This is a genomic window from Deinococcus murrayi DSM 11303 (genome assembly GCF_000482805.1).
GTDB classification, from domain to species: domain Bacteria; phylum Deinococcota; class Deinococci; order Deinococcales; family Deinococcaceae; genus Deinococcus; species Deinococcus murrayi.
The window spans coordinates 1-43,664 of sequence record NZ_AXWT01000018.1; the positions used below are offsets into that span (position 1 = coordinate 1).

Genomic DNA, 43,664 nt, shown 5'->3' on the forward strand with positions numbered 1-43,664 from the left:
GCTGGAGCAACGCCCAGCAGGCCGCTGTATCCCAGTCATAATTGTTCAACAAGCGGCTCACCGCACTCTTGCTGACCAGCGGCGCACGGTGCAGGGCGGTTTTGGTCCCCGTATCGAGGAACAGGTGCAGCGCAGCTTGCAAGCTGCGCTGCTGATAGACGGTGGTGGGCACAGCGAGGAGCTGATCTGCCAGAATACGGGCGCGCTCCCCCAGAATCTGCGAATTCGACATCCCCAGATTCTCGCGTCTGGGAGCGCTTTTTCGCTACCTATTCAGGTGCAACTCCTGAGTGAGAGCTTCCCGAAGCTGCACCTCCGGCACATAGAGGCCCACGTCGCCCATGTAGCCGCCCGTCTCTATCTCGATGACGGGGGAGGCCATCGCCCACTGAAAAGGGGTGCGAATCACCGTCACCACGCCGCCCGCGGCCAGGGTGCGCCGCCAGCCCTCCGCGAGCAGCCGGGGCAAGGTCTCCAGGCGCACCCAGGTATCCCCCTGGTAGCGCACCCGGTCTTCGTACTGGGGGCGGCTCATGGGACAAGCAGCTCGGCGAGGCGTGCACGCAGCGCGTCCGGCAGGGGTTCGGGGCGCAGCCCTTCCCCCACGCGCACCTGCACCGTGCGGGCGTAGGCGCAGGGGGTGCCGTCGGCGAGCAGGCGCGAGAGGACCGTCCAGCTCGTGGCCCCCACCCGCTCGACGAGCGACTCCACCGCGACGGCCTGGCCCCAGCGCACCTCCCGGCGGTAGTCGAGTTCCAGCCGGGCGATGACCGAGCGGTCGTCCCCGTCCGGCAGGCCGAGGTCGCGCAGCAACAGCACCCGTGAGAGTTCGAGATACTGCACGTACACGGCGTTGTTGAGGTGTCCCATCGCGTCGATGTCGCCGTAGCGCATCTGGATGCTCGCTCGGTGCGCCCGCGTCCAGTCGAGGGCCGCGAGCGCTTCCCAGGGGGCCGGGGGGCGCGGGCGAGGCGGGGTGTCTGTGGCGCCACTCATGGGGGCATTAAAGCACTTGTCACGCACGGGCCTTTCGGCGGGGCTGCTCGCCCGCTTCCTCCTCCCCCCCCTTGCCTCCCGCGTGCCCGGCGCTATCTTCTGAGCCATGTCTGTTCCGGAACCGCCCCCCTCCCCTGAGCGGCGGGGCTGGCGGTCCCGGTGGCGACGGCTCCAGCGGCTGCCCGTGGCCCTGGTGGTGGCCAGCCTGCTCTCGGCGCTGGGCATCGTCCAGCTTAGTTTTCAACTGGGCAACCTGGTGTACCGCACGGTGACCTGGCAGGGCGAGACGCGAGCCGCCGAAGAGCGCATCCGCGCCCTGGAGCGCGACGTGCGCGTCTTGCGCGAGGCCGAAGCCGCCGCCCTAGACCCCGCCTACCTGGAGGTGCTCGCCCGCTGCCAAGGCTTCGTCGGCGAAAACGAAGAACTGGTGGTCGCCGAAAACGCTCCGGACGCGCCGGGCGAGATTTGCCATACCCTGCGGCTGCCGTAGGGGGCTTGCCGCCCTCCTCGTCCAAGCCCTGTGTAAGAAAGCCCCAAGGTCGGCGGGGGACCGGGCCGGGTATCCTGCGGGCATCATGTCTCTCGTCGTACTGGTCACCCTTCCGCCGGAACAGGCCCCGGCCCTGGCCCGCACCCTCGTGGCCGAGCGGCTCGCCGGATGCGTCAACGTGCTGCCGGGCCTCCAGAGTGTCTACCGTTGGGAGGGCGAGGTCGCCGAGGACCGCGAGGCCCTCCTCCTTATCAAGACCACCGGCGAGCGCTACCCCGAACTGGAAGCCCGCATCCGCGCCATGCACCCCTATGAGGTGCCCGAAATCGTGGCCCTCCCCTGGGACCGCGCTCTGCCAGAGTTTCAGACCTGGCTGCTGGACGCGACCTCGGTGGGGGGCGGCTAACGTTGCTCTAGCGCTTCCAGCGTGCGCAAGGCCGCCTCTGCTGCGTCCCGAATCAGCAGGGGGTCGGCCAGCAGGTCGCCCGGCTGGTGGTAGTTGGCATCCAGACCCCGGTGAAAAAAGAGGGTGGGCACCCCGGCCCCGGCAAAGGGCACGTGGTCGCTGCCGCCCGCGCTCCCCGCCCGCCCTGCTACGCCCGCGCCGCGCTGCGCGGCCTCCACCAGTCCCGCTGCTCCGCTGACGCTGAGGGGGGTGACGTTGACCCCCACCATGTCGAAGTTGAACATGCCGCGCAGCCCCCGCACAATCTCCGGGTGCGACTTGACATAGGCCCGCGAGCCGTGCAGCCCGTCTTCTTCCCCGTCAAAAAGCACGAAGACGCTGCGGGCTGCCCGCGGGGTTCCGGCCAGCCGCCCGGCCAGCTCCAGCACTGCGAGCGTGCCGGAGAGGTTGTCGTTGGCCCCCGGTGACCCCGGTACCGAATCCAGGTGCCCGCCAAATAGGAAGTCGGGGCGGATGACGCCGGGCCAGGCAGCCACCACGTTCACCCCGGTCACATCGCCCTCGCGTACCCGCACGCGCAGGGTGGCCCGCTCGCCCGCCCGCAAGCTCGCGCCCGCCTCGCGGGTCACCGTGAGCACGGGCAGGGGTACCCGCTCTCCCAGCGAGCCGCGCACCTCGCCGGGCTGGTTGTTGACAATCACCAGGCCCAGCGCCCCCGCCGCGAGCGCGTTGCGGGCTTTTTCGGCGAAGGTCAGGGTGCCCCGGTCCACCACCGCGAGGCGGCCCCGCACGTTCGCCGCCCGGAACTCCTCCGGGGTGCCCACCCCGGCGACGCGGGCGACCGGGGCGGTGACCTCGCCCCCCACCGACCCCTGGAGGGCGAGGCCCGCCAGGAGTCGCCCGCTTGCCTCCAGCCCAGAGCCGAGGTCGTCAAAGCGGGGGTAGCTGAAGGTCTCTTGCCGGACCTCATAGCCCAGCGCCCGGAACTGCTCTGTCAGGTAGCGGCGGGCTTCGGCGTTCGCCTCGCTGCCCGTCACCCGCGGACCGAACGGGAGGACGGCGGCGAGGTGGGTTTCCACCGTGGCCGGGAGAGGCGCGGCGAGGGCAGGCGGCAAGAGCAGCGCCCCCAGCAGGGCAAGGCGGGTGAGCATGGCCCAGCAAAGCACGCCGCCGCCCGCCGCGAGGTCACCGAGGGCACAGTGCCAGGCAGAGTGCCAGGAGAGCCGGCCAAAGAGCGCTCCCCCTCGCGGGGAGGGGGAGGATGTGGCGGGCCTTGTAGGACTTGAACCCACGACCTACGGTTTTGGAGACCGCCGCTCTACCAACTGAGCTAAAGACCCGTGCTTGCCGCGCCCCTGGGGGCTTAAGCCTGAGCAGGATAGCAAAGGCCCGCACGCCCCCGCAACCCTACAGCACCCCGCCCCCCAGCATCAGCCGCAGCGCCGCCAGCGCGAGCACGACCACGTTGAGGGTGGTGGCCCCCCGGTCGCGGGCGAGCACGCCCAGAATCAGCCCCAGCACGGCGGGGGGAAGCACAATCAACCAGTTGAGCCAGCCGAAAAAGGGCAGCAGCGCGAGGAGCAGGGCCAGGGCCGCCAGGATGCCGAGGAGGAGCGAAAGGGTTCTCATGCCTCAGGGTACGCGGCGGGGGGGCCGGGGGTTGCGCTGGCCCCCCCCGCCCGCCGCCCGTGTCCCCCGGCTCCAGACGGCCCGTGGGGGGCGGGTGTAGGCTGCCCGGCGTGACCTCCGCCCCCGCTTCCCCCCTGCCGGAGGGTGCCCCGGCCCGCGCTCCCCTGGTGCTCGCGGCGCTGGAGGCCCTCTATCCGGACGCCCGCACCGAGCTGAACTTTCGCACGCCCTTTGAACTTCTTGTCGCCACGGTGCTCTCGGCCCAGGCGACCGACGTGAGCGTGAACGCCGCGACCCCGGCCCTCTTCGCCCGCTACCCAGACGCCCCCGCCCTCGCGCAGGCCACCCCGGAGGACATCGAGCCGTACATCCGCTCTATCGGCCTGTACCGGAGCAAGGCCCGGAACCTCGCGGCCCTTGCCCGCTTGCTCGTCGAGCGGCATGGGGGCGAGGTGCCGAGCGACTTTGACGCGGTGGTCGCCCTGCCCGGCGTGGGCCGCAAGACCGCCAACGTGGTTCTCAGCAACGCCTACGGCTTCCCGGCCATCGCGGTGGATACGCACGTAGGCCGCCTCGCCCGGCGGCTGGGCCTCAGCGCCCAGACCCATCCCGACCGGGTGGAGGCCGACCTGGCCCGCCTCTTTCCCCGCGAGCGCTGGGTGTTCTTGCACCACGCGCTGATTTTGCACGGGCGGCGGGTGTGCCTGGCCCGCAAGCCGCGGTGCCCGGAGTGTGCGATGGCGGGGTTCTGCCCGAAGGTGGGCGTATGAGGGAGTTCGTGGAGAGTGGGCAGTGGGGAAGAGTCAGTGGTTGGTGGGGAGTGGGCCGTGGGGGGTGGGGACTCAGGCACAACGCTGTTGCCCCAGCCCCGCCATTCCCACGAACCACTCCCGACTTCCCACTGACCACTCCCCACTCACCATCCCCCACCGGAGGTGCGGGTGACCTGGCGCTTTTCCCGTCAAGTGTGGCTCTACCTCGCTTCCGCCTTCACCTTCGGGCTGGCGCAGGCGTTCGCGGCCCTCTTCCTGAACTTCTACCTGCGGGCACTGGGGCTGGGGGCCGAGTGGCAGGGGCTGGTCAACGCGCTGCCTGCGCTGACGTTGGCGTCCCTCAGCCTCCCGGCGGTTGCACTCGCGCGGCGCATCTCCAACGCCCGGACCATCCAACTGGGCAGTGTCCTGAGCGTGGCCGGGGCGCTCATTCTCGCCACGGCGGGCGGGCCGCTGGGGGCCATCGCGGGGGCGCTCGTGCAGGGGGCGGGGGGCGCGATGCTGATGGTGGCCGGGTCGCCCTTTATGGCGAACAACAGCGACGAGAAATCGCGGGTGACCTTGTTCAGCGTCCAGAGTGCGCTGATGACCGGGGCGGGGTTTCTCGGCAACCTCTTCGGGGGGCGGGTGCCGGAGGTGTACGCGGCGGCCACCGCGACCGAGCCGGACGGGCTGGGGGCACTGCGGGCCGCCCTGCTGGTGTCGGCGGGCTTTCAGCTCGCGGGCCTCTTTCCGGTCCTCTTTCTGCGCCCCAGCGGCAAAAAGGCCCCGCCGGGCCGCTCCTTTGCCGTCCGCGACAAGCTCACCATGGGGCGGCTGGTCGTGCCCAACGTGCTCGTGGGGCTGGGGGCGGGGGCGACCATCCCCTTCCTGAACGTGTACATCGAGGGCAAGTTTGGGGTGGATTACGCCAGCCTGGGCACCCTCTTTGCCTGGACCAGCCTGGCGACCGCCGCCACCGTGCTGCTGCAGCCGCTGCTCGTGCGGCGGCTGGGGCAGCTGCCGGCGGTGCTCGCCGTGCAGGCGGCCAGCTTGCCCTTTCTCGCGGTGCTGGGGTACGCCCCGCAGCTGTGGATGGTGGCGGCGGCCCTGTTTACCCGTGGTGCACTCATGAACGCTGCCGGACCCGTTTACTCGGCCTACGCGATGACGGCCCTGCCCGACGAGGACCGCCCGATGTACTCCGCCGTCAACCTGATTGCCTGGGACCTGGGCTGGGCGGCGAGCAGCATCCTGAGCGGGGTGGTGCGCGGGGCGCTGCCCTTCAGCCTGGCCTTTAACGTGCTGTTTGCCTGGACCCTGCTGATGTACGCGGCGAGCGTGCTGGCGATTTACCTGGGTCTCTACCGCCCAGCGCGGCGGCAGGGGCATCCGGCGGCGCGGGCGGCCCCCTCGCCGGGAGAGACGGCACCGGCGGGGGTAGACTAGCCGGGATGAGTGACACCGGAACCGTGCAAAGCCTGCTGCGCGTGCAGGAACTCGACCTCGAACTCGACCGCCTGCGGGGCGAGGAGGCCAGCATTCCGGACGCCCTGCGTCAGGCCCGCGGGGAACAGGAACGTCTGAACAACGCCCTGGAAGACACCGAAATCGCCCTCGAAGGGGTCGAAAAGGAACTGCGTGCCCTGGAGCAGGACCTTGCCGGGACCCGCGAGCAGATGGCCCGCGCCCGCGAGGAGCAGCACAAGAACGCCTTTGACGCCCGCGCCCAGTCGCAGTACGGCAGCCGCATCCAGATGCTCTCCGAGCGGGCTGAAGAGATGGAAGAGGACCTTGCCCCCCTGCGCGAGCGCCAGCGCGAGCTGACCGAACAGGCCAGCCGCCTGCGGGCCGAGCACCGCGCCCTGCGCCCGCGGCTCGAAGCGCTGGAGCGGGAGGACGAAGCTCGCGTGCAGGCCCTGCGGGGCCGGGGCGAGGGGGCCAGGCAGGAACGCGCCGAGCTGGTGGGCCGCCTCGACCCCCGCACCGTCAAGGAGTACGACCTGATTCGCCGGGCCAAAAAGGGCCTGGGTCTGGTCGAGATGCGTGGGGGCCGCTGCACCGGCTGCAACGTGATGCTTCCGATGGGCGTGCAGCAAAAGGCCGCCCAGGGCAAGCTGCCCCCGGTCAAGTGCCCTTCTTGCGGGCGCTTCCTGGTCAAGGTGGGCTAAAGTCCCCGCCCCCCGTGGCCCTCCGCCCGTGCTGGGCTGGGGGCCGCATCTTGTACCTCACCTGGGTCTGAAGTACAAGTCGTTGTATGAGGCAGGGGGGGATGGTAGAGTCAGTCACCGTAGAGGAACCCCACTGTGCGGGTCTCCACCCGTTCATTGCCGCGCCGCCCCCCGCCGGGTGGTGAGGGTTTTTTGTTGCCGCCTTTGCCACAAGGAGCCGTTATGACGACCACGCCCGACCCCGCCCTGCGCCACTTTGACGACAACGCCCAGCACATCGCCAGACGGCAGTACCTCCAGCCCGGTGACGGCGATATCGCGGGCATGTTCCGCCGCGTCGCGACCTGGGTCGCGGGGGCGGAGGCCGAAGAAGCGCGGGCACACTGGGCACAGAAGTACTACGACCTGATGGCCGAGAAGAAGTTCTGCCCCGGCGGGCGCGTGCTGGCGGGGGCGGGAACGCAGCACGGGAACGTGCTCAACTGCCTTCAGGGGGATACGCTGGTCGAAACCCGCGACGGACAGCGGCGGATTGCAGACCTGCAAGGGCCTGCCGAAGTGTTGTCGCAAGGAGGGGTCTACCGCACGGCGGTCTTCCGCAGCTACGGTTACCAAGAGCTGTACCGGGTGCTGTTCGAAAATGGTGAGACGGTCGAAGCCACTGCCGGGCACGAATGGCCGGTGGGCAAGCGCGGCGGCTCTGGCCGTTACCGCAAAGTGACGACCCTCGACCTGCTCGGTCATTTCGTCCCCGTGCTGGCTACGGGGCGCCGTCCGGTGCGCGACGACGACTTTGAAGCGGGCGTGCGCCATGGGATTACGTACGGTGACGGCTCCAAGAACACAAACGGCCATACCCACCACGTTCAGCTGTTCGGGGCCAAGCGCCAACTGGCCCGGCACTTCGGAGGGTTCAGGATTCACGACGCTGTCTACGCGGGCCGGGAAGTCACCGTCGCGCAGGGGATGCGCGGCGACCTCAAAGCGCTTCCCGACGAACTGAGCAGCGACGCGTATTGGTATGGCTTTTTCTGTGGCTTGCTCGCCACCGACGGCGGAGTAGATGACCGGGGATCGGTGGCCATCTATCAGTCGGATGCCGATGAACTGGCCCAGTTGTCGCGGCAACTCGTGCGTTTCGGGGTCAAGGCGGCCAGCCTGCGGCTGTTCCGCCAAGCGGACGGCGGGTACGGCGGAAAACCCAGCTACGCCCTGCGCCTCCTCAAGCAGACCCTGCGCCCGGAGGATTTTTTGCGCGAAGACCAACGCGAACGCTTTGTGCGTTCCCTGCGAGGTCAGACGCTCCCTCGCAATGCCAGTCTGCGCGTCGTAGGCATCGAGCCTACCGGGCGCACTGAGGAAGTCTTTTGCTGTGAGGAACCGCAGACGCACACCTTCGTCATCCAAGGCGGCCTGCTCACGGGCAACTGCTTCGTTCAGGGGGCAACGGAGCATGCGCCCGACGGCTTTGACGGCGTGATGGAAGTCGCCAAGAAGCTCGCTCTCGTCACCAAGGTGGGCGGCGGCAACGGGGTGAACCTCGACGTGTACGCGCCGCGCTCGGCGGGCAGCCGCCCGGATGCGGGCGTGCGCGGCTGGGCATACATGGCGGCCTCGCACCCCGACGTGACCGACTTTGTAGAGGGCCTGATGCGCCCGCCCACCCAGCCCGACGGGGACAAGGCCCCAGTCGCCGTGCGCAACTGGACGCGGGTGGTTTACGGCGAGGCGGTCCCGACCGACCTCGTGGCGCTGGCCCGGCAAAACGGCGTGCAGATTGTGCGGGCGCTGCCGGAAGGCGTGCAGGTCGTGCCCGACGACATGGGCGGCATCATCGACGCGGCGCGGGCCGTCGCGGAAACGGCGCGGGTGGGCGTCGAGCCGCGCATCGACCTCTCCGCGATGCGCCCGGAGGGGGCACCCATCAAGGGGTCGGGCGGCACCAGCTCTGGCCCGGTGTCGTTCCTGCTCGAAATCTTTGACAACTTCCTGGAGTGGGCCAACCGGGGTGCCGAAACGAGCGGCCCGGTGAACACGCTACGGTTCGTGTACTCGCCGGTGCTGCGGGTGGTGCGTCAGGGCGGAACGAGGCGGGGCGCGGGCATGGCGACCATCGCCACCGAGCACCCCGACGTGCTGGACTTCCTGACCGCCAAGGACCTCGACCGCGAGGCCGCCGAGGGCGACATCTCCACCTTCAACATCTCCATCCTGGTCAGCGAGAAGTTCTGGCAGGCGCTGGAACGGGACGCCCTGTGGCACGTCGACGTGCAGGAGGTCCCCGGCAAGTACTACCTCGCCCCCCAAGACGGGCTGTATGACGGGCGCTTGCCCGCACTGCCCGACCGCGCCGAGGACGGAGCGCGGGGGGTGCCCCTCTACCGCACGGCTCCCCAGGGCCGCTATAACCCCGCCGACGGGCGGCCCGGCGTGCCCGCGAAGTGGCTGTGGGACCAGATTGCCGAGCACGCCTGGGCGACGGGCGAGCCGGGCCTCATCTTCGTGGACCGGGTGAACGAGCACTCGGCGCTGAAGAACCTGGGCAAGCGCTACGAGATTCGGAGCACGAATCCTTGCGTGACGGGGGATACCTGGGTCAGCACGGCGATGGGAGCGCGGCAGGTACGCGACCTGATTGGCAAGGACTTCTGCGCGACAGTCAACGGCGAGTTCTTTGATGCGCGGGGGGGCTTCTGGCTGACAGGGGTCAAACCCGTGCTGAAGCTCCGCACCCGCCGGGGGTACGAACTGCGGTTGACCGACAACCATCAGCTTCTGAAAGTCACCCGGCAGACGCGCGACGTGCAGGAGACGCAGTGGGTGGAGACCGGCACGCTGGTGCCTGGCGACCGCATCATGCTGAGTGACCACCGAGGGGTGAAGGGCTGGGCCGGACGGGGGAACCGGACCGAAGGGTGGCTGCTGGGCAGCCTCGTGGGAGACGGCACTTTCATCACCGACAAGGCCCGTCCTATGGCAGCACTGGGGTTCTGGGGCGAGGAGCGGCACGCACTGGCGGACATCGCGCAAGAGGCCCTTAGTCGGTTTGGAACGGTCAAGAAGCTGTGGCGCAGCAATGATGAGGCGCGGGAACGCGTTCGCCTCAGCAGCGAGGCCCTCGCTGAGCTGGCCGCTCGGTACGGGATTGTGCATGGCCGCAAGACCCTGACCGATGAGGTCGAGCAGGGCAGCTACGAGTTCTACCGGGGATTCCTCCAGGGTCTGTTTGACGCCGACGGGAGCGTGCAGGGCAACCACAAGAACGGCGTTTCTGTTCGGCTCGCTCAGTCTGACCTGACGTTGCTGCAACGGACCCAACGAATGCTGGCGCGGCTCGGCATTCTCAGCACGCTGGCCCCCAACAGGCGCGTTGCCGGGAGTCGCCCCATGCCCGACGGAGCAGGAGGTCAGCGTGAATACGTTCACAAAGCGCAGCACGAGCTGATTCTGAGCGGCAGCAACCTGGCGCTCTATAGTGAGCTGATCGGTTTTCGTCACCCCGCCAAAGCAGAGCGGCTGGCCCGGCACCTGGCTGCCTATCAGCGGCCCGCCAAGCGCGAACGTTTCAACGACGAAATCGTGAGCATCACCCCCGATGGTGAAGAGGCGGTTTACGACGTCACCGTCGCGCAAGTGCATGCCTTCGATGCTAATTGTATCTTAGCTCACAATTGCGGCGAAATTCCCCTCACCGTCGGCGAACCCTGCGACCTCGGTGCCATCAACCTCGCCGCCTACGTGAAGGGCAGCGCCTTTGACTACGCCACCTTCCGCGAGGACGTGCGGACCTGCGTGCGCTTCTTGGACGACGTGCTTGACGTCAATGTCTTCGCGCTGGAGGACAACCGGGTCGCCTCGCAGGAGCTGCGCCGCCTGGGCCTAGGCGTGATGGGCCTCGCGGACGCCCTCATCAAGCTGGGGCTGCGCTACGACTCCGAAGCTGGGCGGCAGGCCATCCACGACATCATGACCGCCCTGCGCGAGGAAGCGGTCGCCGAGAGCGAGCGCCTGGGCAAGGAGCGCGGTCACTACCCCGTCTACACCCGCAGCCCCCGCAAGATTCCCCACCCGGCGCGGCGCAACGTGGCGGTGCTGACTGTTGCGCCGACGGGGACGACATCCATGCTGTTGGGCGTCTCTTCCGGCATCGAACCCGTCTTCTCGCCCTTCATCTGGCGCAAGATTGGCAGCGAGTACCGGGCGCTCCTGCACCCCCTCTTCATGGAGCTGCTCTCGCAGTACCCGCCCGCCGCCAACATGGATGACGGGCAGGGCGGTTGGAACTGGGACCGGGTGACCGAGGCCGTCTCGGAAAACCACGGCTCGGTGGTGGGGCTGGCCTTTATTCCCGACGCGCTGCAACAGGTTTTTGTGTGCGCTCACGACATCAGCCCGGTCGACCACGTGCGGATGCAGGGCACCGTGCAGCGGGCCTTTGACGAGGGCGGGCAGCACGCGGCCAACAGCCTGAGCAAGACCATCAACCTCCCCAACTCGGCCACCGTCGCCGACGTGAGGGCCGCCTACGCCGAGGCGTACCAGACCGGCTGCAAGGGCATCACCGTGTACCGCGACGGCTCGCGGCAGTTCCAGGTGCTGTCGACCAGCAAGAAGAAGGAGAAAAAAGTGCAGGAGACCGCCCCCGCCGAAGCCGCCGCCGAGGTGATGGGGGAGAGCGTGCAGCCTGACCCGGTCGCCGCCCCGCCCGAAGCCGCGCCCGTGCCTGCCCCCGCCGCGACCCCCCGCCCGGCGGCTGCGGCCCCAGCCCCCGTCTACGAGCGCCCCACCCGTCTGAGCGGCATCACCGACATGGTCAAACTCACCGACCCCACCAGCGGGCACCGCCGCTCGTTCCTCGTGACCGTCAACCACCTGAACGGCAAGCCCGTCGAGGTCATGGTCATTTCGGGCCGCGCTGGGGATGAGGCGAACGCCGACTCCGAGGCGCTGGGCCGGGTCGTCTCCATCGCCCTGCAACACGGCGTGCCCGCGCAGGCCATCATCAAGACGCTGCGGGGCATCAACGGCGGGCTGTACGGCTCGTACAATGGCCGCCTCGTCGGGTCCAAGGCCGACCTCATCGCCGTCGCCCTCGACACCTTCCAGCAGGACCTGGACGCCGCCAGCTTGCCGCCCCTCGCCGGGGGCAGCGTGGACGCGCCCGCCGCGCCTGCGGCCCCCAGTGGCGTCAGCGTGGAGGGCCTGGCCCGCGAACGCTGCCCGGTCTGCGAGGAAAGGGCCGTGATTCGGGAAGAAGGGTGTCTAAAGTGTCAGGCGTGCGGGTACAGCAAGTGCGGGTGACCTGAAGACAGTTCAACAAAAGGGCGGGCCATCGCGTGCCCGCCCTTTCTCTTTGGCTGGGTGGTGGGGCTCCATTACAGCCCCGGAATCGGCACCGCCACCGGGCGGATGGGCTGTCCCTGGCGCTCGGCGGTGTTCAGCAGATTCGTCACCTGACGGTTCAGCCCCTGAATGCCCGCCTCGTTGAAGCGGCCCCGTTTCAGGTCGTTGCCGACCGCATTCAGCGACTTGTTAAAGCCCGGCAGCAGAGAGCCGATACGCCGCAGGAAGGGGTCTTGGGTGTTGCGGGTCATGTTGATGGCGGCGTTGACCTGGTAGGCGGCAAAAGCCAGGGCCACGCCCGCCTTAACGATGTTGGCCCGCTGGCCGGGGGCACCCACCTGAAACTTGTACTCGCGGTAGGGCCGCCAGACCCAGGTGTTAAAGGCGTAGTAGGCCGCGCCGAGGTGAAAGGCGAACTTGGCCTTTTCCCAGGCGGTGGCCTGCGCTTGCTGCGCGGGACCGGCCACGAGCAGGGCACCGGCGAGGACGAGGGCAGAACGTTGGGCACGCATGGGCGCGATTCTGGCGGGCGTGTGGAAAGCGCGGGTGAACGCGGCGTTGACCCAATCTGGAGCCTGCCCTGGTCTCAGCGCCCCAGCCGCAGGATGCGCCCGCTGCCGTACTCGGCGACGTACAGTTCGCCCGCCTCGTCCTCGCCAAAGGTGGAGGGGTTCTCGACTCGCCCCAGCGTGGTTTTGGTCCAGCGGTTTCCCGTGGGCCGCGCCGCCCACACGGTGCCGGTCCCGAAATCCCCGAAGACGTACTGGCCCTTCAGGGTGGGAATGGCATTGCCCCGGTAGACGTAGCCGCCCGTGATGCTCTGGCCCTCATTCCGCCCGTACACGAGGACGGGTTCGGTCAGCCCTTGGGTGCGGCAGCCCGCAGGCGGCTCGAAGCAGCGGTCGCCCTCGCGAATCTTCCAGCCGTAGTTCTCTCCGCCCCGGCTTCTGCGGGGCTGGCGGTTGAGTTCCTCCAGGGCGTTCTGCCCCACGTCCGCGATGATGAGGTCCCCCGTCACCCGGTCGAAGGAAAAGCGCCAGGGATTGCGCAGCCCATAGGCCCAGATGTAGGGGTTGGCCCCGCTGCGGTTGAGGAAGGGATTTCCGGCGGCGGGCCGGGCCGCTTCGCCGCTCACGTCGAAGCGCAGCAGTTTGCCCAGCGGCGTGTCAAGCCGCTGCCCGGCGTTGATGGGGTCGCCGCCAGAGCCGCCATCCCCCAGCCCCAGGTACAGAAAGCCGTCTGGCCCGAAGGCGAGCTGCCCGCCGTTGTGGTTGGCGTAGGGCTGCTCGGCGGTAAAGAGGACGCGGGCACTCTGCGGGTCGCCCCGGCTGAGGTCGGCGGTCGCGGCATAGCGGGCGAGCACCGTGTCGCCGTTGCGGTCGGTGTAGTGGACATAGAAGCGGCGATTTTGCCCAAAGCGCGGGTCAAAGGCCAGCCCCAGCAGCCCCCGCTCGCCGCCCGCACGGGTCAGCGCCGAGAGGTCGAGGAAGGGCTGCGCCTGAAGTTGCCCGTTCCGAATGACCCGCACCTGCCCCCCCTGAAGGGTGACGAAGAGCCGCCCGGAGCCGTCCCCCGCGTGGGTAATGGTCGTGGCTTGGCGCAGGCCGCTGGCAAAGGGCACGAAGCGCACTTGCGGGACCTGGGCACAGGCCGCAGCCGCGAGCAGGGCGGCTCCCAGCGCGAGGGCCGCACGGACTGTGGTCGTGGACATGGGCCAGTGTGGCCGTTTGACGCGCCGCGTGTCTGTGAGCTGAGCAGCTCAGGGAGGAGCGGTCAGTCGTCGTTCTCGTCGTCGCGGTCGTCGTCTTGCTGTGAGACGCTGGTGCCGTTGCGCTCGTTCTCGTTGTCGCCGCCCCCCGGCGAGCAAGCCGCGAGGCTGAGGGCAAGGAGGCCGCCGAGCAGCAGACGCAAAGGAAGGCTCATGCCCCCAGCATAGGGGGCCGGGCCGCGCCCCACATGGGATGGTCTTGGGGCTACGCTGGGGCATGAATCCACCTGCCCCGCCCCTACCCCCCGCCCTGGAACGGTACCGCACCCCCGGCCTGCAGCGGCTCAGGCTGTATGCGGCCCTCTTCATGATGCTGGTCCTCAGCGCCGTGCTGGGGCGGGGCCGCCCCGGTGACCTGGGGACCCTGGAGACGTTGCGCCGCAGCCCCTTTGCCCGCGTGATGTTCATGGATATCGGCGTCCTGAGCACCCTGGGGGCGCTGTCCCTGGTCCTGAACGGCAAGACGGCGGTGCGGGTGCCCGCCGCCGTCGCCTCCCTGTTCGTGGGCAGTTTTGCCCTGCTGCCCGCCCTGGCCTGGGAGGACTGGCGGGCGATGGGGGAGGAGGGCAAGGAGACGGGAGAGCGCTAAAAAACGGAGGGCCGGAGGTCTTCCCACCCCCCGGCCCCGACGCTCACGCTTCGGCTTCCTCGCCCTTCTTGCCGCGCTTGTAGGGTCCCTTTTCCTTCCACTTCAGGCGCACCGGAATCCCGGCGAGCGCGAGGTCCTCGCGGATGCGGTTTTGGAGAAAGCCCTCGTAGGCGCGGGTCACGAAGTCGGCGCGGTTGCAGAAGATGGCGAAGGTGGGGGGCGCGGTTTCCACCTGGGTCATGAAGTACATCTTCAGCTTCTTGCCGCCGAAGTTGGGCACGGCCTGGCGCATCTGCCAGACCTCCAGCCAACGGTTGAGTTCGGCGGTCGGGATGCGGCTTTGCCACTTCTCGTGCAGCTTCATCGCCTCGGCGAGCATGTCGTGAATGCCGTAGTCGTTGACCGCCGAGGTGTACACCCGCGGCGCGTAGGAGATGTGGTGGAGCTTTTGGCTCAGCTCCCTTTCGGTGCGCTTCAGGTCCTCGTCGGGCACAAGGTCCCACTTGTTGACCACCACCACGACGGGCTTGCCGCTGTCGTAGGCGAGGTTGGCAAGCTTGAGTTCGTGGTCGCCGATTTCGTTCGCGTTCACGACCAGCCAGATGAGGTCCGAGCGCTCGATGGCCGCCTGCGAGCGCTGAATCGCGTAGTCCTCGATGGCGGTGTCGGGCTTTTTGCGGATGCCCGCCGTGTCCACGAGCACGAAGCGCTGCCCGCCGTAGTCCCACTCCACGTCGAGGCTGTCGCGCGTGGTGCCCGGCTGGTCGGCGACGATGGCCCGCTCGCTGTGGGTAATCGCGTTCAGCAGGCTGGACTTGCCCACGTTCGGACGGCCAATCAGCGAGATGCGGATGGGGGCCACCTCCGGCACGTCCTCGTCGTCGGCGGGGAGGTGCGCCATCACCCGGTCCATCAGCTCGTCGAGGCCGCGGGCGTGCTCGGCGCTGATGGCGACCGGGTCGCCGAAGCCCAGGCCCCACAGCTCGGCGAGGTAGACGTCATGCTTGGGGCTGTCGATTTTGTTCGCGGCCACCACGACGGGCTTGCCGAGTTTGCGCAGCCACTCGGCGACCTCGTAATCAGCGGCAGACAGGCCCTCGCGCGGGTCAAGGACGAAGATGACGGCCTGCGCCCCCTCCATCGCCCACTCCGCCTTTTCACGAATGGCCTGTTCCCACTCGTCCCCGCTCCACAGCCCGCCCGTGTCAATCAGCGTGATGCGGTGGTTGTGATAGAGCATCAGCCCTTCCTTGGCGTCCCGCGTCACGCCCGGAAAGTCCGCGACGACGGCTTCCCGCCGCCCGATGAGGCGATTAAACAAGCTCGATTTGCCGACGTTGGGTCGGCCCACAATGGCGACTTTATGCATGTTGGACGCTCCTTCCCGGTGCCGCACGCTCCCAAGCGTCGGGGGGAGGGTGCGCCGCTGCCCGCCGCCGCTGCTGGGGCGGGTCGGGCCATAGGTCAAAGAGTCTAGCAGCGGGACGTGAGGGGAAGATGGCGAGGGTATTCCTGGAGCAGCCGTTCAACCCCTCTGCTTGGCAAGTCTCCTGGCGGGGAGAGCTGGCCGCGCAGCGGCCTGAGGAGTCCTCCGCCCAGGCCCAGGCTCACCCGCCCGGTTCGGGTTGACGAATCCTGCATACCGCGCTATCCTTTTCCCATCACCGCCCGAAGAGGCGGCTTTTTTCTTGCTCCTCTTGCCCTTCAGTCTGCCCCCACCGCATCCCGCGCCCCCGGCACGGCGTCCTCCCCGGTGTATTGCCCGGCCTGGAGCCGCCACAGCTCGGCGTACTCGCCGCCCCGCGCGAGAAGTTCGGCGTGGGGGCCGTCCTCAATCAGGCGGCCCGCTTTCATGACCAGGATGCGGTCGGCCATCAGCACGCTGCCGAGGCGGTGGGTGACGAGCAGGGTGGTGCGCCCCCGCGCCAGCGCCGCGAAAGCGGCAAAGACCTCGCTCTCGCTGCGGGGGTCGAGGGCCGCTGTCGGCTCGTCGAGGATGAGGACGCGGGCGTCGCGGTACAGGGCGCGGGCGGTCGCCAGCTTCTGCCACCCCCCGCCGGAGAGGTCCACGCCACCAAAGGCCTGCCCGATGCGGGTGTTCAGGCCGTTCGGCAGCCGGGGCAGGAGGCCGCTCAGACCGCTGGCGTCGGCGGTGAGAGCCAGCTTTTCCCCGTCTTCGGGCCGCCCCAAGAGCACGTTGTCGCGCACGGTCCACTCGAAGCGGGCGAAGTCCTGGAAAACCGCCGCGACCTGCGAGCGCCACGCGCTCAGGTCCACCTCGCGCAGGTCCACCTCCTCGCCGGGAGCGCCCAGCAGCACCCGGCCTGCGGTGGGGTCATAGAAGCGCAGCAGCAGCTTGACGAGCGTGGTCTTGCCCGCCCCATTCTCGCCCACGACGGCGACCACCTGCCCTTCGGGGATATGCAGGCTGACCCCCTCCAGCACGGGCGGGAGGTCGCGGTAGCCGAAGCTCACGTTCTCCAGCCGCAGGTCCAGCCGGGCGGGGAGGGGCCGGGGCTGGGGGGGTTGGGCCACGCCCGGTTTCGCGTCCAGGAAAGCGTAGTACTTCTGGAACCACCGCAGGTGCTCGGTGCCCATGCCGAGGTATTCGGTCACGCTGCCCAGGCTGTCGCGCACGCCCGCGAGCGCCCCGATGACGAGCACGACCGCCCCCGCCGTGAGCTGCCCGGCCCCCGCCTGCGCGACCGCGTGGGCGAAGAGTCCCGCCGTGACCGCCAGAGCGAGCACCTGCGCGGGAAGCAAGCCCAGCACCTGCTTGTTGCGCATCCCGCGCATCACCTTCTGATAGGCGAGCGCCCCCTGCACGTAGCGCCCGGTGAGGTAGGGCATCAGGTCGTAGAGACGGACCTCCTTGGCGTACTCGTGCCGCAGGGCCACCCGCTGCTCGTAGGCGAGTTCGCGGGCTTCCTGGGTGCGCTGGATGGCGAGGCTCCAGCCCATCTCGCGCAGCCGAATCTGGGTGCGGGCGAGCGGCAGCATCCCCACCACCACCACGAGGGGCACCCACCACCCCACCGTGAGAAGCGCTCCCGCCACCCCCGCCACGCCGACTGCGGCTTGCAGCAGCCCCAGCAGCGTCGCGGTGAGGTTGAGGGGCCGGAAGCGTGCCCCCATCTGGAGCGTCTCCACATCGTCGTGAAAGCGGGGGTCTTCCACCACGTCCAGCCCCGGCAGCGCCTGCATCTTGCGCATCAGGCCCGTGACCGTCTGCACCGTGAAGTGGTCGGTCGCGTAGCCCTGCAAGACCGCCCGCCCCACCGCCGTGAGCTGCCCCATCAGCGCGGTGCCCGCCCACGCCACGGCGAGCAGCGTCAGGTTGGCTTCGCCTCCCCCCGCGACCGCCGTGATGCCGTCCACCGTCCACTTGCTCAGGAAGACGGTCGCGGCGGGCAGCAGCCCCTGGAGCACCACCATCAGCGCCATGAGGGAGACGAGCAGGGGCGCACTCCGCACGAGTGCGGGCACCGCCCGGCGCAGTACGGCGAGCAGTTCGGAGGTGGAGATGGGGCCGGTCGCCGGGGGTTTGCGCACCCGCCGAGTGTAGGCAGTTCGGAACGTGGACACCGTGGCAGGAGCCGTGTCCCACCGGGGCACACAGGAGAGCGCCGCCCCGTGCGAGTGGGACGGCGCTGCGGCAGGGAGCTTCAGTTCAGGCTCTTGATGTAGGCGTGCAGGTCCAGAATCTGCGCGTCGCTGAGCTGCGCTTCCGAGTAGCGCGGCATGGTGGGGGCGAGTTCGCGCTCTGGAGTGCGGCCCTCGCGCAGGGTGGTCGTGAACTGGGCGAGCGTCCAGCTCTTGGGGCCGTCGGCGGCCACCAGGCTGGGACCAAAGGCCCCCTGCCCATTTGCCCCGTGGCAGCCCGCGCAGTTGCTGGCAAAGACGGTCTGCCCGGCCTGCGCGTTGCCCTCCGCGCCCGTCGGTGCCCCGGTGATGGCTTCCTCGGCGGTATTGCGCTCGGTCGTGTTCTGAGCGGTGGAGGAGCCAATCTCTCCGGTGGCATGGGCTTCGTCCTCGGCGGCTCCGGCGCGGGGAGCCACGCTGCCCGATGCTGCGGTCTGGTCACTCTGCGAGGGGGCTTCCTGGGGCGCGGCGGTGTCTGCTTCCGCCTGCGCTCCCGCCTCGGTGCTCGTCACGCCCTCTTCTCGCTCGTCGCCGCTCGCCTGGGTGCCCTGAGCCGCCGTGTTTTCATCGGTGCTGCTGGGGCTGCCTGCCTGGCCTTCGCTCGTCCCCTGGGCCGCCGTGTTCTGCGCCTCGTTGCCTCTGGCGTCCGTGGTCGCGGTGTTGCCCTCGCCCTGCGCCACGATGGTGCCTTCCGGTCCCGCTTTCGCCTCGCCCTGCGCTTGCCCCAGCCGGGGGACCACAATCAGGAGGGCCACCCCCAGAATCAGGCCGAGCGTCACGCCCAGCACCCAGGACAGGACATCGCCCGCCACCCACTTTTGCCGCCTCGTTCGCTTCATGCCCTCCAGAATACGCCGGGGCCGCCGGGACGTTGTGCTCCGGGGGCGGCCATCGGTGGGGCTAGAGCAGGGGGTCTGGTGCCTCCCCCCACCCCTCCTCCGGCGGCCACCACTGCCAGCGGGCGAGGTCGCAGCGGCCCGCCTCAAAGGTCACGCCCTCGGCCTCCAGCAGCCGCTCTTGCAGGTCCCCGAAGCCCAGCTTGTGGGTGCTCACCCGGCCCTGCGCGTTGATGACCCGGTGCCAGGGCAGCCCACCTTGCGGTGCCCCTCCCGCGAGGCTCCCCAGCACGAACCCCGCCAGCCGCGCCCCACCGGGGCCGGGGCGTCCGGCGAGGAGGGCGAGTTGGCCGTAGGTCATCACCCGTCCAGGCGGAATGCGGGCGACGAGGGCGAGGACCTGCTCGCGGAACGGGGCGTCTGGGGTGGGGGACCATGGGGATAGGGTAAGGGGCGGGGAGTCTGGATGGCCGTGGGCTTCTCCCCCCGGCCCCTCATCCAATCAGCATCCCCGCCAATGTGCCGCTGAGCAGGTTCGCCAGCGTGCCCGCCGCGACCGCCCGCAGGCCGAGCTGGGCGATATCGCCCCGGCGCGAGGGCGCGAGGCTGCCCAGGCCACCCAACAGGATGGCGAGGCTGGAGAGGTTGGCAAAGCCGCACAGGGCAAAGGTGATGATGGCTTCCACTTTGGGCGAGAAACCGCCCTCCTTCAGGGCATTGGCGAACTCCACAAAGGCCACGAACTCGTTCGTCACGAGCTTCTGCCCGATAAAGCTTTCGGCGGTGGCCGCCTCGCCCCAGGGCACGCCCATCACGAAGGCGAGGGGCGCGAAGAGGTACCCCAGCAGAAGCTGCACGCTGAGGTCAGGAAACCCGAACACGCCCCCCAGCGCGCCGAGCAGGGTGTTGAGCAGCGCGATGAGGCCGATAAAGGCAATCAGCATCGCCCCCACGTTCAGCGCCAGCCCCAGCCCTGCCGAGGCCCCCCGCGCCGCCGCGTCGATGGCGTTGACCGGGCGGCCTTCGGGGTCTTCGGGCACCTCGCCCTTGTAGTTCTGGGGGGTGTCCCGTTCGGGCAGCATCAGTTTGGCCATCAGCAGGCCCGCGGGGGCCGCCATAAAGGAGGCGGCAATCAGGTAGTCCAGCCGCACCCCCAGCAGCGAGTAGCCCACCAGCACGCTGCCCGCCACGCTCGCGAGGCCGCCCACCATGACCGCGAACAGCTCCGAGCGGGTCATGCGCTCGATATAGGGCCGCACGACGAGGGGCGCTTCGGTCTGGCCCACGAAGATGTTGGCAGTGGCCGAGAGGCTCTCGCCCCGGCTGGTGCCCAGCAGCTTGCTCAGGCCGCCCCCCAGCACCCGCACGACGGCCTGCATCACGCCGAGGTAATAGAGCACCGCAATCAGCGCACTGAAAAAGACGATGACGGGCAGCACGCCAAAAGCGAAGATGAATCCCGCCCCCTCCAGCGCCCCGTTCGTGAGGTTGCCGAAGACGAAGTTGATGCCCTCCTGCGCGTTGCCGATAATCGCTTGCACGCCATTCGAAACGGCGTTGAGGGCCTGGCGGCCCAGCGGCCAGCGCAGCACGATAAGGGCAAAGGCCACCTGAAGGGCCAGCGCCCCCAGCACGGTGCGCCAGTTCACCCGGCGGCGGTCGGTACTGAGCAGCAGCGCCAGCCCCAGCAGTGTGGCGACGCCTCCCAGTCCCCAGAGAAGGTCAGTCATGGAGCCTAGGGTAGGGGGCCGGAGTGAGAGCGTGGCCGGGTGAAAGGGACAGGGTGCCGCTTTAGGGTCGTGCGGGGTGTGGCGTTTCCTCGCCCGGCTTCGGCCCGAAGCGCAGCGGCGCGTGCCCTGGCACCGCGAGGGCCGCGAACTCCGCGAGACCCAGGCGGTCGGGGGCTTCGAGGTGGTAGCGGAAGTTCCACAGGTAGTGCTGCACCACCCGTTCGGGCAACCCCAGTCGGGGGGCATGCCGCGCCGCCACCTCCGCGAGGTGCCCCAGCCCATAGCGCCGGGCCTCCCGCATCGCCTGGAGGAGGGCGGGGGGCGGCGGGTTCTCCGGGCGGTAGGCCCACACCGCAAAGACGAACGGGTGGCCGGTGAGCGCAAACCACTCCTGCGCGAGGTCAGTCACGGTGATCCCCCGCGCCGCGTTCGGCAGGGCGGTCATGCTGCGCCCCGGCGTGAGCGGCCCCGCCACCCCGTACCACTCGCGCAGGGCGCTGTCACCGATGCGCAAGACCCCGTCGTACCCGGCAGCCAGCAGCGCCTCGGCCTCCCCCTCGGCCCGCTCCAGCGTCGGCGAGAGGCCCCGTTCCCGCAGCAGTACCTCCAACAGCGCCACGCTCATGGCGCTCTGTGCGGTGAGGGCGACGCGCCGCAGCCCCTCCAGGGGCCGGGTGTGAAAGAGGTTCACCGAGTACACCGGCCCCAGCACGCTCACCGAGAAGTCGGGCAGCGCTTCGAGCCGCTCGGCATGACGGACGAACTCCACCGCGCTGATGTTGGCGATGTCCACCCGGCCTGACAGCAGGGCGGCATTCATCTCGGTGGGCACCCCGCGAATGGCGCAGACACCCGGCGGCAGCACGAGGGGGTCGAGGATGGGGGCGACGTTGGTGTAGTGAATCCAGCCGGCGCGGTAGGTCATGGGGCGCTCCGCGCCCGTCTAAGGGTCGAGAGGTCTAAGGGTCCAGAACATTGGACAGAAGAACGCCTGGTGTTCTGACCCCCTCCCCTCGTGGGAGAGGGCCTTGCAAAGCAAGGGGTGAGGGGGCCTCCAGACCAGCCCGCCGGGCATCCTCTTGCGTCAAACGCTCTAAGGCAGCGGTCCGCTGGTGCCCTTAGACCCTTGGACCCTTCGACCCTTAGACTGCGAGCCAAGCGAGCCTTCACGTCACTCACGTCACCACCTGCACGCCCACCGCCCACCACGCTCCTCCTCGCCGGGCGTACACCCGGAAAAAGCTCTGCACGCGCACCCCGTTCGCATACAGCGTCCCGCGCGTGAAGGCCGTGTCCCCGTACACCCGCGCCGCGTGGCGCTCGAACATCAGGGCGGCGGGGGGGTTGCCCCGCATCCCGGCCAGCAGCTCGGCCTTGAATACTGCTCGCCCGTCGGGGAAAAAGCCGACCCAGTCGTCGGCCAGCAGCCCCGCCAGCACCGCCGGGTCGCGGCGGTGGTAGGCCGCGTTCCAGGCGTCGTCGAGCTTCAGCACGGCGTCGAGGCCGCCCGCGTCCACGCCTGTCACCTAGTCGGCGGCCTCCAGCCCGGCGCGGGGAAAGGTCTCCAGCTCGTGGTAGTAGGCGTCGCGCAGCACGGGGAGGCGTCCGGCGTCCTGAATCATCCGGACCATGCCCGCCTGCGAGAGCGCCATTGGGGAGGTGGCCCCCGCCGCGTGCGCGATGTGCTCCTCCTGAATGGTGCCGTCGATGTCGGACACCCCCCAGTCCAGGCTGACCTGCGTCAGCTCCGAGCCGATCATCACCCAGTACCCCTTGATGTGCGGGAAGTTGTCGAGGTAAATCCGCGCCACCGCGAGATTCCGCAGGTCGTCCAGCCCGGTCGTGTACTCGGTCTTGCCGAGGTTCTGCGCGAGCGTGTTCCCCAGCGGCTGAAAGGCGAGCGGGATGAAAGCGTGGAAGCCGCCCCCGAACTGGGCAATACTGTCGTCCTGAAGGTCGCGCAGGCGGTCCATGTGATCCAGCCGCTCTTCGAGGGTCTCGATGTGGCCGTAAAGCATGGTGGCGTTCGTCCGCATGCCCAGCGAGTGCGCCTCGCGGTGGATGTGCAGCCACTTCTCGGCCTTGACCTTGTTCTTGGCAATCTGCCGCCGCACCCGATCGGCAAAAATCTCCGCGCCGCCCCCCGGCATCGCCGCGAGGCCCGCCGCCTGAAGCTCACGCAGGACTTCCAGCGTGGGCTTCTTGCTGATTTTGCTCAGGTGCTCGATTTCTGCCGCCGTGAACGCCTTGACCTGGAGGTCGGGGAAGTTCTGCCGAAGCTGCCGGACCATCTCCGGGTAATAGTCCCATTTGTGGTTGGGGTGGTGCCCGCTGCTCATGTGCAGCTCGGTGATGCCGGGGAGGTAGCGGCGGCGGACCTGCTCAGCCACTTCTTCGGGCGAGTAGTCCCAGGCCCGCTCCTCGCCCTTGCGGGCGGCAAAGGCGCAAAAGGTGCAGCCCACGTAGCAGAGGTTGGTGAACTCCAGCCGCATGGAGTGCACGAAATAGACCTTGTCGCCGTGCAGCCGCTCCTTGTGCAGGTTCGCCAGCCGCATCAGCGCGTTCAGGTCGCGGGTGTGGTAGAGCCGCAGCCCCTCGTCAAAAGCGAGGCGCTCGCCCGCTTCGACCTTTTCCACGATGGGGGCGAGACTCTGGTCGCGCAGCCACTTCATGAGCGGAGTCTACGCCGGAGCGGGGGAGGGAAGTGTCCCGCCCCCGGCACTTTAGCCCCCGCCCACCGCCAGCCCAGAGACGCGCACGGCAGGAGCGCTCACCCCGTACAGGGTGTGTTCGAGTTCGCTCCCCACCGCCTCAATGCCCGCGAGCAGGTCGAGGATGTTGCCCGCCACCGTAAAGACCTCCAGCGGGTGCGCGGTTTCGCCGCCCTCCAGCCAGAAGCCTTCGGCCTGGAGGGAGAAGTCGCCCGTAATGGGGTTCGCGCCCGCGTGCCCGCCCGCGACGCCCGTGAGCCGCACCCCGGTCAGGCCGGAGGCGAGGGCCGCCGCGTCCGCCGTGCCCGGCTGAAGCACGAGGTTGCTGGGGGCCACCCCCACCGTCCCCTGAATCCCCTGCCGCGCCGCGTGCCCGGTGCTGACGGTTCCGGCGCGGGCGGCGGTCTGCGCGTTGTGGAGGAAGGCGGTGAGCCGCCCCCCATCTATCAGCGTGAGGGGAGCGCTGGGGCAGCCCTCCGCGTCAAAGGCCCGCGAGTTCAGGCCACGGGGCAGGGTGGGGTCGTCCACCAGCGTGACGAGGGGGGACGCGATCCCCTCGCCCAGCCGCCCGGCGAGCGGACTTTTGCCTTCTTCCACCATCTTGCCGCTGAACATGCCGGAGTACAGGGCGAGGAGTTCGGCCAGGCACTCGCCCGTCACGACCACCGGGAAGGTGCCGCTCGGCGCGGGCTTGGCTCCCAGCAGCCCCGTCGCCTGTTCCACCGCCGCGAGCGCCGTGCGGGTGGGGTCGAGTTCGCTGAACTCGCGGGTGAACTGCCAGTCGCGGCCCATCTTGTTCTGCCCGCCCTCGCTCACCAGCGGCGCAATCATCTGCATCGCGTAGAGCTGGCGGTCCTCGCGGGTCAGGCCCTCGGTGTTGGCGACCGTGCCGTACACGTCCCCGTCCTGATAGCCGCCATACGGCACGCTGGTCACGCGGGGGTCGGCGTCGCGGGCGGCCCGTTCGAGGTCCAGCGCCACCCTGACCTTCTGCTCGACCGTGACCCCGCTGAGGCCCTCGCCGTAGAGGTCGAGGGCGGGGGGCGGCGGCCAGTTCTGGAGGCCCGCGCCCGGCTCCGGAGCGACGAGTTCGGCGTTCTCGACGGCCCTATCGAGGGCGCGGTCGAGGGCAGGCCGCGAGAGGTTCTCGCTAAACGAGTGCCCCCACGCCCCGCGCACGACCACGCGCAACGCGACCCCCTGCCGCGCCGAGAGCTTGAACTCGCTCACGTCGCCGCCAAAGGCGCGGATGCTCGTCGCGTTCGTGCGCTCCCCGTAGACCTCCAGCGTCACGCCACGCTCGCGGGCACGCGAGAGCAGGTAGGCGCGGGCCTCCGGCAGGGTGAGTTGCTGCTGCGTCGCTGCGGTCATGCGGACACCTCTGGGGAGTGGGAAGTGGGGAGTGGGGAGTGGAGGCTGTCGCTGCTGCGGGCGGCTGGCCGCTGGAAGCTGGCCGCCCCCCTCATGCCCGGCCCCCCACCGTGATTTCCGAAATCAGGATGTGCGGCTGACCCACGTCGGTGGGCAGCGAGCCGGAGATGCTGCCGCACATGCCCTGGCCCAGGGCGAGGTCGCCCGCCACGCCCACGATGTTCCGGAGGTCCTGCGCCCCGTTGCCCACCAGGGACGCGCCCCTCAGCGGCTCGGCAATCTCGCCCTTCCGAATCAGGTACGCCTCGTTCACCGCGAAGTTGTAGTCCCCGGTGCCGGGGGTCACACTGCCGCCGCCCATCCGCCGGGCGTAAATGCCGTGCGACACCTGCCCGATGAGGCTTTCGGGCGTCTCTCGTCCGTTGTCGATGAAGGTCGAGCGCATCCGGCTCGCGGGCGCGAAGGTGTAGTTCTGCCGCCGCCCGCTGCCCGTGCGGGCGTACCCCGTCTTCAGGCTGCCCACCCGGTCCACCATGAAGGACTTCAGCACGCCCCGCTCGATGAGGACCGTGCGCTCGCCGGGCATGCCCTCGTCGTCCACGGTGACCTGCCCCCAGGAACCGGGGATGGTGCCGTCGTCAATGGCGGACACCGACTCGTGGGCAATCTTCTCGCCCAGCTTGTCGGCGAAGACGCTCGCGTTTTTCTCCACCGCCGTCGTCTCCAGGATGTGCCCGCAGGCCTCGTGGAAGATGACCCCGCCGAACTCGTTGCCGATGACCACCGGGAGCTTCCCGGCGGGCGCGTACCCGGCCCGCAGCATGGCGTTGGCGATACGGGCGGCCTCCGCGCCGATGGCTTCGGGCGTGACCGTCTCGAAGAACTCCAGGCCCTGCCCCGCGCCGGGACCGTAGAACCCGGTCTGGCGCAGGGTGCCGTCCTGGGCGATGGCGGTCACGCTCAGGCGGGTCCAGACGCGCTCGTCTTCGGCCCACAGCCCCTCGCTGTTCGCCACGAGCACGCGCTGCACCCGGTCGAGGTAGTTCACGTCCACGGTCTTGACATCGCCCACCCCCGCCGCGCCGCCGTGCGCCCGGCGCATCAGCGCGAGCTTGTCGCGTCCCGCCGCGTGCAGGGGGTGTTCACGGGCCACGTACAGGGGCGGCGCGTCCACCCGCCGGAAGTCCAGGCCGCCCGCGCCCGTGCGGTCCGTCTCGCCCGCCGCGCCCCTGGCCCGCGCCACCTGCGAGGCGAGGTCGCGCAGGCCCTCCGGCGTCACGTCGTTGGTGTAGGCGTACACCACCCGCGTGCCGTACAGCAGCCGCAGCCCGGCCCCGAACAGGTTGCCGCCCCCCGCGTCCTTCACCTCCCCCTGGTGCAGCCGCAGGGTGGTGTTCACGCTGTCTTCCACGAAAAGTTCCGAGAAGTCCGCCCCACCCGCACGGGCAAGGGTCAGCACTTCGGCAACGAGGGCTTCACTGAGCATGGTGTCTCCTGGGGCCGTCCGCGCGAGGGAGGGCCGGAAAGGTGGCTTGGGCTTGCGCCTTCACTATGCCGCGCCGGGGCGGGCGGGGGTGGGGGTTAGGCCATTTGTGTTAGGCGAGCTTTCAGCCTTCAGCGGGCAGCGTTCAGCCGCCAGTGCTGTGGCTGCGGCTCCCCGCTGTGGATGGCTGGTGGACAACCGCTTCCCACTGCGCCCTGGGCAGAAGCCCTCCGCCGCGCTACGCTGGGAGCGTGAACGACGGGCCGGAACGCTGGACGGTGGACGCCATCGAGGACAGTCCGCAGGGACCCCTGGCGCGGGTGGAGCGCTCGGACGGCCTGACCTTTGACGTGCCCCTGCACGCGCTGCCCGCTGGGGTGCGCGAGGGGGACCTGCTGGGGGTGGTGGAGGGGCCGGACGGGGTGACCCTGCACCTGCTGCCCGCCGAGACGGCCACCCAGCGCCGCGCCGCCCAACGTCGCCTGGACGCCCTGAACGCCGAGGGTGGGGAAGAGGAGATCACCCTATGAGCACCCGCAAGGCCCCCAGCGGCAAGGCCCCCGCCCGCGCCGGGAAAAAAGCCCCCGCCCGCAAGCCCGCCCCGAAGGGGAAGGGAGGCAAACGCCGGGGCGGGCCGGGACCGTCCGACCTGCTGGGGCTGTTCGTCCTGCTGCTCACGGCGGGGCTGGCTGCCTGCGCGGGCAAGGAGGTGCTCAGCGGGGGCAGTGGGGAGGGGTCAGCAGAAGCCCAGGTTCCCTCCGGGCAGGTGGTCATTCGCTTCCTGGATGTCGGGCAGGGGGACGCCGTGCTCGTCCGCAGTCCGGAGGGCAAGACCCTGCTCTATGACGGGGGGCGCAGCGCCGAGCGGATGCGGGAGCACCTCACGACCTACGGGGTGGACAAAATCGACCTGATGGTCGCCAGCCACGCCGACGCCGACCATATCGCGGGGCTGGTTCCGGCGGCGCAGCGGGCCAAGCCGACCCTCTTTATCAACAACGGCATCGCCGGAACCACCCAGACCTGGGGGCGGCTGGTCTCGGCCCTCGAGGAAGCCGGGACCACCTTCCAGAAAGCCAACAAGCAGGTGGTCAACCTCGGCAGCGTGAAGGTGCGGGTCATCGCGCCGCCCCCCGGCTTGGGCGACGAGCAGAACGTCAACAGCGTGGGCGTCCGCATCGAGTTCGGGGAGTTCCGAGCGCTGCTGACGGGTGACAGCGAGCGGCCCGAAACCGAAGCCTGGCTCGCGCAGGACCGCCCAGAGATTCGGGGACCCTTCCAGGTCTACAAGAGCATCCACCACGGGGCCGCCAACGGCGACCATCCCGCCTGGCTCGCCACCGTGCGGCCCCAGAACGTGGTGATTGGGGTGGGGCCGAACAACTACGGCCACCCCACTGAGGCGGCCCTCGCCCTCTACCGCGAGACGGGTGCCCGCGTCTACCGCACCGACCGCCAGGGCACGGTGACCTTCACGGCCAGCGCGGACGGCACCTACACGGTCACGACCGACCGCTGAACTCCTCCGCCCCCGTTTCCTCCTCCACCGTTATCCGCACGTCCGCCGAGTCGCCCAGGGCGCGGCAGTAGGGGCACAGCGCCCGCGCCTCCCGCACCATTCGCTCGGCTTCCTCGCGGCCCAGGCCCGGCAGTGAGACGCGCAGTTCTACGTCGAGGTGATAGCTGGGGTCCGCGTCGTCCTCGCGGCGCAGGCCCACCACGCCGGTCACCTGCGAGGTGCCGAAGGTCACGCCGTCGCGCCGGGCGACCATGCCGACCGCGCTCTGGAAGGACGCGGCAAGGGCAGCGGCAAAGAGCTGCTCCGGGTTGGTGCCCACGCCGCCGTCGCCGCCGATTTCCTGCGGCACGCTGAACTTGACGCCGAGGTGGTGGTCGGGCGTCTCGATGTAGCCGTTGCGTCCGCCGTGGGCCGTCGCCTCGCTGCGGGTGAGGACTTTGCCGCGTGCCTGCTCGCCTGGCTGGGTCATGCTGCCCATGCTCGCTGGCGGGTGCGCCCGCGGACGGTAGGCGGGCTGACCGTGTGAAGGGACGGTGGGGGCGGGGCGCAGGTTCCGGGCTTGTTCTCCCGGCTGGGAAATCCCCACGCCCATCCCCTACACTGCCTCCCGATGTCTGGCCCCCTTTCCCCCCGCAGCCTGCCGCAGCCGGGGCACCTCTACGACGTGGCCGTGATGGGTGCGGGCCTCGCGGGCACCGAACTCGCCTGGCGGCTCGCCCGCGCCGGGGGGGACGTCCTGCTCGTCACCCAGGCCCTCGACCACCTCGGCAACCTCTACGGCCCGACCGTGGAGGGCGCGGACTTTCCGCCCGGCAGCCTGTTCGCGGCGGTCGCCGCCCGCATGGCCCCCGATACCGACGGCTGGACCTTCCACCGCCTCCTGAAAGCCGAGGTTGAGGCCACCCCCGGCATTCACCTCCTGCAAAGCACCGTGACCGGATTGGAGGAAGAGGACGCTCGCCTCACCCTCACCACCTGGGAAGGCCCCGCCCTGCACGCCCGGCGGGGGGTGCTCGCGGTGGGGGCGTTCCTCAAGGGCCGCCTCCTGATTGGGGACACGATGGAAGAAGCCGGGCGGCTCTCCGAGGTCGCCTACGACTTCCTCGCCGACGACCTCGCCCGCGCCGGGCTGTGGCTCGTCGGGGCCGAGCAGGAAGCCGCCGGGGTGGACGGCGCTCCCTCTTACGCGGTGCGCTTTCTCACCCCCGCGCCGGAGGAGCTGGACGGCTTCCGGGTCAGGCGCTTTGAGCACCTCTATGCCCTGGGCCGCTGCACGCCGGGCGAGCACACCTACCGCAGCGTGCTGGAGGACGCCGCCCGCCTCGCCACCGAGCTGCTGGAGGTGGGGGCGTGATTTTCCGCTTCTCGGACTTCCAGTTCCCCGCAGACCCCGCCCGGCTCTACCCCGACACGCCGGGGCGTCCCTGGATTCTGGAGGTGGGCTTCGGGGACGGGCGCTTCTGGCCGCACTTCGCCGCGAGCTTCCCGGAAGCGCCCAACTACCTCGGCGTCGAAATCAGCGGCACGTCTCTCCTCAAGGCCGAGCGGCGGCTGCGGGCGGCGGGCTTGCGAAACGCGGTGCTCACCCGCCTGCCCGCTGCGCCCCTCATCCGCGAGGTGGTGCCGCCGGGTGCCCTGAGCGCGATTGTCGTGAACTTTCCCGACCCCTGGCCCAAGGCGGGCCACGAGGCGCACCGCCTGCTGCGGGCACCCTTTTTCCGGCTGGCCGCGAGCCGCCTGGAGCCGGGCGGGGCCGTGCTGTTCACCACCGACCACGAGGAATACTTCGAGTTCGCCTGCCGGGAGGCGGGGGCGAGCGGCGTGATGGCCGTTCACCTCGGCAAACCTCCGCCCCCCGCCGCGCTGGAAACCAAGTACGCCCTGAAATGGCGTGACCTGGGCCTCGCTCCTCTCCACGCCCGCTTCGTGCCGACCGTGCCCGCCGCCGCCCTGGCGAACGAGTTTCCCGTCACCGCCACCCGCTTTCCCGACGCCGAGGATGCCCCTGCCGTGCCTCACGCCATTCTGACCCTGCCCGCCGACTTCGCCCCCACCGCATTCGCCAAGCACACGGCCCGTGGCGGCGTCACCCGCGACAACCCGGACGGCTGGACCGTCGTGCTGCTCGACCTCTACGCCCGCCTCGGCGAGGGGGGGTGGGTGGCCCTCGCCCACGTTGTGGAGGGCGAACTCACCCAGGAGGTGCTCGTCGGCATCACTGCGCGGGAGGACGGCTCGCACCTCGTCCGGCTCTCGCGCTTTGGTGGCCCGGTGGTCACGCCCGGCGTGAAGGCGGCGGTGGGCGTGCTGACGGACTGGCTGGAGGCGCAGGGGGCGCGGGTCACCCACCGGGGGTACTGAGGCGGCCCGCAGCCTCCTTGGGTTCTCCGCGCCGTTCCGGGTAGGCTCAGACGCGCTGTGTCCCCGCCCGCTGCCCTGCACTTCACCCATGAACCGATGTCCGTCATCCTGCCCGCCCTGCGGATGGCCCTGGCGGGGGCGGGCGAGGTCACCTTCACCGTGCCCGACCCCGACCTGGGGCTGGGCCTGTACGCGGGCGAGGTAACCCCGCAGGGCCTGCACCGCTCCTGGCAGACCTGGACCGACCTCGCGGACCTGCTGGGGGCACACCTGCTCACCCCGGAACGGGCCGGGGAGGGCCGGGTCCGGCTGCGGCTGCGGGCCTGGGCCGACGCGCCCGAACCCGACGCCGGGGGGTACGGGACAGGGGGCGACTGGGCGCGGGTGGACAAGCTGGAAGACCCGGTGTTCCTCTTCACGCTGGTGGAGGCGCTGCGCCGGGTCAGTCCCCCGGAGGGCGGGCGGGTGCTCGCGCTGGGGGTGAACCGGGGCCGGGAGCTGGACGCCCTGGAGCTGGCCTTTCCGGGCCGGGCGCTGGAGGTCGTCGGCCTGGACCTCGACGCTTCTGCCCTCGCGGCGGCGCGGGCGCGGCATCCGGGCGGGACCTTCCTCGAACTCGACGTGACCACCCTGCCCCGGCCAGAGCTGGGCCAGTTTGACCTCATCCTCGCGCTGAGCCTGCTGCAAAGCCCCAGCATCCGGCAGGACGTGCTCCTCGCGGCCCTGCGGCGGCAGCACCTCACCCCCCGCGGGGGCCTCGTGCTGGGCTACCCCAATGCCCGCTACCGCGACGGTTCGCTCAGCTACGGGGCGCGGCTGCGCAACTTCGCCCGTCCGGACCTCAGCCTGCTCGCCGCCGACGTGACCGAAGCCCGCCGGGGCCTCCAGAAGGCGGGCTTCAAGGTCTTTGTGACTGGAAAGTACGAGGTGCTCGTCACGGCGATTCCGGCGGGGGCGCGGACGCCGGGCGGACTGGAGCTGTGAAGAGGCTCAGCGCCGTCGGCTGCCCACCGCCAGCAGCGCCCCGAAGAGGGCGAGGTTTTTCAGGAACTGCGTCTGCTGCTGCTGGCGCTCGCGGCCCTCGCGGTCCCAGAAGGGATGGCCGATGACGGTAGTCGGCACCAGGCTGATTGCCAGCGCCGCGCTCGCCGCGCGGGGGGCGATGCCCAGCGCGAGCAGGGTTCCGGCCCCCACCAGCACCGCGCTGTTCACCTTGACGGCAAGTTCGGGCTGCGGGATTTCCGCCCCGCGGGTGGCCCGCACGATGGGTTCGGGGTTCTGGAGGTGGTCCAGCCCATTTTTGATAAAGACGCTCGCGAGCAGCGCCCGCCCGATGGCTCCCGTCACGCTCATGTGCCCTCCTTGACTTGGAAGGTCAGTATAGGGGGCGAGGGGGGCCGCGTCCGCTAGAGCTGCCGCCCCAGCTCCCGCAGCAACCCGCCTGCCGCCTCCACGCCCGCAGTCAGGAGGTGGACATACTCGTCCGGCGTGATGGGGCCGTCTTCCGCGCCGCCCTGCGCCTCGATGACCAGCCCGGCAGCGGTCGCGACCACGTTGAGGTCGGCCCGCGCCACCTTGTCCTCGGCGTAGTCGAGGTCCACCCGCAGCTCGTCACCGAGCAGCCCCACGCTGGCCGCCCCGACCGTGTGCACGAGGGGCCACTCGGTCAGGGTGCCGGAGTGAATCAGGCGGTCGCACAGGTCGTGCAGCGCCGCGTACCCGGCGAGCACGCTCGCGACGCGGGTGCCGCCGTCGGCAACGAGCACGTCGCAGTCCACGTAAAGGGTCTGGTTGCGGAAATGCCGTAGGTCAATGGAAGAACGCAGCGCCCGCCCCAGCAGCCGCTGAATCTCATGGCGGCGGCCATTTTGCAGGTTGCGCTCGCGGGCCTGGCGGTCGGTGGTGGCGCGGGGCAGCATGGCATACTCGGCGGTCAGCCAGCCTTCCTTTTTGCCGCGCATGTGGGGGGCGGGTTTGTCCTCGATGCTGACGGTCGCCAGGATTTCCGTGCGGCCCAGCCGCAGGTGGGCGCTGCCGGGCGCATGTGGGTTGATGCCCCGCTCCAGCGTCAGGGGCCGGGGGGTCAGGGGGCCGCGGCCCTCGCGGGCGGGGAGCCGGGAGGGGGGGGTGGAGGTCAAGTCGTCACCTGCTGCACCGTGACATTGTGCTCTCTTTCGCCCGTGAGAAGGGCGATGACGGGCCGCGCCGCCGCCGGGTCCCCGGTCACGAGGCAGGTGACGTGCCCGTCTCCCGTCCCCTCCCGCAGCCGCCCCGCCGCTGCAAGCACGTTGCGGGTATGCCGCGCCACCGCTGCCCCCGAATCCAAGAGCGCGAAGGTGTCCCCAAACTCGGCCCGGATGCTGCCCGCCAGGAAGGGGTAATGGGTACAGCCCAAGACGAGCTGGTCGGCCCCGGCCTCCGCCAGCGGGGTGAGCACCTCCCGCAGCACCGCCCGCGCCCGCTCGCCCTCCGCTTGCCCCGCCTCCACCAGCGGCACGAGGGCAGCGCTCACGGCGGTCAGGACCCGCACCCCGGCGGGGTCCGCGAAGCGCTCGATGACGTCTCTCAGGAGGGTGCCCCGCAGCGTGCCCGGCGTGGCCAGCACCCCCACCACCCCGGTGCGGGTTGCGGCCACGGCGGGCTTGACGGCGGGTACCAGGCCGATCACCGGAAAGTCCGGGCCGTACCGCTCACGCAGGTGCCCCAGGCTGAAGGCCGAGGCCGTGTTGCACGCCACCACCACCCCCCCCGCCCCCCGCGCGTGCAGCGCCGCGACCGCCCGCGCCGTGAGGTCGCGGATGTCGTCGTCGGGGCGGCCACCGTAGGGCACGTGTGCGGTGTCCGCGAGGTACAGGAAATCCTGCCCCGGCATCGCCCGGCGCAGCTCTGAGAGTACGCTCAGGCCCCCCACGCCGGAATCGAATACACCGAGGGGAGCTGTGGGGGGGGTCGGCGGCGTCATCGGGGGGGATGATAGCGGGGGTCAGCGGGACGGGGGGACGACCACTCCCCGAACGAAAAAATCAGAACGAAAAAGAAAAAAAGAGGCCCCCAGGCGGAGATCTCCTCTCTCTTTCCGACCCTCAAGCGGAGGCCATCGCCTCCCGGAAGGTCTCCGCCAGCGCCCGGATGCCGCGCTCAATCTGCTCTGGGGTGGCGCTGGAATAACTCAGGCGCATGGTGTTGGCCCCGCCGCCGAGCGCGTAAAAGGGACGGCCCGGCACATAGGCCACACCCCGTTCGATGGCGCGGGGAAACAGTTCGGTGGTATCCAAGCCTTGCGGCAGGGTGACCCACAGGAACATGCCGCCTTCGGGTTCAGTGAACTGTACGCCCGCCGGGAAGTGCTCGCGGATGCGGCCCACCATGTCCCGCGCCCGCTCGCCGTAAGCCTGCTTCACAAGTTCAATCTGCCGGGGGAGCACCTCGTGCACCAGCTCGGTGATAATCATCTGGTTGAAAATCGGCGTGTGCAGGTCAGCGCCCTGCTTGGCCTGCACCAGCTTCTCGATGATGAGCTGCGGCCCCTGCACCCAGGCGTCGCGCAGCCCCGGCACCAGCGTCTTGGAAAAGGACCCCGAATACAGCACGTGGTTGCGCTCTGGGTCGCCGCCCGCGTGCTCCAGCCCCAGGGCAAAGAGGCTGGGCAACGCCTCGCCCCGGAAGCGCAGCTTGCCGTAAGGGTCGTCCTCCAGCACGAACACCCCGTACTGGGCGGTCAGCTCGACGAGGCGGCGGCGGCGCTCCAGGCTGAGGGTGCGCCCGGTCGGGTTCTGGAAGTTGGGAATCGCGTACAGCAGCTTGGCGGGGTGCGCCCTGAGCACGTCTTCCAGTGCGTCCACGTCGATGCCGTGCTCGTCGGTGGGCAGCTCCACGTAGCGCGGGCCGTAGGGCTGAAAGGATTGCAGCGCGCCGAGGTAGGTCGGGGCCTCCACGAGCACCACGTCGCCCTCGTCAATCAGAATCTTGCCGAGCAGGTCCAGCCCCTGCTGGCTGCCGGTCACGATTTGTACGTGCCCCGGCGTCAGCCCCGGCGTTTGGGCGGCAATCCATTCGCGCAGGGGAAGGTGGCCCTCGGTCGTGCCGTACTGCACGGCGGCGGGGCCGTAGCGGTCGAGCACCGCATGGGCGGCTTGCCGAATCGCGTCGAGGGGGAACAGCTCTGGGGCGGGCAGGCCCCCCGCAAAGGAGATGATGTCGGGGCGCTGCGTGAGCTTGAGCAGTTCGCGAATGGCGCTCGCGCTCATGCGCCCAGCCCGCTGAGAGAGCCGCGCAGCGAAGTCCGCGCCGGGCCGCGTGGGGGTGACCTGGGTCATGGATCCATCCTACGCCCGCTTGCCCCCCAGCGGTGCGCCGTCCGGGGAAGATGGACCGGGGCGGGGTAGGATGTCAGCGCACCGCGTGGCCTGCCCCCACCTTCCCCACTCAGCACCCCCGGCAGGCCCCGGCAAGGAGGATTCATGCTCGTCACTGGCAACGACATTCTGGTTCCCGCCCGTGCGGGGCGCTACGGCGTGCCCTCGTTCAACACCAACAACATGGAAATCACCCAGGCCATCATCCACACCGCCGAACGGCTGCGGTCGCCGGTGATGGTGCAGATGAGTGAAGGGGCCATCAAGTACGGCGGCCAGGACCTTGCGAACCTGGTCATCGACCTCGCCGAGCGGGCCAGCGTGCCCGTCGCGCTGCACCTCGACCACGGCTCTTCCTATGAGTCGGCGCTGCGGGCCATCAAGATGGGATTTACGTCCGTCATGATTGACGCCTCGCACCACGGCTTTGAGGACAACGTGCGCGAAACCCGCCGGGTCGTGGAAGCCGCGCACGCGATGGGCATCTCGGTCGAATCCGAACTCGGTCGCCTCGGCGGCATCGAGGAACACATCGTTGTGGACGAGAAGGACGCCTTCCTCACTGACCCAGAGGAAGCCGTGCAGTTTATCGAGCAAACGGGCACCGATTACCTCGCCATCGCCATCGGCACCTCGCACGGGGCCTACAAGGGCAAGGGCCGCCCCTTTATCGACCATGCCCGCATCGAGAAAATCGCCGCGTTGACGACCATTCCGCTCGTCGCGCACGGCTCGTCGGGGGTTCCGGCAGAGATTGTGGAGCGCTTCCGGGCGTCGGGCGGAGAAATCGGGGACGCAGCGGGCATCGCCGACGAGGACCTCCAGCGGGCGACGCAGCACGGCATCGCCAAGGTCAACGTGGACACCGACCTGCGCCTCGCGAGCACGGTCGCCATCCGCGAGGTTCTTCAGAAAAACCCCAAGGAGTTCGACCCCCGCAAAATCTTCGGCCCCGCCCGCGACCTCATGAGCCAGATAGTCGAGCACAAACTGCGCGTGCTCGGCAGCGTTGGCAAGGCCTGACCTGCCCCTTTGCCCCCCAAGATGACCTGTTCCTGATTCAGGCATGATGGCGGTGGCCCACAGGGTTGCGGGGATTTCTCACCCTGGGCGCGTATGCTCCGCCGCAGCATGCGCGCCCTTCGCCTCTTCCTGACGCTGCTGGTCTTGGGCGGCGTGGCCCTGGCCCCGGTGGAGGTCCGCGCCGCGCCCGCGGGGCTGGCGCTGCCCAGCGGCTGGCTCGCTCAAATGACGGCGCTGCTGCCCCAGCCGGGCCAGAGCGCCCTGATCATGGATTGGCAACCCAGCCGCCTGATTGTGGCCCTGCCGGGGCGGGTCGCGGAACTCGGCGGCGACCGCGAGGCGCTGCGCACGGTCATGAGCAAGCTCTCACGCGGCGAAAAACCCGCCTATGACCCCCGCTTGGGCATCAGCCGCGCCGAGTTCGAGAGCTACGTGCTGTTTGAGCCGCTGCTGGCCTCCACCAACAAGCGGGTCAAGTTGCCCGTTACCCGTGAGGGAAGCCGCCTGCGCTTCGGGGACGTGGCGGGCCTCGACGGGGTGCTGCGCGGCCTAGAGATTGACCTGCTCACGGGCGAGCTGCGGGCACCGGAGGGCTTTTCGGGCAAGCCGCAGCTCTTTGTCGCTGAAAATGCGCAGGAACGGTCGCTCGACGTGCAGCACGGCTTCGAGTGGAACCTGCGGGGCAACAACCCCTATACCCAAAACGGCATCAACCTGACCCTGCAACTCGTCGCCCTGCGGGGGGGCCAAGTCGTTTTGAGTGCCTCACGGTTCAGTATGATGAATGGCCGCACCAGTGACGGGCGCGTGATTGTCCAGTACGCCCGCTAAAGCGCCAGCCCCCCTGAGATGACCCCACCCTGACCGCGCCTCAAGGGGTCCTCACCTGAGCTTCAGGGGACGTCACCGGGGGGCCGTTAGGCTGCCAGGTATGACCAAGACCAAGGCCACTTTGTTGCTCGGCGCGGCCCTGACGCTGGGCAGCGCCAGCCTCGCCGAGGCGGGCACTCTCTCGCCCACGCTGCTTCAGCGGGCGCAGCGCGGCGACCAAACGCCGACAGGCGTGATTGTCCGCTTTAAGTTCAGCAACACCGAGCGGGGCCGGGCGCTGTACAAGAGTGCGCGCCAGCAGCTTCAGGCCCGGCTCGCGCAGCTTGGCCCCGCCGCCGGGTTTATCAACCAGGCCCTCAACTCTGGGCAGGTGACCCAGCTCTGGCTTGACCAAAGCATCTACCTGCCCATGACCCCGGTGCAGGCGCGGGCGCTTGCGGCGCTGCCCTTTGTGGACGCCGTCTTCGAGAACTTCCGGGTGCAGATTCCGCGGGCAGCGGCCCTCAGCGCGGCCTCGGCCCCGACGGGCACCCCGTGGCATCTCCAGAGCATCGGGGCACCCCAGGCTTGGGCGGCGGGCTTCCGCGGCCAGAACATCCGGGTGGGGCACCTCGACAGCGGCATTGACCCCAACCACCCGGAATACGCGGGCCGCATCGCCGCCTTCGCGGAGTTCAACGCGGAAGGCGACCGCATCGGCAACACCCCCCGCGATACCACCAACCACGGCACCCACACGGCGGGCCTGATCGCGGGCAAGACGGTGGGGGTGGCCCCGGACGCCCAACTCATCAGCGCCCTGGTGCTGCCGAACAACGAGGGCACCTTTGCTCAGGTCATCGCGGGGATGCAGTACGTCCTCGACCCTGACAACAATGCCGACACCAACGACGGCGCTCAGGTCGTGAACATGAGCCTGGGGATTCCCGGCACCTACGAAGAGTTCATCGTGCCCGTCCAGAACATGCTCAGGGCAGGGGTGGTGCCCGTCTTCGCCATCGGGAACTTCGGGCCGTCCTCGGCGAGCACGGGCAGCCCCGGCAACCTCCCCGACGCCATCGGGGTGGGCGCGGTCGACCAGAATGGACAGGTCGCCAGCTTCTCCAGCCGCGGTCCGGTCGCCTGGCAGGGCCAAATCAACGGTGTCTTCGTCAAGCCCGACATCGCTGCCCCCGGCGTGGCGATCACCAGCTCCTTCCCGAACGGCCAGTATGGTGCCCTGAGCGGCAGCTCGCAGGCCAGCCCCATCGCGGCGGGGGCGGTGGCCCTGCTGCTCTCGGCCAAGCCGGGCACGGGCGTCGACGCCGTGAAGAACGCACTGTACACCTCGGCCAGCAACGCGGGCAGCAAAAACAACAATGTCGGCTACGGCCTGATCAGCGTGCCCGGAGCGCTCGGCAAGCTCGGCGTGACGGCGGGCGCTCCGGCCCCCACGCCTGCGCCCGCCCCGACCCCGACGCCGACGCCCGCGCCTGCTCCCACCCCAGCGCCTACCCCCGCTCCAGCCCCGACGCCGGCGCCTGCGCCCGCTCCCACCCCAGCCCCGGCGCCCGCTCCCGCGCCGACGCCCACTCCAGCCCCAGCGCCGGCCCCGGCCAACCCTACGGGTCCGGCGGGCTTCGAGTTGTGCGCGGTGGAGGGCGGCTTCTGCGACTTCAAGGGCCAGCGCGAGGCGGCTTTCGGCACCGCCGGGCGTTACCTGACGGGCATCGGCACCGACGGCTTCAACTGCACGGTGGCGGAGTGGGGCAGCGACCCCGCGCCAGGCGTGCGTAAAGGGTGCTTTATCAAGCCGGTCGCGGCGCAGCCTGCCCCGGCACCCACCCCCGCTCCGGCGCCTGCGCCCGCACCCACCCCGCCCGCGAGCGGCAGCAAGCCCCGCGTCCTGCTGGTCGACGACGACATGGGGCAGGGGGCGGACGTCACGGCGGCGCTGCGCGACGCGATTAAAGCGAATGCGGCGACGGGCGGGGCCTTTGTGTGGAACACCCAGACCCAGGGGGCCGTGCCGCTCTCCGAGATGCAGCGGGTCGACATCGTGATTTGGGCCACGGGCGAGCAGTACCAGAACACCATCACGGCGCAGGACCAAAACACGCTGCGGCAGTTTCTCGCGGGTGGGGGCCGCCTCCTCGTGACCGGGCAGGACGTGGGCTACGACATTGGCAGCAGCGCGTTCTATACCGGGACCCTCAAGACCCGCTTTGTGGCGGACAGCTCCGGCACCCCCCGCTTGGTGACTCGCGGAGCCTTTGGCAATACCGCTTTTACCCTCAACGCGGCGGGCAGCGCGGGCAACCAGTACTACCCGGACGTCATCGCGGGCACGGGTGGCGGACAGGTCGTCGCGGCCTGGGGCAGCGCGAACGCCACGGCGGGCACCATCACCGCCCAGAGCATCCGGGTGGACCCCAATGCGGCCCGCGCCGGGCAGAAGGTCCAGGACCCGCGCGGCTTAGTCGAGCGCCTCGCTGCGAACCTGATTGGCGGCATCCTGAACAGCATCTTTGGGGGCCAGCCACAGGCCCAGCAGCCCGCGCCCAGGGTGACCGCCCAGAACGCGAACGAGGCCGCCGGAGCCATCGTGGTCAACGACGCGGGCACCTACCGCACCGTCAACATGGGCTTCGGGTTGGAGGGCCTGACGCCGAACAGCCGCAACCTGCTGATGAAGACGAGCTTTGACTGGCTGATGCGCTAAAACTGCTCGGCAGGAAGCAAGGGAAAAGTGGGAAAGAGGGCCTGCGGGCCTTCTTCCCATTCCTCTTGACCCCTTGAGCAGTTTCCCACCGGACCCTCTGCTGTGGCGGGGTAACGTCCCGTCATGCCGACACTCCGCGACATCATGACGCCGAACCCTGTGACTGTAGACCCCCAAGCCACCCTTCAGGAAGTCGCTACCCTGATGCTGGAGCAGGACATCGGGGCCGTGCTGGTCATGGACGGCGAGCATCCCAGCGGCATCATCACCGACCGCGACATCGTGGTGCGGGCGGTTGCCTACGGCCACGATTCCGGCACCGCCGTGACCGACTACACCACCGGGGACGTCTTTACGATGGACGCCGCGACCGACGTGCAGGAAGCTGCCCGCGAGATGGCCGACCGCCAGCTTCGCCGCCTCCCCGTGACCGAGGGCGGCAAGGTGGTGGGAATGGTCAGCCTGGGCGACCTCGCCATCCGCACCAGTGGGGACGCCGACGAGACCGCCCTGCGCGGGGTGAGCCAGCCGAGCGCCGACCCCCAGTAACCGTTACCGCACCAAGGAGGGCCACCCGGCAAAGGGGTGGCCCTGGTTCGTTGGGGGGTCATGAGCGCAAGTCGCGGAGCTTGCGGTACAGTTCCCGTTCCTCGTCTGTGAGGTCACGGGGGACGGTGAGGTTCAGCCGGACATAGAGGTCACCCCGCGTCCCGTCGCGCCGGGGCCAGCCCTGTCCGCGCAGGCGCATGCGGCGGCCCCCGCTGCTGCCGGGCGGCACGGTTAGGGTCACATTGCCCCCCAGCGTGGGCACGGTGACGGAGCCGCCCAGCGCCGCGACGGGGGCGGGCACGTCGACCGTGGTCAGCAGGTCGTCGCCCTCCAGGTCAAAGCGGGCGTCTTCGAGCACCCGAATGGTGAGCAGCACGTCGCCGCCCCCCGGTGCCTGCCCCGCCAGCCGCAGCCGCGCGCCGTCCCGCGTTCCAGCGGGGACCCGCAGGGCAAGGCGCTTGCCGTCCACGTTGATGACCTCGTCGGACCCCGTGAAGGCTTCTTGCAGGGTGACCTGCAACTCGCCTTCGACGTTCTGCACGAACCGCCGTCCCTGGGTGCCGCCGATGCCGCCGAGGAGGTCTTCGAGGTTGACCGCCCCACCCTGAAAGCTGCCCCCCTGGAACCCGCCCCGCCGCCCCCCCATCCCGAAGAGGCCCTGAAAAAAGTCACTGAACTGTGAGGGGTCAAAGCCCGCAAAGTCGCCCGTGAAGTTCCCGGCGTCGCCGTAGCCCGGCGGCACTTGCCCGGTGTGCCCGAACTGGTCGTAGAGCTTGCGCTTTTCCGGGTCAGAGAGCACCGCGTAGGCTTCGCCAATCTCTTTGAACCGCTCGGCAGCCTTTTCGTCGCCCTGGTTCTTGTCGGGGTGATACTGCTTGGCGAGCTTGCGGTACGCACTCTTGATATCGGCGTCGGACGCGCCCCGCGTGACGCCGAGGACGTTGTAGTAATCCTTATATGCCATGGGGAGCCTCCAACGATGAGCGGCCAGCAGGAACGGAATGGTGACGGGCTGACGGCTGGCCGCTGGCTCACTGCTCACTGCTCACTGCTTCTTGCCCACCACCACCCGTGCGGGCCGCACCGAGCGCTCGCCCATGCGGAAGCCGAGCTGATAAACCTGCACAATCACGTCGTCCTGGTCGGCGGGAACCACCTGAACGGCCTCGTGCCAGCGGGGGTCAAAGGCTTCGCCCTCGCGCCCGGTGGCCTCTAGCCCCAAGCCCTGAAAGACCAACAGCACCTTGTTTTGCACGGCCTGAAGGCCAGGAATCAGCCGCGCCGGGTCTTCCTGGCCCATGCTCAGCGCCCGGTCAATGTCGTCGTAAACGGGCATCAGGGCTTCGGCGGCCTTGGCCATCCCCTGCCCCTGGGCGGCGTCTACGTCTTCCTGGGTGCGGCGGCGGTAGCTCTCGAAGTCGGCGGCGAGGCGGCCCAGGCGGTGCTTCAGCTCGGCGTTTTCCTTTTCCAGCTCTTCCGCCCGTTCCAGCTTGCCCATCATCTCCTGAACTTGGGCGAGCATGCCCTCGTCCATGCCGGGAAAGCCCGCCGCTTCGAGGTCCTCTTCGAGATTGTCCGTCTCGGCGGTGGGAAGATCCGTGTCCACCGCGTTGGCGGTCTTGTTCTGCGTTTCTTGCTGCTTCTCGTTGGTGTGGTCGTCTTGGGTCATGGGGGTCCCCCGTCTGCGAAACATGAAGTGAGGATAGGGGAGAGGGGCTGCTGGGCCGTCCTCTCCCCTGGCCGGGTGGTGTGCTGTGGGGTGGACGCCCCGGCTCAGTCGGCGGGCTTGAAGTCCGCGTCAATCACGTCGTCGTCCTGCTTCTGAGCTTGGGGTCCGGCGGCGCTGGCTTGAGCCTGGCTGCCCTGCTGCGCGGCAGTCATAAAGCTCCGCAGCTCTTCTTCCAGCCGCTTCTGGGCACTCTCGATGCGGCTGTCGTCGTCCGAGCGCACGGCTTCCTCAGCTTCGTCGGCGGCAGCTTTCAGCTTCTGCTTGGCCTCCTCGCTGGCTCCGGCCTGCTCGTCGAGTTGGGCCAGCGCCTGCACCCGCAGCGAGTCAAGGTTGTTGCGCTTCTCGACCTTCTCGCGGCGCTTGCGGTCGGCTTCGGCGTTCTGCTCGGCCTCGCGGACCATGCGCTCGACATCGCTCTTGTCGAGGGTGGTGGTGTTCTCAATGCGAATGGAGGCTTCCTTGCCGCTGGTCTTTTCCTTCGCCGTCACGTGCAGGATGCCGTTGGCGTCGATGTCAAAGGTGACCTCAATCTGCGGGCGTCCGGCGGGCATGGGCGGAATCCCTTCGAGCTTGAAGCGGCCCAGGGACTTGTTGTCGGCGGCCATCGGACGCTCGCCCTGCAACACGTTAATCTCTACGCCCGGCTGGTTGTTCTCGGCGGTGGTGTAGATTTCGGTCTTCTTGGCCGGAACGGTGGTGTTGCGGGGAATCATCGGGGCCACCATGCCCCCCTTGACCTCCACGCCCAGCGTGAGGGGAGTCACGTCAACGAGAACGATGTCGCCGAGGTTGGAGTCTCCCTGGATGATGCCCGCCTGCACTGCCGCGCCCAGCGCGACCGCCTCGTCGGGGTTGACCGACTCGTTGGGGTCCTTGCCGATGAGGTCCTTGACGATGCGCTTGACGGCGGGGATGCGGGTCGAGCCGCCGACAAGAATCACCTCGTCAATCTGCGAGGCGCTGAGCTTGGCGTCCGCGAGGGCCTGCTCGACGGGCTGGCGCACCCGGCGCAGCAGGTCGGCGGTCAGCTCCTCGAACTTCGCCCGCGTCAGGGTGCGCTCCAGGTGCAGCGGGGTGCGCGTCTCCGGGTCGAAGGTGATAAAGGGCAGGCTGATGGTGGTTTCCGAAGCGTTGGACAGCTCAATCTTGGCCTTTTCCGCCGCCTCAATGAGCCGCTGGAGGGCCTGAGGATCCTTGCGCAGGTCAAAGTTGTGTTCCTTTTGGAACTCGCCCGCGAGCCAGGCCACGATGCGCTGGTCGAAGTCCGCGCCGCCGAGGTGGGTGTCGCCGGAGGTGGACTTGACCTCAAAGACGCCGTCGCCGAGTTCGAGGATGGTCACGTCGAAGGTGCCGCCCCCCAGGTCAAAGACCAACACCGTCTCGTTGCCCTTGCGCTCCAGGCCGTAGGCCAGAGCAGCGGCGGTCGGCTCGTTGATGACGCGCAGCACGTTCAGGCCCGCGATTTCGCCCGCCTGCTTGGTGGCTTCACGCTGCGAGTTGTCGAAGTAGGCGGGCACCGTAATGACCACGTCCCGAATCTTTTCGCCCAGCTTGGCCGAAGCGTCCTGCACCAGCTTGCGCAGCACTTCGGCGCTGACCTGTTCGGGGGCGAGGTCTTGGCCGTTGACTTCAATGCGCACCGACCCGCCGGGGCCTTCTTTCACCACGAAGGGGACGCGGGCAGCTTCCTCTTTGACCTCGTCCCAGCGGCGCCCGATAAAGCGCTTGACCTCAAAGAGGGTAGCCTTGGGGTTCAGGGCGGCCTGGCGGCGGGCGATTTGGCCGACGAGGCGCTCGTCGCCCTTGTAGGCCACGACGGAAGGGGTGGTGCGGGCACCTTCGGCATTCACGATGACTTCGGGACGACCGCCCTCCATGACGGCAATCACAGAGTTGGTGGTGCCGAGGTCGATTCCGACAGCTTTGGGCATGATGGCTCCTTGAAGAGATGAAGTGAAGCGGACAGAAGTAAGATTCTGCTGCCCGGCGGACAGCAGTCCTTAGCCGCAAACAGCATAAGCCTACAGTTTGAAACTGTCAATAGACTTGAGTGTGATTCGCTCAAATCTGGTGCGCCCGGCGACCGGACGGGCGAGGGCGACATCGCCGCTTCTCTTCCAGAATTTCCCAGCGCCGCCGCCCTACACTGGGGCATGACACGGGGCCAGAGGGGGGGCGCGGGCGGGTGAAGCGGGTCTCTTGGGGATGGGGGCTGGCGGCGGCGGCAGGGGCTTTGCTGCTGCTGATTGCGCTGCTGGGGCCGCGTAGCCGCCCCAACGAGCTGGCGCTGGCCGACTTCGCGGCGGCGCTGCGGGCGGGCGACGTGCAGGCGCTCACCGTGCAGGTGCAAAACAACACCGCCCTGCTCACCGGACGGCTGGCGGGCGGCGATTCGTTCCAGACCCGCACCCTGGCCGCCGACCCCCTCATCGCGCTGCCCCGGCTGGAGGCGGCGGGCGTGCAGGTCACCTACGCCGCGCCGCCGCGCCTGAGCGTCCTGACGCTTGTCAGTGGCCTGCTCACGGGCCTCCTGATTGTGGCGCTGCTCGTGCTGCTCTTTCGCCGCCCTGGGACCGGGGAGGGGGCGGCGGGGGCGTTTGGGAAGTCGAAGGCGGCGGTGGTGCAAGAGGGGCAAATCAAGCTCACCTTTGCCGATGTCGCGGGCTGCGACGAAGCCAA

At 69.4% G+C, this 43,664-nt stretch carries 40 protein-coding genes, 1 tRNA gene and 3 pseudogenes; 17 read left to right on the forward strand and 27 right to left on the reverse strand.

The window, feature by feature from the left end; translation table 11 throughout:
• From H565_RS14180 to H565_RS0103370, 3 genes and pseudogenes are all read right to left on the reverse strand, one after another.
• A pseudogene (locus tag H565_RS14180) lies at positions 1 to 232 on the reverse strand (IS701 family transposase); the annotation flags it as partial.
• A 33-nt stretch (positions 233 to 265) separates the two neighbouring features.
• The gene (locus H565_RS0103365; protein ID WP_027459798.1) at positions 266 to 535 is read right to left on the reverse strand and encodes a hypothetical protein; all 270 of its coding nucleotides are present in this window, start codon (positions 533 to 535) and stop codon (positions 266 to 268) included.
• Positions 532 to 996, reverse strand: coding sequence for an acyl-CoA thioesterase (locus tag H565_RS0103370; protein ID WP_027459799.1), 465 nt, complete (start codon positions 994 to 996; stop codon positions 532 to 534). Before H565_RS0103370 ends, H565_RS0103365 begins: the two co-directional genes overlap by 4 nt.
• 106 nt (positions 997 to 1,102) lie before the next feature.
• Here H565_RS0103370 and H565_RS14185 point away from each other — a divergent pair, with 106 nt between their 5' ends.
• Positions 1,103 to 1,486 (forward strand): hypothetical protein, encoded by a 384-nt coding sequence (locus tag H565_RS14185; RefSeq protein WP_027459800.1) that lies wholly within the window; start codon positions 1,103 to 1,105, stop codon positions 1,484 to 1,486.
• A gap of 85 nt (positions 1,487 to 1,571) precedes the next feature.
• Entirely contained in the window at positions 1,572 to 1,892 is a 321-nt protein-coding gene (gene cutA, locus H565_RS0103380) for a divalent-cation tolerance protein CutA (RefSeq protein ID WP_034408243.1), read from the forward strand.
• Here cutA and H565_RS14190 read toward each other — a convergent pair.
• The 3 genes from H565_RS14190 to H565_RS0103395 form a co-directional block, all read right to left on the reverse strand.
• On the reverse strand, positions 1,889 to 3,043 hold the full coding sequence (locus tag H565_RS14190; RefSeq protein ID WP_034408245.1) for a M28 family metallopeptidase: 1,155 nt from the start codon (positions 3,041 to 3,043) through the stop codon (positions 1,889 to 1,891). The two genes, cutA and H565_RS14190, sit on opposite strands and share 4 nt — an antisense overlap.
• A gap of 113 nt (positions 3,044 to 3,156) precedes the next feature.
• Positions 3,157 to 3,232: transfer RNA gene (locus H565_RS0103390), tRNA-Trp, on the reverse strand.
• Positions 3,233 to 3,299: 67 nt separating this feature from the next.
• Positions 3,300 to 3,521 carry a hypothetical protein gene (locus H565_RS0103395; RefSeq protein WP_027459802.1) on the reverse strand — a complete coding sequence of 74 codons (222 nt, stop codon included), beginning with the start codon at positions 3,519 to 3,521 and terminating at the stop codon, positions 3,300 to 3,302.
• 110 nt (positions 3,522 to 3,631) lie between these two features.
• On the opposite strand from H565_RS0103395, the gene nth reads away from it, so the two are divergent.
• From nth to H565_RS15950, 4 genes are all read left to right on the forward strand, one after another.
• The gene (nth, locus tag H565_RS0103400) at positions 3,632 to 4,291 is read left to right on the forward strand and encodes an endonuclease III (protein WP_027459803.1); all 660 of its coding nucleotides are present in this window, start codon (positions 3,632 to 3,634) and stop codon (positions 4,289 to 4,291) included.
• Between the two features lie 171 nt (positions 4,292 to 4,462).
• A complete protein-coding gene (locus tag H565_RS0103405; RefSeq protein ID WP_034408273.1) occupies positions 4,463 to 5,722 on the forward strand; it encodes an MFS transporter in 1,260 nt (419 codons plus the stop codon).
• Between the two features lie 5 nt (positions 5,723 to 5,727).
• Positions 5,728 to 6,444 (forward strand): zinc ribbon domain-containing protein, encoded by a 717-nt coding sequence (locus H565_RS0103410; protein WP_027459805.1) that lies wholly within the window; start codon positions 5,728 to 5,730, stop codon positions 6,442 to 6,444.
• 222 nt (positions 6,445 to 6,666) lie between these two features.
• Positions 6,667 to 11,745, forward strand: a complete 5,079-nt coding sequence (locus tag H565_RS15950; RefSeq protein ID WP_084542879.1) for an LAGLIDADG family homing endonuclease — start codon at positions 6,667 to 6,669, stop codon at positions 11,743 to 11,745.
• Between the two features lie 74 nt (positions 11,746 to 11,819).
• Here H565_RS15950 and H565_RS0103420 read toward each other — a convergent pair whose 3' ends face one another.
• From H565_RS0103420 to H565_RS16270, 3 genes are all read right to left on the reverse strand, one after another.
• Positions 11,820 to 12,299 (reverse strand): hypothetical protein, encoded by a 480-nt coding sequence (locus H565_RS0103420; RefSeq protein ID WP_027459806.1) that lies wholly within the window; start codon positions 12,297 to 12,299, stop codon positions 11,820 to 11,822.
• A 74-nt stretch (positions 12,300 to 12,373) separates the two neighbouring features.
• Positions 12,374 to 13,498, reverse strand: coding sequence for a PQQ-dependent sugar dehydrogenase (locus H565_RS0103425; RefSeq protein WP_027459807.1), 1,125 nt, complete (start codon positions 13,496 to 13,498; stop codon positions 12,374 to 12,376).
• Between the two features lie 62 nt (positions 13,499 to 13,560).
• Positions 13,561 to 13,710 carry a hypothetical protein gene (locus H565_RS16270; protein WP_157468866.1) on the reverse strand — a complete coding sequence of 50 codons (150 nt, stop codon included), beginning with the start codon at positions 13,708 to 13,710 and terminating at the stop codon, positions 13,561 to 13,563.
• 62 nt (positions 13,711 to 13,772) lie between these two features.
• On the opposite strand from H565_RS16270, the gene H565_RS0103435 reads away from it, so the two are divergent.
• The gene (locus H565_RS0103435; RefSeq protein WP_027459808.1) at positions 13,773 to 14,144 is read left to right on the forward strand and encodes a hypothetical protein; all 372 of its coding nucleotides are present in this window, start codon (positions 13,773 to 13,775) and stop codon (positions 14,142 to 14,144) included.
• A gap of 43 nt (positions 14,145 to 14,187) precedes the next feature.
• On the opposite strand, the gene der is transcribed toward H565_RS0103435, so the two are convergent.
• The 10 genes and pseudogenes from der to H565_RS0103485 all read right to left on the reverse strand — a co-directional run bounded on the left by der (position 14,188) and on the right by H565_RS0103485 (position 25,920).
• Entirely contained in the window at positions 14,188 to 15,513 is a 1,326-nt protein-coding gene (der, locus tag H565_RS0103440) for a ribosome biogenesis GTPase Der (protein ID WP_027459809.1), read from the reverse strand.
• A gap of 335 nt (positions 15,514 to 15,848) precedes the next feature.
• A complete protein-coding gene (locus H565_RS0103445) occupies positions 15,849 to 17,696 on the reverse strand; it encodes an ABC transporter ATP-binding protein (protein WP_051363392.1) in 1,848 nt (615 codons plus the stop codon).
• A gap of 113 nt (positions 17,697 to 17,809) precedes the next feature.
• Positions 17,810 to 18,625 carry a c-type cytochrome gene (locus tag H565_RS15650; protein ID WP_051363393.1) on the reverse strand — a complete coding sequence of 272 codons (816 nt, stop codon included), beginning with the start codon at positions 18,623 to 18,625 and terminating at the stop codon, positions 17,810 to 17,812.
• A 61-nt stretch (positions 18,626 to 18,686) separates the two neighbouring features.
• Positions 18,687 to 19,034: pseudogene (locus tag H565_RS14205) on the reverse strand (MGMT family protein); the annotation flags it as partial.
• 82 nt (positions 19,035 to 19,116) lie between these two features.
• Positions 19,117 to 20,352, reverse strand: coding sequence for a NupC/NupG family nucleoside CNT transporter (locus tag H565_RS0103460; RefSeq protein ID WP_027459811.1), 1,236 nt, complete (start codon positions 20,350 to 20,352; stop codon positions 19,117 to 19,119).
• 61 nt (positions 20,353 to 20,413) lie between these two features.
• Positions 20,414 to 21,277, reverse strand: a complete 864-nt coding sequence (locus H565_RS0103465) for a menaquinone biosynthetic enzyme MqnA/MqnD family protein (RefSeq protein WP_027459812.1) — start codon at positions 21,275 to 21,277, stop codon at positions 20,414 to 20,416.
• Positions 21,278 to 21,527: 250 nt separating this feature from the next.
• Positions 21,528 to 21,878, reverse strand: a complete 351-nt coding sequence (locus H565_RS0103470; protein WP_245576155.1) for a nuclear transport factor 2 family protein — start codon at positions 21,876 to 21,878, stop codon at positions 21,528 to 21,530.
• Positions 21,879 to 23,024 (reverse strand): aminofutalosine synthase MqnE, encoded by a 1,146-nt coding sequence (gene mqnE, locus H565_RS0103475; RefSeq protein WP_027459814.1) that lies wholly within the window; start codon positions 23,022 to 23,024, stop codon positions 21,879 to 21,881. It abuts the gene before it with no gap.
• Positions 23,025 to 23,075: 51 nt separating this feature from the next.
• The gene (locus H565_RS0103480; RefSeq protein ID WP_027459815.1) at positions 23,076 to 24,434 is read right to left on the reverse strand and encodes a TldD/PmbA family protein; all 1,359 of its coding nucleotides are present in this window, start codon (positions 24,432 to 24,434) and stop codon (positions 23,076 to 23,078) included.
• 91 nt (positions 24,435 to 24,525) lie between these two features.
• Entirely contained in the window at positions 24,526 to 25,920 is a 1,395-nt protein-coding gene (locus tag H565_RS0103485; protein ID WP_027459816.1) for a TldD/PmbA family protein, read from the reverse strand.
• Between the two features lie 248 nt (positions 25,921 to 26,168).
• On the opposite strand from H565_RS0103485, the gene H565_RS0103490 reads away from it, so the two are divergent.
• Both H565_RS0103490 and H565_RS0103495 read left to right on the forward strand, forming a co-directional pair.
• Complete coding sequence (locus H565_RS0103490) at positions 26,169 to 26,447, forward strand: DUF3006 domain-containing protein (protein WP_027459817.1); 279 nt, start codon at positions 26,169 to 26,171, stop codon at positions 26,445 to 26,447.
• Entirely contained in the window at positions 26,444 to 27,436 is a 993-nt protein-coding gene (locus H565_RS0103495; protein ID WP_027459818.1) for a ComEC/Rec2 family competence protein, read from the forward strand. The genes H565_RS0103490 and H565_RS0103495 overlap by 4 nt, the downstream gene beginning before the upstream one ends.
• On the opposite strand, the gene H565_RS0103500 is transcribed toward H565_RS0103495, so the two are convergent.
• A complete protein-coding gene (locus tag H565_RS0103500; protein ID WP_027459819.1) occupies positions 27,420 to 27,905 on the reverse strand; it encodes an Ohr family peroxiredoxin in 486 nt (161 codons plus the stop codon). The two genes, H565_RS0103495 and H565_RS0103500, sit on opposite strands and share 17 nt — an antisense overlap.
• A 141-nt stretch (positions 27,906 to 28,046) precedes the next feature.
• Between H565_RS0103500 and H565_RS0103505 the strand changes: the two genes are divergently transcribed.
• From H565_RS0103505 to H565_RS0103515, 3 genes are all read left to right on the forward strand, one after another.
• Positions 28,047 to 28,790 carry an FAD-dependent oxidoreductase gene (locus tag H565_RS0103505; RefSeq protein ID WP_027459820.1) on the forward strand — a complete coding sequence of 248 codons (744 nt, stop codon included), beginning with the start codon at positions 28,047 to 28,049 and terminating at the stop codon, positions 28,788 to 28,790.
• Positions 28,787 to 29,797, forward strand: a complete 1,011-nt coding sequence (gene trmB, locus H565_RS0103510) for a tRNA (guanine(46)-N(7))-methyltransferase TrmB (protein WP_027459821.1) — start codon at positions 28,787 to 28,789, stop codon at positions 29,795 to 29,797. Before H565_RS0103505 ends, trmB begins: the two co-directional genes overlap by 4 nt.
• 96 nt (positions 29,798 to 29,893) lie before the next feature.
• Entirely contained in the window at positions 29,894 to 30,781 is an 888-nt protein-coding gene (locus tag H565_RS0103515) for a methyltransferase (protein ID WP_051363403.1), read from the forward strand.
• Between the two features lie 6 nt (positions 30,782 to 30,787).
• Here the strand turns inward: H565_RS0103515 and H565_RS0103520 are convergent, their stop codons facing one another.
• From H565_RS0103520 to H565_RS0103535, 4 genes are all read right to left on the reverse strand, one after another.
• Positions 30,788 to 31,150 (reverse strand): DoxX family protein, encoded by a 363-nt coding sequence (locus tag H565_RS0103520; RefSeq protein WP_027459823.1) that lies wholly within the window; start codon positions 31,148 to 31,150, stop codon positions 30,788 to 30,790.
• 53 nt (positions 31,151 to 31,203) lie between these two features.
• Positions 31,204 to 31,935 (reverse strand): ribonuclease PH, encoded by a 732-nt coding sequence (gene rph, locus H565_RS0103525; RefSeq protein WP_027459824.1) that lies wholly within the window; start codon positions 31,933 to 31,935, stop codon positions 31,204 to 31,206.
• Positions 31,932 to 32,759 (reverse strand): glutamate racemase, encoded by an 828-nt coding sequence (murI, locus tag H565_RS0103530; protein WP_027459825.1) that lies wholly within the window; start codon positions 32,757 to 32,759, stop codon positions 31,932 to 31,934. Before murI ends, rph begins: the two co-directional genes overlap by 4 nt.
• Before the next feature lie 121 nt (positions 32,760 to 32,880).
• Positions 32,881 to 34,113: an aminotransferase-like domain-containing protein gene (locus H565_RS0103535; RefSeq protein ID WP_027459826.1), complete on the reverse strand. Its 1,233-nt coding sequence runs from the start codon at positions 34,111 to 34,113 to the stop codon at positions 32,881 to 32,883.
• Positions 34,114 to 34,257: 144 nt separating this feature from the next.
• Between H565_RS0103535 and fba the strand changes: the two genes are divergently transcribed.
• From fba to H565_RS0103555, 4 genes are all read left to right on the forward strand, one after another.
• A complete protein-coding gene (gene fba, locus H565_RS0103540; RefSeq protein ID WP_027459827.1) occupies positions 34,258 to 35,175 on the forward strand; it encodes a class II fructose-1,6-bisphosphate aldolase in 918 nt (305 codons plus the stop codon).
• A 108-nt stretch (positions 35,176 to 35,283) separates the two neighbouring features.
• On the forward strand, positions 35,284 to 36,006 hold the full coding sequence (locus tag H565_RS0103545) for a hypothetical protein (protein ID WP_235204182.1): 723 nt from the start codon (positions 35,284 to 35,286) through the stop codon (positions 36,004 to 36,006).
• A 100-nt stretch (positions 36,007 to 36,106) separates the two neighbouring features.
• The gene (locus H565_RS0103550) at positions 36,107 to 38,707 is read left to right on the forward strand and encodes a S8 family peptidase (protein WP_027459829.1); all 2,601 of its coding nucleotides are present in this window, start codon (positions 36,107 to 36,109) and stop codon (positions 38,705 to 38,707) included.
• Between the two features lie 123 nt (positions 38,708 to 38,830).
• Positions 38,831 to 39,256, forward strand: coding sequence for a CBS domain-containing protein (locus H565_RS0103555; protein ID WP_027459830.1), 426 nt, complete (start codon positions 38,831 to 38,833; stop codon positions 39,254 to 39,256).
• A 58-nt stretch (positions 39,257 to 39,314) separates the two neighbouring features.
• On the opposite strand, the gene H565_RS0103560 is transcribed toward H565_RS0103555, so the two are convergent.
• From H565_RS0103560 to dnaK, 3 genes are all read right to left on the reverse strand, one after another.
• A complete protein-coding gene (locus tag H565_RS0103560) occupies positions 39,315 to 40,220 on the reverse strand; it encodes a DnaJ C-terminal domain-containing protein (RefSeq protein ID WP_027459831.1) in 906 nt (301 codons plus the stop codon).
• A gap of 81 nt (positions 40,221 to 40,301) precedes the next feature.
• Entirely contained in the window at positions 40,302 to 40,925 is a 624-nt protein-coding gene (locus tag H565_RS0103565) for a nucleotide exchange factor GrpE (protein WP_027459832.1), read from the reverse strand.
• A gap of 104 nt (positions 40,926 to 41,029) precedes the next feature.
• On the reverse strand, positions 41,030 to 42,916 hold the full coding sequence (gene dnaK, locus H565_RS0103570; RefSeq protein WP_027459833.1) for a molecular chaperone DnaK: 1,887 nt from the start codon (positions 42,914 to 42,916) through the stop codon (positions 41,030 to 41,032).
• A 254-nt stretch (positions 42,917 to 43,170) separates the two neighbouring features.
• On the opposite strand from dnaK, the pseudogene H565_RS17015 reads away from it, so the two are divergent.
• Positions 43,171 to 43,664 (forward strand): annotated as a pseudogene (locus H565_RS17015) (ATP-dependent zinc metalloprotease FtsH); the annotation flags it as partial.

Bases quoted from the DNA above. Each gene is read 5' to 3' on its own strand.
- H565_RS0103560 (WP_027459831.1), bottom strand. From the start codon at position 40,220: ATGGCATATAAGGATTACTACAACGTCCTCGGCGTCACGCGGGGCGCG.
- H565_RS0103485 (WP_027459816.1), bottom strand. From the start codon at position 25,920: ATGCTCAGTGAAGCCCTCGTTGCCGAAGTGCTGACCCTTGCCCGTGCG.
- H565_RS0103565 (WP_027459832.1), bottom strand. From the start codon at position 40,925: ATGACCCAAGACGACCACACCAACGAGAAGCAGCAAGAAACGCAGAAC.
- H565_RS15650 (WP_051363393.1), bottom strand. From the start codon at position 18,625: ATGAAGCGAACGAGGCGGCAAAAGTGGGTGGCGGGCGATGTCCTGTCC.
- H565_RS15950 (WP_084542879.1), top strand. From the start codon at position 6,667: ATGACGACCACGCCCGACCCCGCCCTGCGCCACTTTGACGACAACGCC.
- H565_RS0103480 (WP_027459815.1), bottom strand. From the start codon at position 24,434: ATGACCGCAGCGACGCAGCAGCAACTCACCCTGCCGGAGGCCCGCGCC.
- der (WP_027459809.1), bottom strand. From the start codon at position 15,513: ATGCATAAAGTCGCCATTGTGGGCCGACCCAACGTCGGCAAATCGAGC.
- H565_RS0103520 (WP_027459823.1), bottom strand. From the start codon at position 31,150: ATGAGCGTGACGGGAGCCATCGGGCGGGCGCTGCTCGCGAGCGTCTTT.
- H565_RS0103555 (WP_027459830.1), top strand. From the start codon at position 38,831: ATGCCGACACTCCGCGACATCATGACGCCGAACCCTGTGACTGTAGAC.
- H565_RS0103370 (WP_027459799.1), bottom strand. From the start codon at position 996: ATGAGTGGCGCCACAGACACCCCGCCTCGCCCGCGCCCCCCGGCCCCC.
- H565_RS0103545 (WP_235204182.1), top strand. From the start codon at position 35,284: ATGCGCGCCCTTCGCCTCTTCCTGACGCTGCTGGTCTTGGGCGGCGTG.
- mqnE (WP_027459814.1), bottom strand. From the start codon at position 23,024: ATGAAGTGGCTGCGCGACCAGAGTCTCGCCCCCATCGTGGAAAAGGTC.
- H565_RS0103495 (WP_027459818.1), top strand. From the start codon at position 26,444: ATGAGCACCCGCAAGGCCCCCAGCGGCAAGGCCCCCGCCCGCGCCGGG.
- H565_RS0103535 (WP_027459826.1), bottom strand. From the start codon at position 34,113: ATGACCCAGGTCACCCCCACGCGGCCCGGCGCGGACTTCGCTGCGCGG.
- dnaK (WP_027459833.1), bottom strand. From the start codon at position 42,916: ATGCCCAAAGCTGTCGGAATCGACCTCGGCACCACCAACTCTGTGATT.
- H565_RS0103395 (WP_027459802.1), bottom strand. From the start codon at position 3,521: ATGAGAACCCTTTCGCTCCTCCTCGGCATCCTGGCGGCCCTGGCCCTG.
- H565_RS0103365 (WP_027459798.1), bottom strand. From the start codon at position 535: ATGAGCCGCCCCCAGTACGAAGACCGGGTGCGCTACCAGGGGGATACC.
- fba (WP_027459827.1), top strand. From the start codon at position 34,258: ATGCTCGTCACTGGCAACGACATTCTGGTTCCCGCCCGTGCGGGGCGC.
- cutA (WP_034408243.1), top strand. From the start codon at position 1,572: ATGTCTCTCGTCGTACTGGTCACCCTTCCGCCGGAACAGGCCCCGGCC.
- H565_RS0103550 (WP_027459829.1), top strand. From the start codon at position 36,107: ATGACCAAGACCAAGGCCACTTTGTTGCTCGGCGCGGCCCTGACGCTG.
- H565_RS14190 (WP_034408245.1), bottom strand. From the start codon at position 3,043: ATGCTCACCCGCCTTGCCCTGCTGGGGGCGCTGCTCTTGCCGCCTGCC.
- H565_RS0103425 (WP_027459807.1), bottom strand. From the start codon at position 13,498: ATGTCCACGACCACAGTCCGTGCGGCCCTCGCGCTGGGAGCCGCCCTG.
- H565_RS0103500 (WP_027459819.1), bottom strand. From the start codon at position 27,905: ATGACCCAGCCAGGCGAGCAGGCACGCGGCAAAGTCCTCACCCGCAGC.
- H565_RS16270 (WP_157468866.1), bottom strand. From the start codon at position 13,710: ATGAGCCTTCCTTTGCGTCTGCTGCTCGGCGGCCTCCTTGCCCTCAGC.
- H565_RS0103460 (WP_027459811.1), bottom strand. From the start codon at position 20,352: ATGACTGACCTTCTCTGGGGACTGGGAGGCGTCGCCACACTGCTGGGG.
- H565_RS0103465 (WP_027459812.1), bottom strand. From the start codon at position 21,277: ATGACCTACCGCGCCGGCTGGATTCACTACACCAACGTCGCCCCCATC.
- H565_RS14185 (WP_027459800.1), top strand. From the start codon at position 1,103: ATGTCTGTTCCGGAACCGCCCCCCTCCCCTGAGCGGCGGGGCTGGCGG.
- murI (WP_027459825.1), bottom strand. From the start codon at position 32,759: ATGACGCCGCCGACCCCCCCCACAGCTCCCCTCGGTGTATTCGATTCC.
- H565_RS0103505 (WP_027459820.1), top strand. From the start codon at position 28,047: ATGTCTGGCCCCCTTTCCCCCCGCAGCCTGCCGCAGCCGGGGCACCTC.
- H565_RS0103435 (WP_027459808.1), top strand. From the start codon at position 13,773: ATGAATCCACCTGCCCCGCCCCTACCCCCCGCCCTGGAACGGTACCGC.
- H565_RS0103420 (WP_027459806.1), bottom strand. From the start codon at position 12,299: ATGCGTGCCCAACGTTCTGCCCTCGTCCTCGCCGGTGCCCTGCTCGTG.
- H565_RS0103515 (WP_051363403.1), top strand. From the start codon at position 29,894: ATGTCCGTCATCCTGCCCGCCCTGCGGATGGCCCTGGCGGGGGCGGGC.
- H565_RS0103410 (WP_027459805.1), top strand. From the start codon at position 5,728: ATGAGTGACACCGGAACCGTGCAAAGCCTGCTGCGCGTGCAGGAACTC.